42 protein-coding genes, 1 tRNA gene and 1 pseudogene (1 of these 44 only partly in view) are annotated in these 45,661 nt (G+C 36.4%); 10 read left to right on the top strand and 34 right to left on the bottom strand.

The window, feature by feature from the left end:
- From ACTNEP_RS15650 to ACTNEP_RS15695, 10 genes are all read right to left on the bottom strand, one after another.
- Positions 1–1,450, bottom strand: partial view of a glycosyl hydrolase gene (locus tag ACTNEP_RS15650; RefSeq protein WP_441162956.1) — the 5' portion only. Its footprint begins 1,094 nt before the window's first position; the window shows 1,450 of its 2,544 coding nt (coding positions 1–1,450); it begins with the start codon at positions 1,448–1,450; its stop codon lies off the left edge, out of view.
- Positions 1,451–1,783: 333 nt separating this feature from the next.
- On the bottom strand, positions 1,784–2,710 hold the full coding sequence (locus ACTNEP_RS15655; RefSeq protein WP_441162957.1) for a glycosyl hydrolase: 927 nt from the start codon (positions 2,708–2,710) through the stop codon (positions 1,784–1,786).
- Between the two features lie 199 nt (positions 2,711–2,909).
- Entirely contained in the window at positions 2,910–4,628 is a 1,719-nt protein-coding gene (locus ACTNEP_RS15660) for an ABC transporter substrate-binding protein (RefSeq protein WP_441162958.1), read from the bottom strand.
- A gap of 60 nt (positions 4,629–4,688) precedes the next feature.
- Positions 4,689–5,603 (bottom strand): carbohydrate ABC transporter permease, encoded by a 915-nt coding sequence (locus tag ACTNEP_RS15665; RefSeq protein ID WP_441162959.1) that lies wholly within the window; start codon positions 5,601–5,603, stop codon positions 4,689–4,691.
- A 12-nt stretch (positions 5,604–5,615) separates the two neighbouring features.
- Entirely contained in the window at positions 5,616–6,563 is a 948-nt protein-coding gene (locus tag ACTNEP_RS15670; RefSeq protein WP_441162960.1) for an ABC transporter permease, read from the bottom strand.
- 161 nt (positions 6,564–6,724) lie between these two features.
- Positions 6,725–8,242, bottom strand: coding sequence for a response regulator transcription factor (locus ACTNEP_RS15675; protein ID WP_441162961.1), 1,518 nt, complete (start codon positions 8,240–8,242; stop codon positions 6,725–6,727).
- A 2-nt stretch (positions 8,243–8,244) separates the two neighbouring features.
- Positions 8,245–9,942 (bottom strand): cache domain-containing sensor histidine kinase, encoded by a 1,698-nt coding sequence (locus ACTNEP_RS15680; RefSeq protein WP_441162962.1) that lies wholly within the window; start codon positions 9,940–9,942, stop codon positions 8,245–8,247.
- A gap of 202 nt (positions 9,943–10,144) precedes the next feature.
- Positions 10,145–10,276 (bottom strand): hypothetical protein, encoded by a 132-nt coding sequence (locus ACTNEP_RS15685; protein WP_441162963.1) that lies wholly within the window; start codon positions 10,274–10,276, stop codon positions 10,145–10,147.
- Positions 10,277–10,681: 405 nt separating this feature from the next.
- The gene (locus tag ACTNEP_RS15690) at positions 10,682–12,469 is read right to left on the bottom strand and encodes a methyl-accepting chemotaxis protein (RefSeq protein ID WP_441162964.1); all 1,788 of its coding nucleotides are present in this window, start codon (positions 12,467–12,469) and stop codon (positions 10,682–10,684) included.
- 111 nt (positions 12,470–12,580) lie between these two features.
- Positions 12,581–14,383, bottom strand: a complete 1,803-nt coding sequence (locus tag ACTNEP_RS15695) for an ABC transporter ATP-binding protein (RefSeq protein WP_441162965.1) — start codon at positions 14,381–14,383, stop codon at positions 12,581–12,583.
- A 186-nt stretch (positions 14,384–14,569) separates the two neighbouring features.
- Here ACTNEP_RS15695 and ACTNEP_RS15700 point away from each other — a divergent pair, with 186 nt between their 5' ends.
- Entirely contained in the window at positions 14,570–16,798 is a 2,229-nt protein-coding gene (locus tag ACTNEP_RS15700) for an alpha-galactosidase (RefSeq protein ID WP_441162966.1), read from the top strand.
- Positions 16,799–17,059: 261 nt separating this feature from the next.
- Positions 17,060–17,293 (top strand): small acid-soluble spore protein Tlp, encoded by a 234-nt coding sequence (gene tlp / locus ACTNEP_RS15705; RefSeq protein WP_441162967.1) that lies wholly within the window; start codon positions 17,060–17,062, stop codon positions 17,291–17,293.
- A gap of 102 nt (positions 17,294–17,395) precedes the next feature.
- Here the strand turns inward: tlp and ACTNEP_RS15710 are convergent, their stop codons facing one another.
- Both ACTNEP_RS15710 and ACTNEP_RS15715 read right to left on the bottom strand, forming a co-directional pair.
- Positions 17,396–18,184 (bottom strand): phosphotransferase, encoded by a 789-nt coding sequence (locus ACTNEP_RS15710; protein ID WP_441162968.1) that lies wholly within the window; start codon positions 18,182–18,184, stop codon positions 17,396–17,398.
- A gap of 61 nt (positions 18,185–18,245) precedes the next feature.
- Positions 18,246–18,857 (bottom strand): class I SAM-dependent methyltransferase, encoded by a 612-nt coding sequence (locus ACTNEP_RS15715; RefSeq protein ID WP_441162969.1) that lies wholly within the window; start codon positions 18,855–18,857, stop codon positions 18,246–18,248.
- Positions 18,858–19,479: 622 nt separating this feature from the next.
- On the opposite strand from ACTNEP_RS15715, the gene ACTNEP_RS15720 reads away from it, so the two are divergent.
- On the top strand, positions 19,480–19,944 hold the full coding sequence (locus ACTNEP_RS15720; protein ID WP_441162970.1) for a hypothetical protein: 465 nt from the start codon (positions 19,480–19,482) through the stop codon (positions 19,942–19,944).
- A 319-nt stretch (positions 19,945–20,263) separates the two neighbouring features.
- Here the strand turns inward: ACTNEP_RS15720 and ACTNEP_RS15725 are convergent, their stop codons facing one another.
- Entirely contained in the window at positions 20,264–21,469 is a 1,206-nt protein-coding gene (locus ACTNEP_RS15725; RefSeq protein ID WP_441162971.1) for an MFS transporter, read from the bottom strand.
- An 86-nt stretch (positions 21,470–21,555) separates the two neighbouring features.
- Between ACTNEP_RS15725 and ACTNEP_RS15730 the strand changes: the two genes are divergently transcribed.
- Positions 21,556–22,398, top strand: a complete 843-nt coding sequence (locus ACTNEP_RS15730; RefSeq protein ID WP_441162972.1) for a MerR family transcriptional regulator — start codon at positions 21,556–21,558, stop codon at positions 22,396–22,398.
- 172 nt (positions 22,399–22,570) lie between these two features.
- Here the strand turns inward: ACTNEP_RS15730 and ACTNEP_RS15735 are convergent, their stop codons facing one another.
- The 6 genes from ACTNEP_RS15735 to ACTNEP_RS15760 all read right to left on the bottom strand — a co-directional run bounded on the left by ACTNEP_RS15735 (position 22,571) and on the right by ACTNEP_RS15760 (position 27,936).
- Positions 22,571–23,062 (bottom strand): PTS sugar transporter subunit IIA, encoded by a 492-nt coding sequence (locus ACTNEP_RS15735; protein ID WP_441162973.1) that lies wholly within the window; start codon positions 23,060–23,062, stop codon positions 22,571–22,573.
- Between the two features lie 151 nt (positions 23,063–23,213).
- Complete coding sequence (locus ACTNEP_RS15740; RefSeq protein ID WP_441162974.1) at positions 23,214–23,975, bottom strand: sugar phosphate isomerase/epimerase family protein; 762 nt, start codon at positions 23,973–23,975, stop codon at positions 23,214–23,216.
- Positions 23,976–23,988: 13 nt separating this feature from the next.
- Positions 23,989–25,029 carry a Gfo/Idh/MocA family protein gene (locus ACTNEP_RS15745; protein WP_441162975.1) on the bottom strand — a complete coding sequence of 347 codons (1,041 nt, stop codon included), beginning with the start codon at positions 25,027–25,029 and terminating at the stop codon, positions 23,989–23,991.
- A 16-nt stretch (positions 25,030–25,045) separates the two neighbouring features.
- Positions 25,046–26,014: a sugar phosphate isomerase/epimerase family protein gene (locus tag ACTNEP_RS15750; RefSeq protein ID WP_441162976.1), complete on the bottom strand. Its 969-nt coding sequence runs from the start codon at positions 26,012–26,014 to the stop codon at positions 25,046–25,048.
- Positions 26,015–26,031: 17 nt separating this feature from the next.
- Positions 26,032–27,057, bottom strand: a complete 1,026-nt coding sequence (locus ACTNEP_RS15755) for a Gfo/Idh/MocA family protein (protein WP_441162977.1) — start codon at positions 27,055–27,057, stop codon at positions 26,032–26,034.
- Between the two features lie 156 nt (positions 27,058–27,213).
- Positions 27,214–27,936 carry a ThuA domain-containing protein gene (locus ACTNEP_RS15760; protein ID WP_441162978.1) on the bottom strand — a complete coding sequence of 241 codons (723 nt, stop codon included), beginning with the start codon at positions 27,934–27,936 and terminating at the stop codon, positions 27,214–27,216.
- Between the two features lie 274 nt (positions 27,937–28,210).
- Between ACTNEP_RS15760 and ACTNEP_RS15765 the strand changes: the two genes are divergently transcribed.
- A complete protein-coding gene (locus ACTNEP_RS15765; protein ID WP_441162979.1) occupies positions 28,211–28,975 on the top strand; it encodes an AraC family transcriptional regulator in 765 nt (254 codons plus the stop codon).
- A gap of 6 nt (positions 28,976–28,981) precedes the next feature.
- On the opposite strand, the gene ACTNEP_RS15770 is transcribed toward ACTNEP_RS15765, so the two are convergent.
- The 5 genes from ACTNEP_RS15770 to ACTNEP_RS15790 all read right to left on the bottom strand — a co-directional run bounded on the left by ACTNEP_RS15770 (position 28,982) and on the right by ACTNEP_RS15790 (position 33,571).
- The gene (locus ACTNEP_RS15770; RefSeq protein ID WP_441162980.1) at positions 28,982–29,659 is read right to left on the bottom strand and encodes a response regulator; all 678 of its coding nucleotides are present in this window, start codon (positions 29,657–29,659) and stop codon (positions 28,982–28,984) included.
- Positions 29,660–29,831: 172 nt separating this feature from the next.
- Entirely contained in the window at positions 29,832–30,854 is a 1,023-nt protein-coding gene (locus ACTNEP_RS15775; protein ID WP_441162981.1) for a hypothetical protein, read from the bottom strand.
- A gap of 86 nt (positions 30,855–30,940) precedes the next feature.
- Entirely contained in the window at positions 30,941–31,294 is a 354-nt protein-coding gene (locus ACTNEP_RS15780) for a helix-turn-helix domain-containing protein (RefSeq protein ID WP_441162982.1), read from the bottom strand.
- 59 nt (positions 31,295–31,353) lie between these two features.
- Positions 31,354–32,472, bottom strand: coding sequence for a glycosyltransferase family 1 protein (locus tag ACTNEP_RS15785; protein WP_441162983.1), 1,119 nt, complete (start codon positions 32,470–32,472; stop codon positions 31,354–31,356).
- 655 nt (positions 32,473–33,127) lie between these two features.
- Entirely contained in the window at positions 33,128–33,571 is a 444-nt protein-coding gene (locus ACTNEP_RS15790; RefSeq protein ID WP_441162984.1) for a DUF5392 family protein, read from the bottom strand.
- A gap of 226 nt (positions 33,572–33,797) precedes the next feature.
- Here ACTNEP_RS15790 and ACTNEP_RS15795 point away from each other — a divergent pair, with 226 nt between their 5' ends.
- A complete protein-coding gene (locus ACTNEP_RS15795; protein WP_441162985.1) occupies positions 33,798–34,517 on the top strand; it encodes a metallophosphoesterase family protein in 720 nt (239 codons plus the stop codon).
- A gap of 115 nt (positions 34,518–34,632) precedes the next feature.
- On the opposite strand, the gene ACTNEP_RS15800 is transcribed toward ACTNEP_RS15795, so the two are convergent.
- From ACTNEP_RS15800 to ACTNEP_RS15825, 6 genes and pseudogenes are all read right to left on the bottom strand, one after another.
- Positions 34,633–36,708, bottom strand: coding sequence for a heavy metal translocating P-type ATPase (locus tag ACTNEP_RS15800; protein WP_441162986.1), 2,076 nt, complete (start codon positions 36,706–36,708; stop codon positions 34,633–34,635).
- Positions 36,680–37,030 carry an ArsR/SmtB family transcription factor gene (locus tag ACTNEP_RS15805; RefSeq protein ID WP_441162987.1) on the bottom strand — a complete coding sequence of 117 codons (351 nt, stop codon included), beginning with the start codon at positions 37,028–37,030 and terminating at the stop codon, positions 36,680–36,682. The genes ACTNEP_RS15800 and ACTNEP_RS15805 overlap by 29 nt, the downstream gene beginning before the upstream one ends.
- A 230-nt stretch (positions 37,031–37,260) precedes the next feature.
- Positions 37,261–37,854, bottom strand: coding sequence for a histidine phosphatase family protein (locus ACTNEP_RS15810; protein WP_441163002.1), 594 nt, complete (start codon positions 37,852–37,854; stop codon positions 37,261–37,263).
- Positions 37,855–37,907: 53 nt separating this feature from the next.
- Positions 37,908–38,569: pseudogene (locus ACTNEP_RS15815) on the bottom strand (HD domain-containing protein).
- Positions 38,570–38,739: 170 nt separating this feature from the next.
- Positions 38,740–39,213 (bottom strand): tRNA (uridine(34)/cytosine(34)/5-carboxymethylaminomethyluridine(34)-2'-O)-methyltransferase TrmL, encoded by a 474-nt coding sequence (gene trmL / locus ACTNEP_RS15820; protein WP_441162988.1) that lies wholly within the window; start codon positions 39,211–39,213, stop codon positions 38,740–38,742.
- A 153-nt stretch (positions 39,214–39,366) separates the two neighbouring features.
- The gene (locus ACTNEP_RS15825; protein ID WP_441162989.1) at positions 39,367–40,188 is read right to left on the bottom strand and encodes an amidase domain-containing protein; all 822 of its coding nucleotides are present in this window, start codon (positions 40,186–40,188) and stop codon (positions 39,367–39,369) included.
- Positions 40,189–40,298: 110 nt separating this feature from the next.
- On the opposite strand from ACTNEP_RS15825, the gene ACTNEP_RS15830 reads away from it, so the two are divergent.
- From ACTNEP_RS15830 to ACTNEP_RS15845, 4 genes are all read left to right on the top strand, one after another.
- The gene (locus ACTNEP_RS15830; RefSeq protein WP_441162990.1) at positions 40,299–40,499 is read left to right on the top strand and encodes a helix-turn-helix transcriptional regulator; all 201 of its coding nucleotides are present in this window, start codon (positions 40,299–40,301) and stop codon (positions 40,497–40,499) included.
- Complete coding sequence (locus tag ACTNEP_RS15835; protein ID WP_441162991.1) at positions 40,496–40,954, top strand: hypothetical protein; 459 nt, start codon at positions 40,496–40,498, stop codon at positions 40,952–40,954. Before ACTNEP_RS15830 ends, ACTNEP_RS15835 begins: the two co-directional genes overlap by 4 nt.
- Before the next feature lie 153 nt (positions 40,955–41,107).
- Positions 41,108–41,392, top strand: coding sequence for a hypothetical protein (locus ACTNEP_RS15840; protein ID WP_441162992.1), 285 nt, complete (start codon positions 41,108–41,110; stop codon positions 41,390–41,392).
- 260 nt (positions 41,393–41,652) lie between these two features.
- Positions 41,653–41,793, top strand: coding sequence for a hypothetical protein (locus tag ACTNEP_RS15845; protein WP_441162993.1), 141 nt, complete (start codon positions 41,653–41,655; stop codon positions 41,791–41,793).
- A 25-nt stretch (positions 41,794–41,818) separates the two neighbouring features.
- Here the strand turns inward: ACTNEP_RS15845 and ACTNEP_RS15850 are convergent, their stop codons facing one another.
- From ACTNEP_RS15850 to ACTNEP_RS15865, 4 genes are all read right to left on the bottom strand, one after another.
- Positions 41,819–42,331 carry a methylated-DNA--[protein]-cysteine S-methyltransferase gene (locus ACTNEP_RS15850; protein WP_441162994.1) on the bottom strand — a complete coding sequence of 171 codons (513 nt, stop codon included), beginning with the start codon at positions 42,329–42,331 and terminating at the stop codon, positions 41,819–41,821.
- Between the two features lie 18 nt (positions 42,332–42,349).
- Positions 42,350–43,489: a tRNA epoxyqueuosine(34) reductase QueG gene (gene queG / locus ACTNEP_RS15855; RefSeq protein ID WP_441162995.1), complete on the bottom strand. Its 1,140-nt coding sequence runs from the start codon at positions 43,487–43,489 to the stop codon at positions 42,350–42,352.
- Positions 43,490–43,505: 16 nt separating this feature from the next.
- Positions 43,506–45,206 (bottom strand): ABC-ATPase domain-containing protein, encoded by a 1,701-nt coding sequence (locus ACTNEP_RS15860; RefSeq protein ID WP_441162996.1) that lies wholly within the window; start codon positions 45,204–45,206, stop codon positions 43,506–43,508.
- 162 nt (positions 45,207–45,368) lie between these two features.
- Positions 45,369–45,442, bottom strand: a tRNA-Gly gene (locus tag ACTNEP_RS15865).
- Positions 45,443–45,661 lie beyond the last annotated feature (219 nt).

Genomic DNA, 45,661 nt, shown 5'->3' on the forward strand with positions numbered 1-45,661 from the left:
ATGTCTTTAAATCTGGCAGTTCCTCTAAGGTAATAACCTTTTCGTGATTATAAATTTTTTGTAAATGTTCACTGCTATTGTTACTTGTTAATAGACCAATCCAAGTTGTAAAATAACTATACATGGAATTATAAATGTTTAACATGTCCGGGTCTGGGATAGGTCCATTTTCCGTCATTGCAATTAACTTTCTGTTTGATGAAAGATCTACAAGTGCTTCATATTTATCATTTTGTGGGGAATAGTTATACTCTCCAGGATAGGAGTCAAAACTAACAATATCAACATAATCATCACCTGGGTACCACTCTGAATCAATTGAATTCCATACCCATATTAAATTATTTAATTTATGGTGGTTAGTTAATCGATTGAACATCAATTTCCATAGCTCTATAGCTGGTTCTGGCCCTTTTGCCCCCCACCAGAACCAACCTCCTTCGGCTTCATGTAATGGTCTCCATAGAACTGGCACATTAGCATCTTGTAATCTTTTTAATTCAACCGCAATCGTATCGATATCTCTAAGAAGCAATTGATAGTCTTCTAATTCTGGGTTATTCATTGCATATTCCACATCAAATGTTGTTGCATCTGTATAGAAACCACTCCACCAAGGTTGATCTTCTGTATCAAGAAGATCTTTTGGCGCGTTCCAATGCCAGGCAAATGCTACGATCCCACCTTGCTCATCCCATTCAAGTGCAAGGTCAACATCATGAGAAACAGCCCCTCTCTCGACTCGTGACGGACTGTAATCCATCAAATCCAAGCCCAAAATAGCAGGTGTTTGCCCTGTTAACTCTTTAATATATTTGACATCAGCTAAATCATTATTAGCATCATCTTGTTGACCAGAAATTATATTTTCGCCAAAGTTATCCACTAAATAACTAAACAAAGCCTTTGTTTCTTTTGTCGCAGTAGGGTTAATAAGTTGTTTTTCTACTTCATGGTCAGTTGGCGGTGGTGCCAAGGATAACTTAATATAATCAATAGCGAAATGTGTCCAATTAGGTGTAACAGTGATTGTGTTCGTACCCTCATTTAACAACACTTTTCCTATCGATGCTTCTCCAAAACCTTCCCCCATTTTGAAGGTAGTATAAGCTTCTCCATTCAATCGTAGATTTGCGTGTTTGCCTTCTCCATACAATCCACCATAGCCCACCGTTAAGGTATATAAAGCAGTATCAGGCACCGTAATGGTAAATGTCACGCTAGCATCTTCTTCAGAAAAATCCCCAACATATCCTGTTCCTGAATAACCAGGAACATCATCTTGCACTGTTAATCCAGTTAATATAGCATCTTCCGCCTCAAGCTTCCATTCTTCAACTTCATTTTCTGTTTCATTATTTACTGCAAATACATTTGCTTCAGATAAGCTCAGTAAAAAACTTCCAATTAATAGAAAAATAACTGTTCTAATTAATGAATACCTTCTCAATATTAACTACCTCCACAAAAATAGTTTTAAAGCGTATACAATTTTTCGAATTATTAAGCCTCTAATCGAATTATTAAAGTAACCGTCTATTTAATATGGAAGGGAAAAACTTTTGACTAAGATCCACTTTAGTAAGCGCTCTTTGCATACCAACGTTAGCTTAGAAGAAAATCCCGTGGAAAGGGAAGTAGACAGCCGCAGCGATGGTTTCCTGTACAAGCTATTTCAAAATGGCTACTCTGTTTACAAATGCGTTGATACCGCGGATTATATACTTTCCTATATTATAAAAAAATGAGTAAGTTATTAATTAGTTTAGTGCGCGTTGGAAATTCATCTAAATTTCAAATTCGGTACTTTATCTAACGTAATTACATATTCATGATTATATATAGCGCTTAAATAATTTGGTGTATTTTGTTCCTTAACGTGTATAGTATGCCAGGTTAGAAACCACACCCACTTCGCCCCATCATTTATCATTTCAACAGGATTTGGAATAGGCCCGCATTCATGAAAAGCTATGGGCATATTCCTGCCTACTATGTCAAAAACTTTTTGATACAAATCAGTCTGGGGTCCTGGATTATAAGTATCTGCTCCAGCAATATCAACATATTCATATCCTGGGAACCATCCTTTTTTTACTTCTCCAGAATAACCAAGAACCCAAATTAAATTGGTCAAACCATGATAGTTAGTATAGCGATCATACATTAAACGCCAAAGTTTTATAAATTGTACCGCTCCACCTTTCCCCCACCAAAACCAAGCTCCATCAAATTCATGAAATGGTCTCCAGAGAATGGGTACTCGAGCATCTTGCAGCTCCTTTAGTGCTACTGCCACTTCATCCATTTTGGCAATCATACCATTATATAAATCAGTTCCTTCTGTTAATGCCTCCTCCAAGTCAATAGTTCCCTTAGAAGATTCATACCCTATCCCATCTGGTGGTGTCCCCCAATGCCAGCAAATAGATACAATTCCTCCCTTTTCCCACCATTCTATTGATCTCTTATTGACACCTTCATAATCATCATTGATATAATCAAGACCACGAATAGCAGGTAGTCTTCCTGTTTTTTCCTTTATATAATCTAGCTCGTCATCTGCAGGTGCTTTCCAATCTGATTCCTGTTGTCCGGAAAGAATCTTATTTCCATAAATACTGCAGATATATTGAAATAATTTTTTTGCTTCATAACTTGCATTTGAGTTAGATAATTTATTGTTTCTTACATTCACATTACCTACCATTTATAATCCCTCTTTCATTTCGGTATATCCTATTATTCTCTTATTTTAAACACTCCATAAGGTTAAACACTGGTAATTTAGCACTGGAATAATTCCGCTGTAAAAAGTTTATGAATAATCTTATCCGTGGCGATTTCATTCTTTCCGTATAAGCAATCCTCGGAGACTTCATTCTTCTCCGAGGATTAAATGATTAAGTTTAATTACTCCATAATTCCACTTTCTCTTGAATAAGTTTTGTATATTCTTTCTCTGCTATCTCAATATTTGTTTTTTCAAGTGATGTCATAAATTCATCCCAAACCACATCAAATTGATCTGGATTCTCTAATATTGCCTTAGGAACAAGCTGTTTCGTAAGATCTAAAGCTCTTTGGTTGATTGTTTGTAATTCCGAATTTGCCGGAATCGAAATATTGTAAGCTGCTCCCCAAGGTTTTACAGGAAATTCATCAGCTAAAGGGAAAAGATCTTGCCACAGTTCCACACCATACGCTTCCAGTACCTCTCTTTCAGCATCTGTTTGGTTCTCAATGGCCAATTCGCGTGTATTAGTTGTAAAAGGCTGACCTGTTGAATCTAATACTCCATCACCATAGCGCGGGGCGAATCTAGCAAAATTATAACCGATACCGGTTTTCTTTAGGTATTCTTGATCAGAGTTTCGTTTTTCCCATTCTTCTTCAGGAATGACACGTTTTCCGTCTACTATTTCATGGTGTTCGCCTTCAATGCCCCAATTTAACATAATTTGCGTTTCTTCAGATACTAGATAATCTAGAAATTTAATCGCTCTCACCGGATCCTCACAATCCTCCGTAATACTGATTCCCCAACCTACCTGCAAGCCATTGCTTTGATACGTATGGCTTTTATACTCCTCACTTAAAGTAACTGGATACACTCCATACATTCGTTCTTCCATTCCCGATTCACGTAAGGCTTCTTGTGCACTGTGCATTAAATAATCAGGACCAATAGTTGCTAACACCCTTCCAGAGGAAAGCTTTGAATCAAATTGATCACTTTTCTGTACAAACATTTCGGAGTCAAGTAAACCTTCTGCATTCATATCATTCCACCATTTAAATACTTCTTTTTCGACCGGACGACGATAATGCAAAGTTGCTTCATACGTTGTTGGATCTATATAATATTCTCCGTCATCACTTGCACCAGTCATCATAAAGCCTGAATTCAAGAAAGAGGATTGAATCCTCCAACTGTCGGTATTCATTGTTAAAGGAATGGTAGGTTGACCATCAATTTCTGGGTGTAATTCTTTATATTCTTTTAGCACATTTTTTAAGTCGTCCAATGTTGTAATTTCTGGGTATCCTAATTCCTTTACTACTGCATGCTGTATCCACGCACCATAACCTGGTGTCAATGCTTGATTGTCTACAGGAGATGTTGTCAACACATAAATAGAAGGATCGTCTTCACTCCATTTTAAGCGGTTAATGCCATCTTCCCCTAGCATTTCTTTGATGTTAGGAGCATGCTCTTCAATTAGTGGTGCAAGATCTATCAAAGCATTAGCATCCACTAATTGACCAGCACCTTTCGATACAATTAAATCGGGATAATCACCACTAGCTGTCATTAATGGAATCTTTGTTTCTCCTCCTTCAATGTCAAACTCTGCTTCTAAGGTTACTCCGGTATCTTCCTTAATTTTGCGACCAACCGGCGTATCCATGTCCTCTACCCAATCCGGATTCGTATCAGAATCAAACACTGTCAAGGTAACTGGTTCTAATTCATTGGAAGAACTATCTTTTTCTTCTGTATTCTCTTCATTTGTCTGATCACCTTCAGCAGAACCATCGCTTTCCTCAGAATTTTGACATGCAGCAAGCCATAATAGGAATAACAAAATAAAAACCAATTGCAAACTTCTTTTCCATACCCCCACTTTTTATTCCTCCCTAATTAGTCATTATTGTATAAACAGGTACAAAACCTGAAAACACCATCATTGTTTAACTGCACCGAGAGTCATCCCCTGAATAAAATATCGTTGCACAAATGGATATACCATAATAATTGGGATAACGGTTACCATCGTGATCGCCATCTTTATCGATTGTGGTGAGACCCTGTTCATTTGTTGTTCATTATTCGGACGCATTGAATTAGCATCCTGACTTCCTCCCATGGTGGTGTTATCTAAGATTTTCATTAACTCATATTGCAACGTCGTTAAACTTTCATTCATACTGTTATATAAATACGTATCAAACCATGAATTCCATTGACCAACTGCGACAAATAAAGCAATAGTTGCTAACACTGGTTTACAGAGTGGTAAAATAATACGATAAAAAATCACAAAATCATTTGCTCCATCCATCTTCGCTGATTCTTGTAAAGAAAAAGGTAATCCATCCATAAACGAGCGAATAATAATAATATTAAAAGCGCTTACTAATCCAGGTAAGATATAAACCCAAAATGAATTAATTAATCCCAAATCTCTTATTAACATATATCCCGGAATTAACCCTCCAGAGAAATACATCGTAAGCACAATAGCTGTAGAAACAAATCTTCTTCCTTGAAAATCCGTTCTACTTAGCGTGAAAGCAACCATTGCTTGAATAAATACACCTAATATCGTTCCAATTACTGTCCTTAAAACTGAATTTACAAACCCGGTTACGAGATTGTCATATTTCATAATTTCTAAATAGTTGTTTAAGGTAAACTCCCTTGGCCAAATATATATACCACCTCTAACGGTGTCCGTAGAATCATTTAAGGAAATTGCCAACACATTTAAAAACGGATATAACGTAATGACGATAACAATACTTAAAAAAAGATAATTCAAAATATCAAATATTTTTTCTCTCACAGTAGTTTGATAAAGATCTGATGGATTTGCCAATCGACTCCCCTCCTACATAACACTTTGGTTCGAATATCTTCTAAATATGCCATTCGCTAGTAATAATAAGAAAATGCTAACGACTGAATTAAAAATACCGATTGCTGTTCCATATGAAAATTGCCCCAAGCCAATTCCGTAGTTAAGCGCATACAATTCCAACACTTCTGCATATTCAATGACAAGAGAATTGCTTAATAGCATCTGTTTTTCAAAGCCAATCTGAATTAAATGACCGATATTCAAAATTAATACAACTAAAATAGTAGGCCGAATTCCCGGAAGTGTAATATGCCAGATCTGTCTAAACCTGCTGGCACCATCGACTTTGGCGGCCTCGTAGAGCTGGGGATCTAATCCAGCTATAGCTGCTAAGAAAATGATGGCGTTCCACCCCATCTCTTTCCATATATCAGAGATCGTCACAATCGCCCAAAACCATTTTCCCTCCGCCATAAATTGATAAGGCTGATCCAAGACTCCCATCCCTACTAACAAATCATTGATAATTCCTCCATCAGTCGAAAGGATTTTGGTAACAATACCAGCTACAACAACCCATGAGACAAAATGTGGTAAATACGTGACTGTTTGCGTTATTCTTTTAAATAAAGAATGTCGCACTTCGTTTAGTAAGATTGCAAATACAATCGGAATAGTAAATCCGAATAATAGTCCGAGAAAACTCATAGCAAGTGTATTACGTAGTGCTAGGAAAAATCGTTCATCTTGAAATAATTGTATAAAATGATGAAAGCCTACCCATTCTTGCTGCCAAAAAGGGGTTCCAGGAATATAATTTTGAAAAGCCATTGTCCAACCCCAAACAGGCAGATAATTAAATACAAACACCCATGCAACAAATGGTAACGACATTGCATAAAGCATTTTTTGACTTTTTAATGTTTTCCAAAACAAACTAGACTTTTTTATTTTTTCTCTTTTTTCAGCTACATCCATTTGCCCTCCTCCTTTGTTAAGTTAATGTTAACTTAATGAATAACTTTGTAAAACCCAACAAAATAACAATCATTTCATATAAAAAATAAAGAAAACACTCCTAAATAGGAAGCGCTTTCTTTGTTGAATTACATATTTACGGTACAGCTAAGTGTGTTCCTTCATCCATCTTTCTTCTTTTTACGGTACTCAGATGGAGACATTCCTTCATACTTTTTGAATTTACTATGAAAATAATCAGGTGTCGTATATCCCACCATTTTGGCTACTTCATACACTTTAAATCCATCCAATAATAAGCGTTTGCTATTTTTTATTCTTACTTTATCTAAATAGGTTTTAAAGTATTCACCTGTAGTTTCTTTAAATATTTTTCCTAAATAAGCTTTGTGATAATGTAATAGTTCTGCCAATGTATCTAATTTAATATTCTGATCATAATTTTTGTTAATAAAATGAATCATCCGTTTTACAATTAAATCGGATTTGTCTTCATCAATTACAGAGGAAACTGCTTTTAAATGTTCATACGCTATTGACATCAGTTGTTTTACTGTATAACTTTTTTGAATACTAACAATCTCACTAAGCATTATCATTATTTCAGTTTGTACTTCGGGATGTCGAGCTATCAATTTGTTATTTATGAAAGTTAATAATGTAGTAACTTGTTGCTTTATTTCTATTTCTGTAAAACCCGATTTAGCCAAAAGAACAATAAGATTCTGCACCAGCTGCTTAAATGTATTGCAATCGCTAATCTCTACTGCATATAACAGCTTTTCTTGATAATCTGCTACTTGTTCTGCAGAGGTATCTAAGCTACGTTCTTTAATCATTGCGGAATATGGTGTAATCAGATATTGCTCCTCATAGAAAAAGCTTTCCTGTAAAAACGATGTTGCCTGTTGATAACAGTCCGCCACACTTTCGAGTTGTCCAACACAATCAGATACCGCAGCAATAAATGCGAGGTTTTGTTCTTTCAAATAGTTATAAACAGGATAGTATACTTTTTCCGTATTACTTCCGACATGACTTTCCTTTACCAATATCCCTACATAGCCGTTTTTAATAAACACCACACCTTCTTCTGTTTTAACATATCGTTTAATAGATTCAGCCAAATCGGCTAAATCTAATTGCTTCTTATCATAAAATTTTATTAATAGAATAGCATAATAGTTCCATTTCAATTTCTCTTGAAAGAAATCACCAACTTCACTTGATATCTTGTATTGGATAACCGAATTTATGTAACGTTGCAATTGATCATGTTTCTTGTTCTCTTTATTCCTAGTTTTCTCTACGAAATCTGTGTTTATCTTTTTTAAGTAACTGATTAGTTCTTGCTCTTCCAATGGCTTTAATAAATATCCCTCTACTTGATATTGAATCGCCTGTTTCGCATACTGAAATTCTGCATATCCGCTTAGTATCAGGAATTTTACTACTTTATCATGTTCCCGAATGTTTTTTATCGTTTCAATTCCAGACATTTTCGGCATTTTGATATCTATAATGATCAGATCTGGCTGATGCTGTTTATACTTTTTGATTGCTATATAGCCATCTGACGCTGTAGCTACTACTTCAAATCCTAATCTCTTCCAATCTATCAGAGTAACAATTCCTTGTCTTGTCCGTCTCTCATCATCAGCTATGATTACCTTCCACACTATTAATCTCCTCCTAATATGATCGAAAAAGATATACTTGTTCCTATCCCCTCTTTACTTGTAATGATTAAACCGCTACTTTCTCCATATAATAGTTTTAATCTTTGATGAACATTTCGAAGACCTATACGAACGCCTGACTGTTCTTCTTGCTTATCTAATACTTCATATAAGTTTTTAATTTTCTCCTTACTCATTCCTATTCCATTATCGCTTACCTCTATAATTAGCTGATTCTCTATCTTTTTGGAAGATATGGTCACTTTTCCACCCGTTCGGTTTTGTTCTAAACCATGAATGACACTGTTTTCCACTAAAGGCTGGATAATTAAGGGTGGGATTAATAGTTGCTTGGAAGCAGGATCAATATCAAATGAATAATCCAACCTCTCTTCATAGCGGAATTTTTGAATGTCTAAATACCATTGGATAACTTCTAATTCCCTTTCTAGTTCTATGCTCCCAGTTCCAATTTCAATATTATTCCGCATTAATTTTCCTAACAGTTTCACAACATTTGCTATTTCTAATTCACCTTTATAATGAGCTTCCATTCGAATCGATTCTAAACAATTAAATAAAAAATGAGGGTTAATTTGAGAAGCCATCATTTTGAATTTTATTTCGTTTTGCCTCCGTTCCAGCAACGCCTTTTGATGATTACTCTGTTCTACTTTATGTATTAATGTTTTGGTATTTAGCACCATTTGATCAAGGTTCTTCGCTAATTTCCCTATTTCATCACTACCATCTATTACAATTCGTGTATTAAAATCTCCTTTAGAAACTCTCTCTATTTGACTTCCTAACATGATTAATCGATTAGAAAATAATTTCGATACGATATAGATAAGAACAATAGCAATGAATACTGCTATGGATACTAAAATAGTCCCCATTCTCCCGAAGTGATGTGCATTGTTGATAATTTTATCGTCTTCTATAACAGAAATGATCGATAATTGATTATCTGTCTCTTGTAGCGGAATAGTTTGGACAAATATCCTTCTAGGATGCGCTGCTTCTTGATCATGAAAAATACCTGTTTCTCCAGCTAAGACATGTTCTTCTCTGATAAATTCGTTTAACTTATGTCCTGTTTGTTCCGCATTGTTGGATGCTATGATATTATGTTGATCGTCAACAAGCATTGTCAAAGATGCTTCTTGTGACAAAATGGTTGTTAGCGTTTTCAAATTAACGTTAATTACTAGTATTCCACTCGTTTGATAGGCGGGAAAATCAATCCTACGTACCAAACTTAAATACTTGGTATTTCTTTTCGTTTCATCTTTGATATATAACCACTGGGATACACCCGAATTCTTCATTGCAAATTTGTACCACTCCGTCTTTTGTACTTCGGAATCAACCGGAATAATCTCCCAATTGTTGATCAAAGTAGGATTATCCATATAAAAACGGATATTGGAAATCTCAGATTCATAGATTTTCTGATACTCTTCAAACGTGTTATAATTCCAATAATCTGAAATTACTTGATAGGTTGTTTCGTAATGTTTGTTGACGATATTCTCAAAACGATAATCTAGCATGATATTATTCGAGATATAGATAGGTACTTTTAGTACTTCCTGTGATCGCTCTTTCACTCTTTCCATATTAACCGCAGCCTGTTCCTCAGCCTCGTCAATTGCCTGATTTCTTAATTCATTCGTTAAATAGCCTCCTACAATCACAACAGGGATAAAAACAACCCATACAAATGTGATGAATAACTTATTTCTTACATTTATATTATTAACAAAATTCTTGATATGCTTAAGAATGATAACCTCCCCCCATCATGAAACTAATCGATAAAGTTAATCTATGTATATTCATTATATATCATAAAAACTAATAACATACTACATTTTTCCCACAAAAATGCTGCTACTTTTATTCCCAATAAGAAAAACCGGCATACCCTGCCGGTCCTTTATTAAATGCTAATTGGATGTCGATTACTTTGGTAGTAATTATATAATATATGAATAGCTTGTCCACCACTCCGGCTGCTAACTTTTTCATGCCAAACGATTCCTACAGGAGTGAAAGTTGGCGGCCTTCGCTAAGTTCTGCTCTACAACTCTAGGATGAAGTAACATTGCTGCTTTTATACTTATGGATAGCGATTCTTGCTCTTATCCATTTTATAAAAGTCAACCTATTACTTCTGACAAGAATTGTTACACTTCCTCATAACGGAGACTAATTACGTAGACTACTGCGGGAATAGCGCGAGCCTCAACTAACTTTGCAAAGTTAGTTGAGGCCGTACCCGCGGAAAGCGTAGTAATTAGTCGAAGCATTGGCAAACACACTTAAAATATATCAAAATAACTACTTCGTTAAACACGATCATTACACTGATTATATACTTTCTTACCTTTTTAAAAAGCCAGCGAAAGAACAAAATCTTTCACCGGCTTTGATTTATACTTTAAATTTTGCAAAGGTTTCTTCTAATTCATGTGCCATAGATGCTAATTCTTGCGAGGAAGCAAGTAATTGTTGCATGGCTGCATTTTGTTGTTCTGAACCTGCCGCAATTTGCTCGATACTTTCTGCTGACTTTTCAGAGATTTCTTGAATATTAGTAGTTGCCGCACTTACTTGATCTATTTTGTCATTTGTTATGTCAATCGTTTGACTAGCTTGCTGATTATGGTTATTTAACGTTTGAATCGACTCTGATAAGAGGTCAAATACCATCCCTACCTTTTTGACTTTTTCTACTCCTTGATTAACCGATTCTGTACTCATTTCCATCACTTCTACTGCTTGACCGGTATCTTCAATCGAAGTAGCAATTAATGACTGAATATTCTCCGTGGCATCTGCCGTTTGCTCGGCAAGTTTACGAACTTCATCTGCAACAACAGCAAATCCTTTACCGTGTTCACCGGCTCTGGCAGCCTCTATCGTCGCATTAAGTGCTAATAAATTGGTTTGCGACGAAATCGAATGAATCATATCTACAATACTGCTAATCTTCGAAGAATGTTCACTTAATGAGTCAATAATGGTTGCTATTTCGTCCACTTGCCTTTTAACCACATTCATCTGTTCTACCGTATCTGTTACATCAGCGGTTCCATTTTCAATCTCCTGTTTCGTTTCCTTACTTAAGCGAATCGCTTCTTGCATCGTTGTGGTAACTTCAGCCCAAGACTTTTTCATATCTTCCATTATCTCTGTTGATTTTTGAACTGTTTGAACTTGCTCTTCACTGCCATTAGCTATATCTACCATCGTAGTTGTGATCTGAGTATTTACATCCGTTGTTTCTTCCGCATTTTCTCTTAAGGTTTTCGACATATTCGTTACTGCTTCCGTTGTTTCTAATAACCGGACAATCGAACGTTGCAGATGATCAGCCATTTGATTCATTGCATTTTGGATAACTGCAATTTCATCTTTACCTTCCGCTTCGATTCGTTCTACCGTTAAGTCACCATCTCCTAATCGTTTTGCAAACAACGCTAAGTTTGCAAACCTGTTGGACATTCTTTTATTTACGACTACTAGAATAACAATAGAACTAACTAAAACGAATACAACAAGCGCTACCACTACAATCATGATGATGGTGGACTGTGCTTGCATATTGTCTTGTAAGGCACTTCGTTCTGCCAACATCAATTCCTTTAACTCCATTAATTCATTGATAGTATAATTACGGAGTGTTGTTGCTTTGTTATGTAAATCAGTCTGAACAAAAATGTCTACCCTTTCTCCATTGTCCCGATATTCTGCAGTTCTAGGAATGATTTCATCAAAAAACAATTGATCCATTTGGTCATTATAATCTAACACTTTTTCATATATTTTTTGTTGTTCTTCTGTTTCTAATTCTGCCTCAATCATTTCCACAGAGGTTAAAAATGCATCTCCTTCTGCCTGGTAGTCTTCAACTGTCGTTGTTGGATGCTGCTCAGTCAAAATATCCGAAATAATAATAGACTTTTGTTTAAAGACAGAAGCCATCTCGACAATTTCTATTGATGCATCACTTTTTTCATTTACCTCTTGTGATTCCTTTAAAACGCCATCCATGGATAAAATGGTAATTAGTGACGAAAGTACAAACAATACTAAAACACCAGTAAACAGTAAACCATATTTTTGTCCAATTTTACGATCTGTCAAGAAATGACGATTCCAACTTGGTTTCTGGATATTCCATTTTGGCAAAGATATTTTTATCCTGCTCCTATTCATGTGCATCCCCTTTCATCAATGGCAACAGCCTCCATCAGCGGAAGTTCATCGCTTCTACTGATGGTTCGCAAATCTTCTCTAGGTATTACCAAAATAACGACATTGGATACCTCACGACATCTGCACTGCCTCTGATGCCATTTTCATTTGATAAAATTCCCCTTTTCTCTCTACTAACTCGTCATATGTTCCCATTTCTACGCATTGACCATTTTTCATCACGACGATACGGTCTGCATCTCGTATAGTTGATAAGCGATGGGCCACGATAAAGGTTGTTTTCCCTTTAATTAATTCCTGCATAGCATCTTGAATTAATTTTTCCGAGACATTATCTAATGCGGAAGTAGCTTCATCTAAAATAACCATTTGAGGTTTCCTTATAAACGCTCTAGCAATGGCAATTCGCTGTCTTTGACCACCTGACATGCGATCACCATGTTCCCCAATTTTTGTTTCCAAACCATCTGGTAATTCATCGATGATATCTTGCAAATTAGCCATTTGAACCGCTTGCTGTACTTCTTCATCTGTAACTTCTGCTAAACCATACGTGATATTTTCACGGATCGATCCTGAGAAAAGAATCGTGTTTTGCGGCACTACTGCTATCTTTTTCCGGAAGCTTCTCATACTTAAATCATCCATCACGACGTCATCTATTAAGACCCTTCCATTACTAGGCCGGTAAAATCCGGTTACCAGGTTCAAAATAGTAGATTTACCTGCTCCCGACTCCCCAACGAAAGCAATCGTTTCACCAGGTTTTACATTTAGCTGAAAGTTTGTTAATACATGTTTATCTGAATCGTGATATTTGAAATAAACTTGTTCAAAGTCTACTTTACCGTCTAATTTCTTCAGCTTCGTTCTCCCTTGATATTCTTGTGTTTCCTTCGCAAAAAGGATTTCTGAGATCGAATGAACGGACTCAAAGCCTTTTGCTAATTGAGGATAAATGTTAATCACGCCAGATATAGACATTAAAATTTGCGTAAAATATGTCTGATATAACACCACATCTCCAATCGGTATTTGTCCTTGATAAGCAAGATAAACGGTAAAAAGTAAACATAAAACTTGAAACAGTTGAAACACTACCCAGTTACTAGCTCCGAAGAATGCTTCAGTAATATCCAAACGATAACCTTTGCCACGGACATGATGTAATAAAGAATCTACTTTATTAATCTCTACTTTTTCTAACCCATGCGCTCGTGTTACCGGGATCATCTCTACTGTTTCCGCTACTTGACCAGACATTTCTTCTACTTGCTCCCGGAATTCCCTGTTTCGTTTCGTTAGCTTCCCACGAAAAAAATAAACAATCACAATCGAAATCGGTATCGCCACCAAAAAGAAGGATGTTACGGTCCAACTTCTATTCGCCGTTACTGCAATTGCCACAATTACATTCATAAATGCCGGCAAGACACCCATCATCGTCTGCTTGGACATAATCTCGATCATTTCAACGTCACGTAACACTTTCGCCTGTAACTTACCCGACCTTAATTCACTGTGAAAAGAAATGGAGAGATGTTGTAATTTTCGAATTAAGGTACTTCTCAAACCAGCTTCTACATGGCGGATCGCCTTACTCATAAAACTGATATGCAAAATTTGACTCGGCAAATTTTGAATAATAACAATGGTTAACACAATAATATTCATCCATAAATAACGGACCTCATAACTACTTGGATCAGACGCAAAATTGATTAGATTCGCTGTTACAATTGGCAAAATCCAAACCGGTGAATGCTTAAGTAAAAAGAAAATAAATGAGACAAATAATTTCAGATAATGACCTCGATACATGATATGTAACGTTCGAAACAGTCGCCCTTTTATATCTTGTTGTTCTTCAAATCGCTTTTCGAAGTCTAAGGAAATACCATTTTGGCTAGACACATAATCCCTCCTATACATTTATATCGGATTATAACTTAATCCATTAAGTAATATATTAAAACTTTTCGCTTTTAATTGTCTAGATATTTATCTTATTCTACTATTCTACTTTGACAACAAATTGCAAATTTAATATATTATAATAAGTAAACGTTAACTTATTATTAACAAAAAGGAGGAAAAATTATGTCTATCCAAGTGAACCAGAAGCAATTAGAATTTCATCTATATAACGACAGTGTAAGTTACATTTTCCGTGTATTAGAAAAAAGCCGTCAGCTTGAACATTTATATTTTGGAAAGCGAATTCATCATAGGAAATCATTCACTCACTTAATTGAACGAGAAATCCGGCCATCAACCAATATGTTTGAAGGCGATCATACTTCCTCGATGGAACATATTAAACAGGAGTATCCAAGTTATGGATCGACAGACTTTCGTTACCCGGCTCATGCGATTTTAAGAGAGGATGGCAGTCATATTACGAACTTCACCTATGATAGCTATCGCATTATAAAAGGAAAGAAGACGTTAGCGAACTTACCTGCTACATATGTAGAAAATGAGGAGGAAGCTGATACACTTGAAATCGAATTAGTAGATGATGTATTACAATGTCGATTAATTCTTTCTTATACTATTTACCAAAATCGTAGTGTAATAACCCGAAATGCGAAATTCATCAATGAAGGTAAAGAAACTTATTATCTTGATCAGGCAATGAGTATGAATGTGGATTTAGCTGATGACCAATTTGATATGGTGCATTTACATGGAGCTTGGGCAAGAGAAGGGCATGTGGAAACAAAACGGTTATCGAAAGGGATTCAATCGATCTATTCAAACCGTGGTGCAAGTAGCCATGTTTTTAATCCGTTTTTTGCCTTAAAGCGTTTGAACGCAGATGAAAATCAGGGAGAAGTGTACGGTTTCAGTCTCGTTTACAGTGGAAACTTTCTGGCACAAGTAGAAGTAGATACTTATAACGTAAGCCGTGTTAACATGGGGATTAATCCATATCGTTTCAAATGGAAATTAGAGAGCGGTGAAAGCTTCCAAACCCCTGAATGTGTAATGGTTTATTCTGACCAAGGATTAAACGGCATGAGTCAAACCTTCCACAAACTGTATCGTGAACGGCTAGTAAGAGGACCTTGGCGAGACAAAGTTCGTCCTATCCTGATTAATAATTGGGAAGCAACTTATTTTGATTTTAATGAAGATAAAGTACTGGACATTGCCAAAACAGCACGCAACTTAGGCATTGAATTATTTGTTCTCGATGATGGCTGGTTCGGAAAACGTGATGATGACACAAGTTCACTTGGAGACTGGTTTGAATACGAAGAAAAATTACCAAATGGGATTGATGGCTTAAGTGAAAAAGTAGAAGCATTAGACATGCAATTTGGTCTTTGGTTTGAACCAGAAATGGTATGTAAAGATACCAAGCTATTTGAAGAACACCCTGACTGGATTCTCTCTACACCTGAACGAAGAGCTTCACATGGTCGAAACCAATTTGTATTAGACTTCACTTGTGGTGAGGTAGTTGATTATATTTTTGACTTAATGGATAAGATTATTTCGAAGTCCAAAATTTCCTATATCAAATGGGATATGAACCGGCATATTACAGAAGCATTTTCACAAAGTCTACCTGCTGATCAACAAGGGGAAGTGTTCCATCGTTATATTTTAGGTGTGTATGACTTATATGAACGTCTGATCAAAAAATATCCTGAAATCCTTTTTGAATCATGTGCCGGTGGTGGTGCCAGATTTGATCCGGGTATGTTATATTACGCACCACAAACTTGGACAAGTGATGATACCGATGCAGTCGAACGTTTGAAGATACAATATGGTACATCAATGGTCTATCCGTTAAGTACGATCGGAAGTCATGTTTCCGCCATTCCTAACCACCAGGTAGGACGACTTGCTTCGCTTGATACTCGTGCAGCAGTCGCTTATTTTGGCACATTCGGCTATGAGTTGGATATTACGAAACTGACAGAAACCGAACAACAAAAAGTAAAAGAACAAGTTGCTTTCTTTAAAGGAAAAAGAGCCTTGATTAGAGATGGGGAATTTTACCGACTATCCAGTCCATTTGAAAATAATGAAACAACATGGATGGTGGTAAACGAAGAAAAATCAGAAGCATTAGTTGGTTATTATAAAGTACTAGCAAAGCCGAATGAGGCATATAACCGTGTCAAATTAACCGGTCTAGATCCGGATAGATTGTATGAAGTAAATGGCGAAACGACGTATTATGGCAGTGAACTGATGAATATCGGGATTATCCTAGCAGGCAATTATATTGATCGTGCTGATGAATATTGGGGACAGGAGCATCCTGGGGATTATCAATCGCGCTTGTTTCATTTAAAGGCAAAGGCATAAAGGAAATATCGGTTATTATCATTATTTTCGTAAAAGGCTTAGGGAAGTATTATCTCTAGGCTTTTTATTTTCAAACTAAAACTAAGAAACCATCATGGGCATATTCTCTTCCATATCAGAAACTGTGTCTATAATTCGGTGATGATATCCCTTTAAAAAGGCTATGTTGCTTTTAAGAACGAGACAAAATAATCGAAAGATAGTCAATACATATTATTTTCCAGCTTACTCATAATATAACTAATGATATGTAAAGGAGGAATGAGAGTGACAAAACAACAGAACCAGCCGAATCCAGATGATCGCTCAGATAATGTGGAAAAATTACAACACAAGGTGCAAGATACAATAGAAAATATAGAAGAAGCACACGAGACGATGCAGTTTGCTTCTTCAGAAGAAAAAGAAAAAATTATCGAGAAAAATCGTCGTAGAGAAGAAGCAATTTCAGGTATGAGAAAAGAAATTAAAGATGAAGCACGAGATCAACAGTAGATATACAAAAATACAAAAGGCATATGGAATTAGCATATTCTTTATGCCTTTTTCCGAAAAAGATTGGTTTTTAATTATACTCGCGCCTCACAAAAACTTATCTTAAACCCACTCTTGCCGATGATTACGAATAAATTGAATATCGTATTGATAGTGGGAAAGATGTCCTTCATCAATCATATTTTGAAACGCTGTATCTCCTTCACTGGCTTTTCTTATAATAGTTTTACATAACCCTTCTAAACGGAGTAGCACCATTTCTAAATACTCTTCTTCCATCCTTTCCCCATAAGCTTCAAAGAAAATTCTAACTCTCTCCTTTATACGATTAGCATGCTGTGATGAATGATAATACACTTTCTCGCCTTTTTCAGAAAGATAAAATCTACTTAGCGGAACGCAAGTATAAAGAGTGTAAGCCATGTCCCAAAGCCTTGGACCAGGTCCAGCAACATCAAAATCAATAATACCTATTGGTCTTTCATGATGAAATATAATGTTGTATATTGCAAAATCATTATGGCATAGTACTTCAAATGGTTGAGGAGTGTTATCGATCGGTTGCCAGCTATCATATGAAAAATCACTCACAGAATTATGATAAAGACGGAGTATTTTGGCTATTTCTACCAAGACTTCATCAGCCCACATATATTCTTTTAAAGGATAATTTCCGGCTTCTCCTTCAATGAATGATAATATCTCTCTCCCCTTTTCATCAACCCCTAAAAACCTTGGTGCATAACTGAAACCTTTCGTTTCCAAATGCTTTAATAAATTATGAATTTTTGGACTATCTTTCTTTAACTCTCTTCGTATAGTATTTCCCGAACGATAAACGTTCGAGACATTTCCTCCTGATAGTATTTTTTCATTTTTATGGTTTGACATTTGAATCCCCCCCTTCTGTGACTCTATTTACCTTTCTGTTCCTATAGAACAAGTGACTTAATTATGATTTAACTGGCTTCGCCCATATTAAATAGATGATATCTGACCAATAGCGTTCCATATGATTGACCTGAAGATTTGAATTTCTCATTATCTCATTGATATTTCTGTTACAATGACATCCAGAAATCTTTTTATGTAGTGGATCAATCATTTTTTGACCGAAGGAAAGAAAGCTATTAGAACTCAATCCATGTTCCATTAACAATATAATCCCATCTTTGCGGCACCAATGATTAAATTTATTTAATGTAACAATTGGATCGGGATAGCTACAAAGGGAAAGCGTTGATACGATGCAATCAAAAGAGTTGTCTTCTAAAACCAGTTGATCAATATCTGCTTGGATAAATTTAGCTTTCACTTGATGTTGTGATGCTGTTCTCTTGGCGCTCTTGATCATCTCTGAACTAAAATCAACCCCTGTTACCTCAACATTATTCCTATCATAATAGGGAAAGTTTGCTCCAGCTCCAATTCCAACCTCCAAGACTTTTCCGTATGCGTTTTTTATTAGTTTATGTCTCCATCGAGCAAGCTTTTGATTCGCACGATTATTTTCATACATCTTTGCCTGTTTATCATATTTTTCGATGAGCTTTTCGTTTTTCACTTTCTCACCCTCTACAAAGTAATTTTGTGCTTAATGATTCTAAACAACGGACTTTCATCTCGAAAGTCTTCCCATTTCAAAGGTGGATGGTAAGTTTCAATACCTTTCTTCCCTTTGGCATAGCGCCCCATAACATCAAATCCATGTTGGCATAGAAATCTTCAGTTTCTTCCAGTAAATTTGTCCAGTGATGGTAATGAAAAATATTCAATGTTGTATTTTCTTCTTTTCTTACATTATATTAACATAATATTCCATTAAAAACTTCACCTTGATTTAGTTCGACATAATCCCTAATTGTCTCATCACAGTCTTGAACATTAATTTTACCTGTAGAAACTTATGTAAGGACTCTCCTACTTTTCTTGAAGGGATGGTTATTCACAAATATTTTGTGATGAATTATATTTTGCACAACTATCGGAACCCCAATACGGCTATTCGCTTGTCACAATGCTAGAGGAAAAAGGAATTCATGTAGAACCAAACATTTGGCTTTGCGATCGCGGACCATTTCGGGGAAATTAAAGCAAAAGATTTAGAGATTGGAATAGAATGGAAGCCATCAGATTTAGCTCCCATTCCCGATGAAAAAAGACAAATCAAGTACTATGAGCCAATAGTGAGTATTACTTTTTATACGTTATTAATCATCATGTTTGTTTTTTCTAATGAATACCTAGGGATCTGGATTTTTCAAGATGGTTTTTCTGATGTGGTTCCGTTTTTAAATAACGAAACATATACTACTTCCTTGTTATTCATTATTCTTATTATGGGTATTGGAATAACAAAAGAAGGCCTTAAGCTCATATACGGTAAGTGGACCTACAAGCTAGTCACTTATATAGCAATAGTTAATGTAATTTCAACTATAGCTGTATTATTTATGATAAATGGAAACGCATTTTGGAACCCTGATTTTCTTCTTGAGCTTACACAAGCAGGTGTAATTACTGAAAATAGTGATGGATATAGAACTGTAAGTATGATTTGGAATCAATCTACATTATGGATTTTAGTTCTTCTAGTCGTAGGATTAATTTGGGAATTAATTGATGGATTGATTAAGGCTAACAAAAAATAAAGTAAGTTGATTATTCTTAATTTGAGCATTATTGATTGTCACTATAGTTAATCTATAATGCTCTTTATTTTTCCGCATTAAAGATCACACCTGGTTGCATAATAGTTACTACCCACGATAAAGTAAAGCTTTTCGCATTATATGGCCATATGAATAATTTCATCAACCCATTCAGCACGTTCTTCAATTCCGATCTTATTACAAAGATTTTGATGAACTCTTTTAAATTCTGGGACTATACTTTTCATAACATTCATAAAGAGTTTATACAAAACAAGACGATCTTTGAGGATCGCCTTGTTTAGATTATTATGATGGTTTAATAAGCTCTAACAAATGCTTTTCCTTTTAACCATACCGATATAGCAATAACCATGCCTATCACTCCAGCGATAAGCAAAATTAACTGGATATCCATTCCTGCTGAAGCTAACGCACTTACAACACCATATGCAATTGGATCAAAACCATTCATCGCTAAGAAGATAATGCTCATCACTCGACCCATGATTCGATTTTCGGTATTTTCTTGAGCTGCTGTAAAAAAAGGGATGAACACAAATGCAATCGAAAATCCGATGAAAAACAATATAGTTGTCAGAAGCATTAAATTAGTTGCAATACTAAAAATAATTAAAAAAAGTAATGAAGCCATAAGTCCCATTAGCGATGTAAAGCCTTTACGCTTCACTTTTACGAAACTCATAATCAACGTGCCAATTACCATACCAACCCCTAAGCTAACCTCCATAAAGCTTAAATTAATCGGTGTTCCACCAAGAAGATCAACTAATAATGGCATAGCAATTTGCAATCCACCAAATACAAAGAAATTTAACGTGATCAACACAATAATCCCTGTTAATAAAAAGGTAGAAGATTTCATATAGGCAATACCTTCACGAAAATCTTCTAATGTGCTTTGATCACCCTTATGCTCTACTGGACCTTCCTTAATAAAAGGTGGAAAAACTATGAGAGCAGATAACAAAACCAATATAGTCGCCACTAAGTAACTAGTCGCTATAGAGCTAGTTTCCATGATTACACCTGCAAGGATTGGACCGATAATAAAAGATATTTGATCTATACCTTGAAAATAAGCATTTGCTTGCTGTAATTGCGATTTTTCCACTACTTTCGGTATCAGTGATGAACTAGCTGGTCCAAAAAATGCATCCAGCATACCAAATACACCTACCGTAACGAATAATAAGACTAGTGTCATCGAGTCACTTGCCACAAGCCAATAAATACAAAAAAGTACTAGTGCTTGCAGCAAGTTAGTACCAAACATAATGGTAGTTTTTTTGTACTTATCTGCCAATACTCCACCAAAAGTAATTAATAGTAAACGTGGCACCGTTGCCGTAATTAAAGCAATTCCCAAAATGCCAGGTGAACTTAATACATTGATGATATACCAAGAGGTCGTTGTCAGAAACATACTAAAGCCAACGATCGCAAAAATACCTGCAACTAACAACAACATATATGTGCGATTTCGAAAGATCGATTGTTTCATTGTCATTTCTCCATTTCTAATTGTTGCTTACTAAATTATCTTATGGTATATAGTAACTATATAGTCAAGACTGGAGTGTTGAGAAAATGACTGACAAAAATATTACATATTTCACAACAGGTGAATTTGCCAAACTTTGCAGAGTAAACAAGCAAACTCTTTTTTATTATGATCAAATTGGTCTTTTATCACCTATCCTTAAAAACGAAAAAGGCTACCGCTATTATTCCATCCACCAATTAGAGTTATTTACCCTCATAACGTTGTTAAAAGATCTGGGCATGTCATTACATGATATTCGTCAATATGTTGAACATAAATCACCAGAAAAATTCTTATCAATTATGCATCAACAGAAAGAAAAAGTAGCGAAACAACGGATGGAAATAGAAATGAAAGAGAATATGATCGATGCACAAATTGAATTAATGAATAAAGCATCAAGTATAGATTTTGATCAAGTTAGTGTTGAACGATTACCGGAACAAACATATTATTTAAGTAAAAATATCGAGAATATTTCAGATGAGGAATTTTTTGAAGTGTTCTCAGACTTTGTTGAGGAATTGTACAAATTATATATTGATACCGGATACCCTATCGGTGGCTTAACTAAACGAGAACACGTGCTGAAGGGTGAGTTTACTAATTATAGTTATTTATATATAAAACAACTTCATTCTCAGAAGGATAACCCATACCTCAAGACTATAAGAGGTGACTTTTTAATCGGATACCATGAAGGGGAAGATAAGAAAATTCACCATACCTATAAACGGCTTTTGTCAGAGATGGAACGATTAAATCTAGAATTAGGAGATTATGTTTTAGAAGAATATGTATATGACACGGTTGTGAAAAACAGTGAGGAGCAATATGTGACAAAGATTATGATGCAGGTGAGACCTAAGGAAGGTATTACATTCTAATTTAAACCTCTCTTGTTATTTGTAATTGCTTGCATTTATTGACAACTCTAATGGGTTATTTGCATTTCTAAGGAGAATAAAAAACACATGAGTTAATAACCCACATGTTTAATCTTAATTCATCTTATTGACCGCTACTTTATAATGCGTATCGTAGCAGATTTTCTCCCTATTACTTTTTCTCAATATGAAATAGAACGTCCTCTCCAGCTACAACATCTTGTTCACTCGCAATATTAGTCATCTCAAATTCTTCGCCATTTAATAAGATAATAGGCGTCACTGTTTTGTAACCTTCCGCTGTAACCGCAGCAATATCAAATGTAGCTAATGGATCTCCTTTCTTTACCTTTTGACCATTCACTACTTGAATATCAAATCCTTTACCATCCAATTCAACTGTATCAAGACCCATGTGAATTAGTATCTCTGCTCCACCATCTGTTTTAAAGCTAATCGCATGTTTTGTCTTAAATACATCCACCACTTCGCCATCTATAGGTGATACAACTTGCTTATCTACAGGCTCAATCGCCACACCCTCACCCATCATTTTTTTGGAAAAGACTTGATCAGGTACTTGGTCTAATGGTATTACTTTTCCTGCCAATGGTGCTATTAAGTCTGTATTTGCTTCTTTCTTCTTAAATAGATTCTTTAACATTGTTTAACTCCTCCATTAGGTCAATATATAGTTACTTCTACCCCAAATTGAGCCAAAATAATCATATAAATGTTGGCGATATTTCTGCATTTATCTTGTGAACAGATAAAAGTTCCCCATTTATAATTCGATAAAATGGGGAACTTAACGCTTATTTATTAATAACTTTTTTCAAATTAACAACATTCTCTTCTGCACTTTCTAAGGGGTCTCCATCGAATTGCTCCTGTTCAATTACATACCAGTTAACACCGACAGATTCTCCTGTTTCCCATAATGTTGCAATGTCTAATGAACCCTTTCCGATCTCAATGCTGCGTTTTTCACCATTTTCTACTGTCATATCTTTAATGTGTAAGGACACAACTAGATCATCATATGCTTTGATCGTTTGTAATGGGTCTACACCGGCATGTGTTGCCCAGTAACAATCCAACTCCATCTTTACATACTCACGATCTGTTTCCTCAAAAAGAATGTCGAAGCCTCTTTTTCCATTACCAAGATCAAAGAATTCCATATTATGATTGTGATAAGCAAAAGTGAATCCAGCTTCGGAGCATTTTCGTCCAATCTCATTTAATTCTTCTGCGGCACGGTAATAGGCACCTTCATCAGTTCTCAGTTCTTCCGGTAATATCGGACAAATAATTAAATTATTACCAATTGTTTTATTATAGGTTAATGAAGCTTCTAGTTGATCACCTGTTAAACTGTCAAAAGGCATATGACTTCCGGCAGCAACTAAACCAGATTCATCCATTACTTGCTTTAATTCATTTGCAGGTGTATCAAAAAATCCAGCGAACTGTACGGCCTCATAACCCATTTCACCTAATTTACGTAAAGTACCTAAAAAATCTTTTGAAGTATGATCACGTACTGAATATAATTGAATCGCAATTTTCCCCATGTAAAATGCCTCCTTAAAGATATACGGCTTTACCAGTTTCAGCTGATTGATAAAGTCCGTCGATTATTTTTTGAATGTTTGTTCCTTGTTTTGCATATCGATCTGTTATATTACCTTCGATACAATCAGCTACGAAAGCATGGATTTCTGTTTGGTGAGCGTTGATTTCTGGTAAATAAGCTGGTGTTATGTCAATTAATGTATCGTGTTTCTCCTGATACATTTTTAATGGAAAAATATCTGCACCGCCTTTATTCCCCATTAAGGAAACCTGCATCGTATCGCGTTTTTCCACATTGGCTGCAAAAGCTGATTCCAGAACTAATGATGCACCATTTTTAAAAGTAATCATCCCTATCGCCATATCCTCGACCGTGTAGTTCTGATAATCCCATTCACCTAATAATCCCACGCCTTTCTTTGTGCCTAGTTGTTGATGTGTCTGCCCAAGAACAACTGCAGGCTCTGGATAGCCCATTAAATACAATGCAGTATCTAACATATGAACACCAATATCAATTAATGGTCCACCACCTTGCAATTCTTTATTGGTAAACACACCCCAACCTGGGATACCACGACGTCTGATTGCCTGCACTCGCCCAGAGTAGATTTCACCAAACTCACCTGCATCAATAAATCGTTTAGCTGCTTGTGTCTCAGATTGAAAGCGATAATGGAACCCATACATCAACAATTTACCTGATTTAACCGCAGCATCCTCCATTTCCTTTGCTTCTTCCTGATTCATCGCTGGTGGTTTTTCACATAAGACATGACAGCCTGCCTCTAATGCGGCAATCGCTGCATCCTTATGAAATTTATTTGGTACACACACACTGACAGCATCGATCTCTGTTTCCGTAAGCATTGATTGATAATTATCATATACCGATGCAATCCCATGTTCCCTTGCTACTGCTTTGGCTTTATCATATGCTACATCAGCAATAGCGACAATTTCTACTTGTTCTGGTACTTTTCGATATGCAGGGATATGAACATCTGTCGCAATACCTCCTGCACCTATTAAAGCAACTTTTAATTTTGTCATCAGTGACTTCCTTTCCTTATGCCCACCACATCTCTGCTGGGCTTTCTTTAATATTAACTGCCTTTAAGCTATCTACAGCACGAGCAAATCCCTCATCAATCGACATTAACGGGTCTTCATGCTCAATACTCACCACATAATCATAACCATAAGTTCTTAGCGCACTAATCATCTTGGACCATTCTTCTAAGCTGTGACCACATCCGACAGAACGGAAATTCCATGCTCTGGTTTGAATGTTACCATATGGTTGCATATCTGTAAGACCATACATATTGACGTTATCCTGATCAATGTAAGTATCTTTTGCATGGAAATGGTGAATCGCATTTTCTTTTCCTAAAATCTTAATCGCTGCAACTGGATCGATTCCTTGCCACCATAAATGACTTGGATCCAAGTTAGCTCCAATCGCTGGGCTTGTTTTTTCACGAAGCTTCAGCATCGTGTATGGTGTGTGTACTAAAAACCCTGCATGTAATTCAATACCAATTTTAACGTTATGTTGTTCAGCCAGTTCACCAATTTCTTTCCAGTATGGGACCAACTTTTCTTCCCATTGCCATTTCAGAACATCTGCATATTCTGTTGGCCACGGTGCGACAGGCCAGTTTGGTGCTTTAGCGTTTTCTTGGTCTCCAGGAGTTCCCGAAAAACAGTTGACAACCGGTACACCAGAAATGCCCGCTAGTTCAATTGTTTTTCGAAGAATTTGGTCACTTTCTTCAGCAAATTGCTTATCAGGGGTTAACGGATTTCCATGGCAACTAAAGGCACTTATCGTTAAGTTTCTGTCTTTTACCGTTTGCAAATATTGCTCGCGTTTTGCTTCATCCCTGAGCAATTCATCCACCTTACAATGTGCATCACCAGGATAGCCACCGGTCCCGATTTCTACTGCATCTAAACCGTTTGCTTTCACATGATCCAGCATTTCTTCAAAGTTTTTATCAGAAAATAGTACAGTAAATACGCCAAGCTTCATTACTTTCTCCTCCTAATCTATAACGAGATATTTTTCTTCGTTTCGTTTGCATCCAGAGCTGCTAATATAATTTTTAATGATTTTAATCCTTCTTCACCATCAATTAATGGTTTTGTATCATTCTGAACACTATTCACAAAATGATCGATTACACCTGATGATGTTTGACCACCACTCTCATTTGTTTGAATTTGACCAAGTTCATAATTTACTGTTGAACCATCCGTATATGTCGCTATCAGACTGTATGAAGGATCATCTTCAAGACGAAGCATACCTTTCTCTCCATAAATAACCGTAGAGTTATCCTCACCTGCTCCATATGCCCAACTAGCTGTTAAGGTACCAATAATTCCGTCCTCACTTCGTAAAATAGTTACAGCCTGATCATCAACATCACTATTCTCTTTTGCTGATGATTCGACCATTGCTGCCACCTCAGTAAATTCCGTACCTAAAATATAACGAATCAAATCTGCCTTATGAACACCAAGGTCTCCTAACGCACCAATAAATGCTTCTTCTTTTCGGAAAAACCAACTCTCTTTTCCATCGATACTCCAACCTTCTGGCCCACCATGGCCAAACGTTGTACGGAAACTGTAGACTTTTCCTATTTCCCCATTTGCAATTAACTGCTTCGCCTTCTCATGACTAGGGACAAAACGCTGATTATGGGCAATCATTAATTTTTTCCCTGCATTATTGCTAGCTTCGATCATTCGTTCTGCCTCTTCTTGTGATGTCGCCATTGGCTTTTCACATAAAACATGCTTTCCCTGTTCTGCAGCAAATACCGAAACAGGAGCATGTAAATAGTTTGGTAAACAAACACTGACAAGGTCAGCTCCAGATTCTGTAATCGCTTGCTTATAATCGGTATAAGCCTCTGCTCGGTATTTTGATGCTGCTTGCTTAGCACGTTCCTCATTAATATCGCAAACTGCTACAATCTCGACATCAGCGTTTGCTTGATATTCTGGTAAATGACGGTGAATCGCAATACTTCCACAACCAATAACTGCTACTTTTAATTTATTCATCATTCATTTCTCCCTTTACTATTTTGTTTTATGATGGTGCTAAACATCCTGTAAGATCTCGCTTCCATCTTCAAGTAACACATGGACGCTAAGCGGGGGTTAGTACCTGCTAACACCCTCGCTTCGCTAATGATCAGTAGGGTTCAAAAAAACTGATCATCGTCTCACTTTTATTTCTTCTAATGGTTGAGCGTTTCCATAACTGGCGTACTCTCGAGTGGTCGGTTGAGCCCATCTTACAGCATTTTTAATCACTTGTTGAATATCTTTCTGATAATAGGTAGGATATGTTTCGTGACCTGGACGGAAATAAAACACCTTTCCATGACCTCTGCGATATGTACAACCGGAACGAAAAACCTCGCCACCTTCAAACCAACTGACCAGTACTAATTCGTCCGGCGCAGGAATATCAAAATGCTCGCCATACATTTCTTCTTTTTCTAATTCAATAAATTCCCCTATACCTTCTACAATCGGGTGAGATGGGTTAACCACCCACATTCTTTCTCTTTCGTCTGCTTCCCGCCATTTTAAGTCACAGCTAGTTCCCATTAATTTCTTGAAAATTTTTGAGAAATGACCGGAGTGAAGGACAATTAAACCCATTCCTTCCAAAACACGTTTGTGCACTTTCTCGACGATTTCATCTGCAACTTCATGATGAGCTAAATGTCCCCACCACAACATCACATCGGTCTTTGCCAATTTTTCATCGGTAATCCCATGATCTGGTTCATCTAATGTTGCGGTTTCAACGTGAATATCATCCGTTTGTAAAAAATCTTTAATCGCTCCATGAATCCCATGTGGATAAATCTTAGCAACTTCTTCATGCTGCTGTTCATGTCTGTATTCGTTCCATATCAATACGTTCATCCAACTACACCTCACCTTTCGTATTTGCGTAAAGTAAAAGAGCATATCCTCCTTATGATCTAGAGAGAGATATTCTTGTCACCCTTTTCATTTGTAATATAACTTAGAAATTATCTTAAATGATGAGGTGCATTTTGAACATAAATGATATAATCAAAACATGAACTATTTTGCTATTAATCCATTAATTGTTGACGAGTCTTTTTATAACTAGAAAGTAAAATCAACGTTCGACTTTCTTCTTTTCCAAAATGCACATAAACGAGGTGTTCTTATGAAAATAGGTTTTTGCGGTTATTCTTATCATCAAGATCGTTATCATACTTCACACCAATCACGTTATGCTTCCTATTTATTTCGATTACAAGCAGAAGGAAGATCACAAGTGAAGGTTAATGACGAGATAAGACATGCTGAGAAAGGTGATTTGTTGATTATCAAGCCTGGCGAGAATTATGAATTATACGTAGAAGAAGGACAACAAAGCGGTGATTTTCATTTATATTGCGAGGGGGAATCCATTGACAACCTCTTCAAGAATGCGCCGACTTTCACCAAAATCTCCAATGATGAAGCAGTATTGGATTTATGGCACCATCTTATCATTGAAGAAAGGAGGCCAAAAAAAGAAAGAAACAGTGAACTTACTTATTTTTTAGTCAGTGCACTGTGTGTTGCTTTACAAAGGGCAATTGATAAAAAAGCAAATGACGTATATCGACCATATGTTGTAACAAAAATGATGCGGTTTATTGAAGAAAACGCGACAAAACAAGGCTTCAAGGTAGAAGACATAGCGAATCATTGCAATCTTAGTGTATCAAGGTGCGTCCATTTATTTAAAGAGCATGTGAACCAAACGTTAATTGAGTACGCTCAATCGATCCGAGTATCTGCTGCGATAAACCAAATGAAATATACCACCATGACACTCGAAAATATAGCGCAAAATTGCGGATTTGGTTCATACTCTTATTTTCATCGCGTTTTCAAAAAGTATTATCATGTTTCACCTAGAGCATATCGTGAAAAAATGTAAAAGTACCTAGCCAGTCATCTCAGAGAGTAATTGTAAAAGCTCCACACGACTCTTAATTTTTAACTTTTTATAAATCAGTGACAGGTAATTTTTGACCGTTCCCTCACTAATACCTAATTGATCAGCAATCATACGGTTTGTCCAACCTTTTTTAATTAATTGAATAATTTGTAATTCACGGTGATTCAAATCTTTATGCTGATTAAATTGTTCTTTAATATAATGAAAGGAGCTTTCTCGTTCAATTTTTAATAATGCTTCTAAGCGTTGAGAAAAATATTGAACTAAACTTTGTGGAGCAACAAACTTACCATCAATAATAAATCGGAGGGTTTCCTTGAATTCGTCCAAGCCTGAGCTTTTCAAAATATACCCATCTGCTGAAACAGATAATACTGTTTCGATTGATTCTTCATCATCATATGCAGATAACAAAACAACCTTAATGTTTGGATACAATTCCTTTAACCGTTTAGCACATTCCAAGCCATTCATAATTGGCATATGAATATCTAATAAAACTAAATAGGGACAAACTTCCTTCTCCTTTATAAAGTTGATGACTTCCTGTCCATTTTTTAATGTACCAATTACCTGAAATTCTTCCATGTCTTCTACAAAATTCGTAATCATATCACGAAAAAGTGTTTGTGACTCTGCCACCACTACTGTGTGCTTTGTCATACTATATTCCTCCTCTAATAAGCGAATTTATCAATATGGATTCGTCATTCTATTACTTATACTCCCAGCACTTAATTATAACGCATTTTTTATTCGTTTTAAAGAACAACAATAATTTCACCTTTCTATTTCTCCTTACCAACAATGAAATGATAAGTTTATGAAAGTGAGCTTAACTATCTCTATACATTTTAAAAGATTGTAATACTTTTTCGATACGGCACCATTCGTTCCCTGAGGATAAATTTTCAATATGAATGATTGGCTTCTGCATTACTTCTGCTTCAAACTCTATCGAAGCATTTCTATTCCATTCCACATAAATATCCGCTTTCTCCAAATAACCAAAAACATTGGCTAATTCACCAATAAATACAACATTTTCCTCCATATGATAATCTTGAATGTAGCTATGGAGCATTGTTTCATTTGGATTAACGCCATAAAAATACCACTTAAAGTTGGTCTCTTCTTTAAGTAAAATTTTAGATATACGAATAAATCCCTCCATAATATTTTTGTTTGTTAGACTATTGGCCGACAAAATCGACAAAAATTGCTGACGGTAAAGTTTTGCATTATCTAACTTCATGACGCGGAAAAGCGTTTCCTTATAATATGGATCTTCATAATACCTAACATTAGAAAGATTTATCTTCAGCTCACTATACATCGAGTGAGAAGCAGTATAAATGATATCTTGTTTTTGTATCTGCTCACTCACAGGAACTACTGCCTCCTTAAACTGTCTGACAGGAAAGTAGTAGATTTTCCTTTCCGCTTGCACCTTATCTCTTAAATAAAATGCCGGAATACCCGGAGACAAACTAATTGCCTTATGATAAAAAGTATTACTTTCCATCAGTTCCTTACTGATATAGGACCAATATAAACGAACTATCGATGGAAAATTATAATAAGCTTTTCGAATATGTAATGGTACAGGACGAGACTGTAACATGAAATTCCAGCTCTTAGCCGACCGGAAACCATCACTGTCTTTCACTATCATCTGAGTGATAGCTGGCAATAAATGGGCTTTTATCTTAAGGCGGTAAATGAATAAAGGATGTTGCTCTGTTAATTTGACATATATTTCGGTATCAGGTTCCAAATGACGATGGATAAGGTATATTAAATGTTCCAGCGATAATCCAGGATCAAATGGATCTATGATAAATAACACCTTTTTCATTCAGCCATCACCTCTCTCCATCCTATTCTTCACAAATAGGGTCAAACCTTATAGAAGAATAGAAGATTTGTAGATTTTTTGAGTTTTTATAAGCTTCTCTTGTATTTTTCCCCATCTTGCAGGTTCTTCCATTTAATAAATTCAAAAACAATTCGATATTGATCTAGATCTTTTCTTGGAATCCCCAAGAATGTCAGGTTATTAATAAATGCACTCCATTCATGATCTTTTATAAATATTTGGTCTTTTTCTCCTAATAATGTTACTACCTCGACATCTAATACTTCTGCTATTTTTTCTACGATTTGTATCGATGGGTTATCATTTAAATTACGTTCGATATTACTTAAGTATGATTTGGACACATCTGCTCTTTCCGACAATTCAGATAAAGTTAGATTTTTACTTTTTCTGATGCGATGTATGTTAGACCCTATCATTTATCAAACCTCTAATCCAATCTATTTTCGTTTCCTTTTTGGTTGGAAAGTATGCTCATTCAAATACCATCATCTCTGAGTTGCAGATATTTTTGCTCTGTTTGTTGGGCTACTTGTTCGACGTCATAGCCTTTTTTAAATAAAATATCGGGCTCAACCGGATGCCGATATTTATGGTGATAAGCATCATACATCGCATCCAGCCATTTAATTTTATTATCTAAGGAAATGAACTGTATTAACCCTGCTCCTAAATCCACTTCCTTCGGTATTGAGTCTGAGACAATAATCGGCAATCCTGATCCTTGTGCTTCTACCAAGGTTAATGGTAATCCCTCATGTAATGACGGGAATACAAGTAGATCAAATACTTGTAGCCATTTTTCTATACCCTCTGTATCCCCTAATAGAATGACATGATCTTGAATATTATACTGCCTGATTTGTGCTTTAATCTGTTCTTTTAATGGGCCATCACCAACTAATAGCAGTTTTGACTTCGGAAATTTCCTACGAAAGCCAACAAATAATTCAATTAGATATTGATGGTTTTTTTGAATGGAAAATCTTCCAATGTGGCCGATGACATATTCCTTCTCACTGATTTGCAACTCTTTTCTTCCCTGTTCCCTAAGTGAATGTGAATAACAGAAGTGTTCAAGCTCGATAGCTTTAAACATAATTTCTGCATGCTTTGAATTGCTTTTGAATAACCATTCAGCTGCTTCACGAGAGCAAGCAAAGTAATGGGTAGCATACATTGGAATAAATCCACCGGCAATATTTTTTAAGCATTTTTCTATGGGTGTACCATCACTTTTGATGTTATGACTATGCGCAACTCTGACTGGAATTCCCACTCTTTTTGCAGCTTTTAACGGAAAGACACTCATTTGATCTATATGCGAATGCACAACTATGTAAAACCGATGTCCTTTAAAAAAATTTCGTAAGGCTTTTTGATATCCTTGAATTCCAGCTTCACTAATTGACGGAATGCGATATATATGACCACCCAAACGATGGATCTCCTCGTCATATTCTCCCTGTTCATTTGTTAAAAAATCAAATTGTATTTTCTTGCGATCTAATTTACGATACACGTTCATTATCATCGCACTTGCTTCATGATGATGCATACTGTATACAACATGCAAAATCCTTAGTGCACTTTCCAATTTCGTTCCTCCTCTGTTCCAACCTCTTTTTTCATTATAACGAACAACGGTATGTAAAGTTGTCGACAAGAAAGATCAAATGTGCTTTTTCATCTTAAAAGGTCGTTAAATTCAACATTTTTCTTGTTTAAAAGTGGCAGTTGTCCTTATTTTTATTCATTATAGAGAACATCATAACTATATTCTCATGATTCAGAAAGGTTGTCAACTATTATCATGGTCACATTCTTTTCGATCAAATAATAAGAGGCTGGGGCAAAAGAAATGAATAATCAAAAAAATCCAAACGATTATTCAAACAGACCTTGAAATCGTTTGGATTTGCCTATTTATTAGGGACATTTTACGCACTAACTTATGTTGCTTCGTAGTAATTCTTGAGAGGCTAAAATTGCATAACAATCGCTCCGGCTGTCGACTTTCCTTTTCATGGGTTTTTGCGCATCAGAAAGCGAAACGATCAGCCAGAGCGGATGCTTTGCACTCGATATCATAAAACGTAAGTTAGTGAAAAGTAGTATCCCTATATTGCGCAATAATACGTATTGCATCATTCGTATTGGATGTGAAGAAAATAGGGTATGTCCCAATCTCTTACAGCAATTTATTACCATTGTTAATCCGGTAAAAACTTCACTAATGGAAGTTCCCATTATTAGTCTTCCATCATTTTTCTCCTGTCATTTTCTTCTGTCAGGAAATTAATGAAAGTTTGTAAGCCCATCTTTGGTTGTGATTTAATTAAAGAAATATAATCTCTTTTTTTGTGTTCATTGAGGATGTCACTTTTCTCTATTCTTGTTACCATATGTTCCATCTCTAATTTTTTAATTTCTTTCTTAATGTGTTTTGACTCCTTATATAGTGCCATACCAACAGCTGCCATTAGTGCATAGACTATCCCAACGGCAACCATTCCATTGGAAAAGCCACCAAAAAACAAGAAAAAGATTAAGTTAAAAACCGAGATAAACAATAAGGGAATAGCAAACATCATATATTTAGCATTTTTCTTAATTAAAGGATTTATTTTATTAAACAATTTTTCTAATTCACTTTTCATAAATGTTGGTAAGTTATTGGTAAAAAATGAAACCATATCGATAACCTCCTTAATAGAGTTATACCCTATTTTTAGATAAGAAAAACCTACACCTTCAAAATTGGTATAGGAATAAAGAATCTTATCTTACTATACTACTATTATATGTTCTATGACCTTAGAACGTCAAAATCTTTGCTTTATCGAAAGGGTATATCTTACACTATATCCATGGAGATCATGTGATAAAGGAAAACGACAAACTTTTATTGGAGGTAACATCATGAGATTCGCTTTTATTTCTGATATTCACGGAAACGCGGTAGCTTTAGAAAAAGTGCTAGATGATATCGAGAAAAAACAAGTTGATCGTATCATTGTCCTAGGTGATATCGCTTATCGAGGACCTGAACCATCCAAGTCAGTAAATATCATTCGTGGACTAAACACAGATGTTATCAAAGGAAATGCCGATGAATGGGTTGTCAGAGGTGTCCGGGAAGGTGAAGTCCCAAACCAGGCATTGGAGACAATGCAGCAAGAACAAAAGTGGATTAAAAAACAACTGAATGAAGAGCAACTTTCCTATTTGGAATCACTACCGACAGAATTAACTTTAGAACAAGATGGTATCCGCATGCATGCTTTCCATGCGACTCCTGACAGTTTATTTGATGTTATCTTACCTAATGCATCAGATCATGACCTATTGAAACAACTGACAACAAAAGAAGATGCTGACATTTATTTATATGGGCATATTCACAAAGCATATCAACGGACAGTAGAAGGTAAAACCATCATCAATTCAGGTAGTATCGGTTTACCTTTTGACGGGATTTCCAAAGCTTCCTATTGCCTTGTTGATATTATAGGTGGACAAGTTCAAACAAGTCATGTACGTGTTCCATACGATTTGGATAAAGTATGCAAGCAATATCAGGATTTTGACTATCCAAACATAGAAATGATGCAGAATATTATCCGCTCCGGTCGTAACTAATAAGGAAATAATCTATGCCTCTCGCAAGATAGAGATGTCTGTTCACGAGAATTCTCGTTTTATCTCGCGAACAGGCGTAGTTATCTTGCGAAGAGAAGCACATATCTTGTGAACACTATCTATCTTTCTTCTGCATTAACCGTAAGGCATTTAACACAACCAAGAGTGTCGCTCCCATATCTGCGAATATTGCGATCCACAACGTTAACCAGCCAGGTATGACTAGTAAGAGGGCCACTACTTTTAATAATAACGATAAGAAAATGTTTTCTTTTATTATGCGTAACGTACGCTTACTTAACTGGATCGAATCAGGAATTTTAGAGATGTCATCTCCCATTAAAGCAATATCTGCTGTTTCCAAGGCGACATCGGTACCTGCTCCCCCCATCGCAATACCTACATTTGCTTCAGCTAATGCAGGCGCATCATTAATACCGTCACCAACCATCGCCACACGATAAGACTGTTTTAATTGCCTAATATACGATAGTTTCTCCTCTGGAAAAAGCTCTGCTTTTACATCAGAGACTCCCGTTTTCTCTCCGATTTCGTTGGCTACATTGGCTACATCACCAGTCAGCATTACTGTTTTAGCTATACCTAACTGGTGGAGTTTTTCTATATGCCGTCTAATTTCTGGTCTTGGCTGATCAGAAACCTTTATATACCCGATTATTTCATCATCAGTACCGACATATAATGTGGTATCACCTGACACTACTGGAAGCTCACTAGCTTCAAATAGCTTGGCATTCCCAATTTTATAACGCACACCATTGACGAGAGCTGTAATTCCTTTTCCGGTAAGAGATTGAAATTGTGTTACCTCCGGTAAGGATAATTTCTGTGTTTTCTTTTGAATAGCACGTGCCACTGGATGCTCTGAATAGCTTTCCATTGCACCTGCTATTTGTAAAAGTTCTTCTTCCGAACCACGAATAGCCTTCACTTCTGTTACAACTGGCTTACCAAGTGTAATAGTACCGGTTTTATCAAATGCGACAGTATCAATGCTTGCCAACTGCTCTAGATGAACACCACCTTTTATCAATACACCATTTCGAGCCGCATTGCCGATCGCTGTTACAATTGCAACAGGGGTTGAAATCACCAATGCACAAGGGCAGCCGACAACTAATACAGCTAAACCATTATAGATCCATGTCTCCCATTCCCCACCAAATGCAGGTGGTATAACACTCACAAGTAAAGCTAGTACCATAATAGCGGGAGTGTAGTATTTGGCAAAACGGTCTACAAATTGCTGAGTAGGTGCTTTATTAGCTTGGGCTTCTTCAACTAAGTGAATAATTTTAGCAATTGTTGTGTCCTCACTTGATTTAGTTACTTCGACTACTAGAGCTCCTTCTTCATTTACCGATCCTGCATAAACAGTAGCTCCTTTCCCTTTCTCTATTGGAACAGATTCACCTGTGATTGCCGACTGATTAACAAAGGACCGTCCATCTTTGACGATACCGTCCATAGCTATCTTTTCACCTGGCTTTACAATCATAGTATCGCCGATTTGCACTTCTTCTACATCTATCTCTATTAATTGACTTCCTCGTTTTACTGTCGCACGACTAGGTGCAACTTCCATTAATGATTGGATCGAATTGCGTGCCTTATCCATTGAATAGCTTTCTAGTGCCTCACTTAAAGCAAACAGAAATACAACTACGGCAGCCTCTGCCCATTCACCAATAATCGCTGCGCCAATTACAGCAATCGTCATTAAGGTTTTCATATCGAAATGGAGCTTTAACAAATTTTTGCTTCCCGTTTTGATTAACTCATAGCCACCAATAGCAATTGCTAGTAGGAATGTGCCAATCGTTACAACGTGATGTTCCCCTATTTGAAAATATAAAGCATAACCAATGATGACAAATAATAAAGAAAGAAAAGTTAACTGATTTTCTCTTTTTCGATAAAAAGGAATCGTTGGTGCTTTCATTTTTTCTGGATACACTTTAATATGATCGAACGCACCTGCTTGTTCCAGTTGTTCGATCGTTGCTTCCCCATAAATGGTTAATTTGGCAGCAGAAAAATTGATGTGTACATCTTGAACGCTTTCCATGTTACGGATGTTTTTCTCGAATGTAGCAGCACAATTTGTACACGATAAACCTTGCAGTCGAAATACTTGTTTATCAGCCAACTTGTACACCTTCCTCTGCATGTGCCTTTGCAATCGTAACAAGTTGACGAACATGATCATCTTTTAGGGAATAGAAGACAAGCTTTCCTTCCTTACGGTATTTTGCCAACCCCATATTGCGAAGCATTCGCAGATGATGGGAGGCAGTTGCAGTAGAAGATCCAATGATATTGGCTACATCACAAACACATAATTCTTTCTCTAAAGTTAGGGCATAGGTTATTTTCAAACGTGTTGCATCTGATAATGCTTTAAAAATCATTTCTACACCTGTTACTTTTTCTATTTCTGGTTGTATTCGCGCTACAACCGCTTCATCATAACAATATGTTTCACACTTCATCCAAGACACCTCATTCAAATATTCATTTGATTATTTGAATATAGTATATGATAGAAAGTAGTAATTGTCACTACTTATGCACTTTGCTAATTAGACGGAGTGCTACTCTTTGACAAGCTTGCTCTTCTCCAATATTTTAACCGTTCATTCGGAATTAGATACTAACTTACAGAAAATAAAGGGGGACTATTTTCTGTAAGTTTAGCACCGTGATAAACACGGTATTACTTTCACATACTGCCTTCTTCACTATACCCTGAAAGGTGACCTTTCTGATTATAACCTTTTATTTGCCATATTTCTTCGACATTTTCAATATGGCTGATCCCTCCATTCACAAGTCGGGTCTTGCCTGAACCGATTTTCCCATCAGAAAAATGAGCTAAAATCGCATTGATCACAGCACCATGGGCTACAAGTAATACTTTCTTTCCTTTATGTATGTCATGGATCTTCTGGATTCCATCTACTAGACGTTCTCTAAGTACTTCATTACTTTCTTGATTTGGATAAATTCCATCAGGGAATGCCTTCATCCGTTCGATTACTGTCATTCCTTCAGCCTCGCCAAATCCTCTTTCTCGAAAATCACCCATTTCTATCAAAGGCAAGTCGAGATATTTATTAATGATGGTAGCTGTTTCCTTTGCTCGTTGTAAAGGACTGGTAATCAGCACATCCCATTCGTTATCTTGTAAATAGCGTCCACATTCATTTGCTTGTGAACGACCATTATTATTTAAAGGGATATCTGTCTGTCCCTGAATTTTCCCAAGAGCGTTCCAATCTGTTTCCCCATGTCTAACAAAGCAAATGGATGTCATGCCAAACTCTCCTTTATTTTTTATCACGGCGCTAACCGTCCTAAACTCTGCAACTAATGGAAGTCTCCCCTCATATCGTAGCCAGTCTCTTGATAAAATACTTCCAAAAACTGTTCCATGAAGCGATGTCTTTCTTCGGCTAATTGATAACCTGTTCTCGTGTTCATTAAATCTTTTAATTTTAATAATTTTTCATAGAAATGATGGATGGCACTTGAATTACCATGACGATATTCTTCTTGTGTCATCTGATCTCGCACTTCTAAACTAGGATCATAGATTAGCTGTCCTTTTTTACCAGCATAGACAAAACATCGTGCGATCCCAATAGCCCCAATCGCATCCAACCTGTCTGCATCCTGAACAACTTGTCCTTCGATTGTTTCAAGTGGATTACCATTACCCCCTTAAATGAAATATGTTGAATGATCGATAAAATATGTTCGGTATCATGTTGCGCTACCCCATGTTGATCAAGCCACTCTCTAATAACTATTATTCCTTGCTCTTCACTTTCTACAACTTTATCATCTGCTAAATCATGTAATAAAGCCGCTAATGTTACGATAAAAAGATCTGCCTTCTCTTTCTCGGCAAGCTGTTTAGCTTTAGTGGTTACACGTTCAATATGATACCAGTCATGACCAGATCCCTCACCTAACAATTTCTTGCGTACCATTTCTTCTGTCAGATTGATGACAGTTTGCTGCTCCATTAGATTACCCTCCTAAAATAAGATTTCGAGTGAAGCTTTCTCCCAGTCTTTTGGGAGTTATGTGCCCATAGAAACAGAAGTAAACACTCAACAAAATGCAAACGGATAAAAATAAATCGATCTTGCCTTTTCTTGCTAATAGATAAAAAACCACAACAAAAATGCTGTGGTTAGCTTAATCCTGGAAAGCCTTGCTGTTTCAAGACATCATAAACAATAATTGCTGCTGTATTCGATAAATTCAAGGAGCGCACCTTATCTGTCATATGGATGCGAAGGCACCGATCTTCCTTACCTTCCAAAAGCTCTTTTGGAATTCCATTCGTTTCACGCCCAAAAACAAAAAATAGATCTTTATCACTGTCACTAAAATCAAAATCAGTATAATGTTTCGTGCCAAAATTTTCAATATAATAAAACTCACCATTAGGGAATGTTTCATATAGTTCATCCAACGAATCATAATAATTGATCGAAACATCATGCCAATAGTCTAATCCAGCTCGACGTAACATTTTATCATCCGTTGAAAAACCAAGTGGCCGGATTAAGTGTAAATGCACATTTGTTGCCAAACAAGTTCTTGCAATATTTCCTGTGTTTGCAGGAATCTCTGGTTGATATAAAACGACATGGACTGCCAATGAATTTCACCTCTAATATTGCTTATTAACCTAGTTATTATATCATAATCATTATCAAGGTGCTAACTGTCCACCATACCCCACTTCATATTGAAGAATATCTGTTCAAGCTCCCACAGATTGAAATCTCACTTTATCTTTGGCATCCTGTTCTTAGCCTATTCGAAAAAAACGATAATCGCAGTCCGGTGTCCATGCTGCTGAATCTTCATATGTCCAATATCGGTGACGACTGTTATTTGTATGGGCGTTCACTAACGGCATATTTTGACTGTCTTTGGCAACAACAATGGTTGTATGATCCCATCTTCCATCTCCTTGAAAATCATAACAAATGACATCGCCAGGCAAAAGATTTTCCGGATTATCTAACTCTTTTCCCTTCAAGCCAGTTGTCGCCCCACTTAAATACCATCTAAATGCATTTGCTACCGACCAGCTGAAACTCCAATTATCTCCTTGATACCACCAACCTTTCGACCGGTTCGGAGCACCATGCATTGGTGCTCCCCCTGCTCTTAAACATTGTGAAATATAATTCGTACAATCATTATCTTCAAAAAAACGATAGGCAGGGTTTGCATCATTCCACCATCGTTCTGCATATTGAACGGCTGCTCTCCTGTCATAATCAAAGCGAACCGGATTTTGATCCGCTTCTACCTTTTCTGGTTTTAATGTTGTCCGAAATGTCATCTCGTTATCTTCTATTAATTTCTCATTTTCTACTATAGCAATGTGATACTCTATCCCTTCTTCATGATAAAAATTGTCCTGATCCTCAATAAACAGTTTGAGATACAATTGATACGGAATTTCTGTTTGTTTAGCATTTTCTCTTATGCCTTGTTTTTTTCCTATTATGTCAATATGTTTGATTTTTTTACCATATTTCATATGAAGCTGTTGTTTTTTACGCAGTTTGTTATGCCAATTATCCTTCCAATAGCTTCTGATTAACTGCCATTCTGTCATGTAATCCCCTCCTGTTTTCCATTTATATTCAATAATCTTGCAATTAGTCTCACAATAATGTAATATATAATTAACATTTGTAATATATATATTACATAAGAGGAGGCATTATGAAAAACCAAGTTAAAATCACACGGGTGATGTTAAATATTACACAGGGAGAACTAGCTAAACAAGTTGGAGTAACACGGCAAACAATCGGATTAATTGAAAAGGGTGAATATAATCCCACGCTTCAATTATGTATTGCCATTGCCAAAGCATTAAATAAAACTTTGGATGATTTGTTTTGGGAGGTAGAGGAAGAATGAAAACATGGATATCTTTTTTATTACCAAATGATGAATACAAAGAAAGAAGACTACTCTATTTTTATGCAGAAGGAGCGATTCTTCTAGTCATTTCCCTTCTGCTAGCATTCATTTTTGCTAATTACATTGTCTTGGACTTTCAACTATTTATCTTAATTGCTTTAGGAATATATGGACTTTATGTAATGATCCGCTATTCTCTTTCGGGAATGGAATATACAGAAGTTGATAACCAAAAAGCTTATAAAAGGGAATTAAAAGTGCTTTCTATCAAAACGACCAGCTTCGTCATCATCTTCTTTTCCCTTTATTTACTTTTTGTTGAATTTCCTAATGAACTTAGGGACTTATATAATCTGATAGGACTGTTGTGTCTGGTTTCCCTATTATGGTTTATGATTGGTTTTATCTCATTAAAATCTTCCTACCAAAAAAACAAGAAACTAGTTGATTGAGTTTACACCAAGATGTCAATTTATCAAGAAAATTTCAAAAAAATTACTATATTTTAACTAGATTACTATTTAATTAAGTATCGCTTTTATACGATTATTTGGTTTTCTTCCTGGGTATAAGTGTTATGAACACACTTTAAGGAGGAATGGGAAATGAAGAAAAAAATATTATCAATGATTGGAATTTCTGTATTAACTGTAGGTGGTTTAACTGCTTGTGGCGGGGAGGAAGAACCAGCTCCTGGTGAAGAAGCACCAATGGAAGAACCGGCTCCAACAACACCAGAAGAAGAACCAGCTCCAACGCCAGAGGAAGATCCAGCTACTGAAGAGGAAGCTCCAATGGATGAAGAAGCGCCTGCAGATGAAGAGGCTCCAACTGAAGAAGGTATCGATGGTGGAGAAGAAAACACAGAAGGCGACGTTGAATTAGAATAATATCGATAGATGCAAAAGGTAAGCGAGTAGTCGCTTACCTTTTTAATTTATATATCCCACTTCTCTTCAACAATTACATCATATTCTAGGTAAAACACTCTTTTACAAACAGCCATTATAACTCTATTATTCTTTCGATAAGTAGGATCTTTCTTCTATTAAGCAAATGTTAAAAATATTAATTTTAGTTAATATATGGTATTTTTAGTTGTGTTTATCCATATTGATTTTTAGAATGGACATTGAAGGAGGGATAATTGATGAAAAAGAAATGGCTTTCTCTTTTAGCTGTTGCTTTCTTAGCATTTGGTACACTGACTGCATGTGCTAACGAAGAGGAAAGTGACACTGAAGACCAAACAGAAGAAACTACTGAGACAACTGAAGAAGAAACAGAATAAAAAAACTTATAAAGGCAGAAGTAGATCAAGCTTCTGCCTTCTCTAAAGCCAATAAATATTCTTTTTTATCCAAGCCTCCACCATAGCCGACCAGCTTTCCATTTTTTCCAATTACTCGATGGCAGGGAATAATGATAGAAATCGGATTTTTGTTATTAGCACCTCCAACCGCACGCACCGCTTTTGGTGAATCAATGCTTGAAGCAATATCGAAATAAGAACATGTTTCCCCATATCCTAAGTTTGCTAAAGCCTGCCATACTTTTTGTTGAAAAGGAGTACCATAAAATTTATATGGTACCGAAAATATCTTTCGCTCTCTATTAAAATATTGATCTAATTGTATAATCGCCTCTTTTAATGGCTGCTTGGACTCTATTAGTAAAGTTGGTAGGGAATGTTTTTCAGCCCAAGCGGTAACCTCTTCTTCATTATCTCGAATGGTTCCAAATTTAGTTAAAACAAGATGGTGATCATAGCTTACAAGTAAAATCGTACCGATCGGGGAATCATATTGAAAATAAAAAAGTGCATCCATTTATTTTACCTCCAGCATTTATTTTGACAGCTTCTCAAATTGCAGTCCCTTTTTCATTTCTTCTACAACATCTGGATCCTTTTCCTTCTCTATTGCTTCTCTAATAGCTTGTAATCCTTGCTCCTGACCAATTTTGCCAATTGCCCATGCTGCTGTTCCACGAATAACAGGACGTGGATCATGCTTCATTAATTCAATTAACTTATCAGTGGCAGATGCTTCCTTATAATGGGCTAATGCAAGTATCGCATTTCGTTGGATCGGTTTTTTTCCACGCCATGAACCAGCCATTTTTCCAAATTTCTCTTTGAATTCACGATTAGAAATGTCCAATAACTCAACAAGCAGCGGTTTTACTAAATCGGGGTCTGGTTCAAATTCTTCATGGTGATGAAAATCTACACCTTTATTATAAGGGCATACTACCTGACAGGTCTCAAATCCATAAATAAAATTACCAAGCTTTTCCCGATGCTCGTCTGGCATAAAACCCTTTGTTTGAGTAAGAAAAGCAAGACATTGCTGTGCATTTAACCTTCCTGGTTCAACAAGTGCTCCTGTTGGACACGCATCTATGCATTTCGTACATGTTCCACAGCCATCATCAAGCGGCTCATCAGGTGAAAAAGGAATATTGGTAATCATCTCGCCTAAATAGATATAAGTACCATACTCTTGAGAAATGATAAACGAATTTTTTCCGCTAAAACCAATGCCTGCACGCTCGGCAACTGCTCGATCAGACAACTCTCCAGTGTCTACCATAGAACTAGCTTGAAAGCCTGGTACCCTTTCCTCTAAAAAGGACGCCAATTTGTCTAATTTGTCTTGTAAAACGATATGGTAATCTGTTCCCCATGAAGCACGGGCAAACATCCCACGGCGGGCGCCTTTGACACTTCTCGGTTCATGTTTAATTTTGGTAGGATACGCAAGTGCAATGGCAATGATCGACTCGGCACCTGGCATTAGTCGTTCAGGCTCTGTTCTTTCTTCTATTGTACCTTTTTCAAAACCTGATGCATAATCTAACGCTTGCTGTTCCTCTAACCTTGCTTTCAATTCAGAAAAAGGGGCCGCACTTGCAAAACCAATTTTATCAACTCCTATTTCTTGGCTGTAAGCTATTAACGCTTCTTTCAGCTGTTGATATGCCATTACACTCACCTCCTTTTTAGTTCACTTCAGCTGTCCTCATGCGGTTCAAGCAGGCTGCAATTTCATAACGTCTTGGACGAGCTAAGTCTCCTGGATGCTGATGTGGAAACGGTGCAAGCTTACTTAAACCATGCTGGTCGATGATGTTTTCGATCTCATCGAGCAATGACGCTAGTGTTTTTCCTTGCTTTAAAGTCCCTTCTGCCTCCATGTAGCGTAGCAGTTCTGCAATAGCGCGTGTTTGGGAAGCATCAACTAACTGTTCCACACCTTGGAGCTGAATTGTCGATGTCCCCATCAAGATTGTATAGAGACTTTTTGCCTGCACTTTTTTCTTTTTTCCTTTTTGCAATTTTAGACTTTGTGGTAGGAAGACACGCTGGTTCCTATTATTTGTCAGCTTCTCCATAACTGGTTGACGATAAACAGGATGATTTTTTACGATTTCGCGTGCCTTATCGGTAACATTAAATGGTTGATATTGATCCATCATGATTACTTCATCTGCAACATCAAAATAATCACCCGATCCTCCCATCACTAATATCGTTGATACATTCAAATCATCTCGTAGTTGTTTAATTTTATCAATAAAAGGAGTAATGGGTTCCTTTTCCTGATGAACAAGTGCCTGCATACGAGCATCACGTATCATAAAGTTCGTCGCACTTGTATCTTCATCAATTAACAAAGTTGTTGCACCAGCCTCAATTGCTTCCACTACGTTAGCTGCTTGTGAGGTACTGCCACTGGCATTCTCTGTTGTAAATTTTAGAGTTGTTTGCCCATGTGGTAAGTCATTAATAAAAGCTGATATATTAACAGATGTTACTTGTCTACCATCCTCTGCTCTTATCTTTACAGCATCAGGATCTGTTAACACATATTCTCGACCGTCACCACGAATATGATGATAAACACCTTTCTCCAAAGCCTGCAATACTGTACTTTTACCATGATACCCACCACCAACAATTAAACTGATGCCTTTCTTGATTGCCATTCCTGTTAATGGTTTGTCTAGATGTGGAAGCTGAATTTCCACTCGATTTTCTTCTGGGCTTTTAAATGGTACTGCTTTTTTTAATGGCCTATTGCTTACACCACTTTCTCTTGGAAGAATAGCACCATCTGCTATAAAGGCAACCCAATTATTTTCTTTCATCTTTTCTCGGATTGCCAAATGCTGGTCTGCGAGTTGGACACTTTTAAGCAATTCATCATCTGTAACGGCAAATATCGAATTTCGAAGAATCGAGGGGATAATCGTGAAAAACAGTTTCTCTGCTTCCTTCCCATTTATACGACGTCCATTTGCAGGCAAACCAACCGACAAACAGATAATGGTTTTATCTTTTTTGATTTGTACCGCAGTTCGTTCCAGAATTTCTTGACCAGGTTTGTCTATATGAACTAATCCACTTTTACCAGATCCACGGGAATGTTCTGACTCAACTTGAATCGCTTTCGCTACTGCTCTAGCAATATGATCTGCTACATATATGTTTCTTTCTTTTAACTGTTTCCATTCGTCTTTAATTGGACGATATGCATCAGGAATAACGATACGGATTTTCGACGGGGAAGCAAATGGATCTCCCTGTACGTAATCTATACATATTTCATAACGGTGAAAAGAATAGCGTCCCTGAATCGATTTATAGGCTTTATATCCTTTTCCATCTATATTTTGTAAGAGTTGTTGTAACTTCTTCATGTTATCAGAACTCCTCTTTTGGATAATTATTCATTCCTTTTCTACAATACTAGTTTTAAACAATTGTTCGCAAGTATTTTTTCATGCTTTTTGATTCAATGAAACAATAAAAAAACGTAATGCTTCATTTTAAAACGAAACACTACGTTCAACCCTATGTAATGGAGCGGGTGAAGGGAATCGAACCCTCGACATCAGCTTGGAAGGCTGAGGTTTTACCACTAAACTACACCCGCATAACTAACCAATAACAGTTTTAAGACTTCTCCACGCAATACATGTTCCTGCATCTTCTAGCTTTCTCAGTGATGTTCATGCTTCGGAACAACTCGATGTAGTTTCGAAAGATGATTCGCTCGTGGCTGAGGTTTTACCACTAAACTACACCCGCATAACTAACCAATAACAGTTTTAAGACTTCTCTACGCAATACATGTTCCTGCATCTTCTAGCTT

The sequence above is a fragment of the Gracilibacillus sp. HCP3S3_G5_2 genome, from assembly GCF_052063305.1.
Lineage (GTDB): Bacteria > Bacillota > Bacilli > Bacillales > Amphibacillaceae > Gracilibacillus.

Bases quoted from the DNA above. Each gene is read 5' to 3' on its own strand.
- ACTNEP_RS15655 (WP_441162957.1), bottom strand. From the start codon at position 2,710: ATGGTAGGTAATGTGAATGTAAGAAACAATAAATTATCTAACTCAAAT.
- ACTNEP_RS15670 (WP_441162960.1), bottom strand. From the start codon at position 6,563: ATGGATGTAGCTGAAAAAAGAGAAAAAATAAAAAAGTCTAGTTTGTTT.
- ACTNEP_RS15685 (WP_441162963.1), bottom strand. From the start codon at position 10,276: ATGAAAAAGTTAGCAGCCGGAGTGGTGGACAAGCTATTCATATATTAT.
- ACTNEP_RS15690 (WP_441162964.1), bottom strand. From the start codon at position 12,469: ATGAATAGGAGCAGGATAAAAATATCTTTGCCAAAATGGAATATCCAG.
- ACTNEP_RS15700 (WP_441162966.1), top strand. From the start codon at position 14,570: ATGTCTATCCAAGTGAACCAGAAGCAATTAGAATTTCATCTATATAAC.
- tlp (WP_441162967.1), top strand. From the start codon at position 17,060: ATGAGAGTGACAAAACAACAGAACCAGCCGAATCCAGATGATCGCTCA.
- ACTNEP_RS15710 (WP_441162968.1), bottom strand. From the start codon at position 18,184: ATGTCAAACCATAAAAATGAAAAAATACTATCAGGAGGAAATGTCTCG.
- ACTNEP_RS15725 (WP_441162971.1), bottom strand. From the start codon at position 21,469: ATGAAACAATCGATCTTTCGAAATCGCACATATATGTTGTTGTTAGTT.
- ACTNEP_RS15730 (WP_441162972.1), top strand. From the start codon at position 21,556: ATGACTGACAAAAATATTACATATTTCACAACAGGTGAATTTGCCAAA.
- ACTNEP_RS15735 (WP_441162973.1), bottom strand. From the start codon at position 23,062: ATGTTAAAGAATCTATTTAAGAAGAAAGAAGCAAATACAGACTTAATA.
- ACTNEP_RS15740 (WP_441162974.1), bottom strand. From the start codon at position 23,975: ATGGGGAAAATTGCGATTCAATTATATTCAGTACGTGATCATACTTCA.
- ACTNEP_RS15745 (WP_441162975.1), bottom strand. From the start codon at position 25,029: ATGACAAAATTAAAAGTTGCTTTAATAGGTGCAGGAGGTATTGCGACA.
- ACTNEP_RS15750 (WP_441162976.1), bottom strand. From the start codon at position 26,014: ATGAAGCTTGGCGTATTTACTGTACTATTTTCTGATAAAAACTTTGAA.
- ACTNEP_RS15755 (WP_441162977.1), bottom strand. From the start codon at position 27,057: ATGAATAAATTAAAAGTAGCAGTTATTGGTTGTGGAAGTATTGCGATT.
- ACTNEP_RS15760 (WP_441162978.1), bottom strand. From the start codon at position 27,936: ATGAACGTATTGATATGGAACGAATACAGACATGAACAGCAGCATGAA.
- ACTNEP_RS15765 (WP_441162979.1), top strand. From the start codon at position 28,211: ATGAAAATAGGTTTTTGCGGTTATTCTTATCATCAAGATCGTTATCAT.
- ACTNEP_RS15770 (WP_441162980.1), bottom strand. From the start codon at position 29,659: ATGACAAAGCACACAGTAGTGGTGGCAGAGTCACAAACACTTTTTCGT.
- ACTNEP_RS15775 (WP_441162981.1), bottom strand. From the start codon at position 30,854: ATGAAAAAGGTGTTATTTATCATAGATCCATTTGATCCTGGATTATCG.
- ACTNEP_RS15780 (WP_441162982.1), bottom strand. From the start codon at position 31,294: ATGATAGGGTCTAACATACATCGCATCAGAAAAAGTAAAAATCTAACT.
- ACTNEP_RS15790 (WP_441162984.1), bottom strand. From the start codon at position 33,571: ATGGTTTCATTTTTTACCAATAACTTACCAACATTTATGAAAAGTGAA.
- ACTNEP_RS15795 (WP_441162985.1), top strand. From the start codon at position 33,798: ATGAGATTCGCTTTTATTTCTGATATTCACGGAAACGCGGTAGCTTTA.
- ACTNEP_RS15800 (WP_441162986.1), bottom strand. From the start codon at position 36,708: ATGCAGAGGAAGGTGTACAAGTTGGCTGATAAACAAGTATTTCGACTG.
- ACTNEP_RS15805 (WP_441162987.1), bottom strand. From the start codon at position 37,030: ATGAAGTGTGAAACATATTGTTATGATGAAGCGGTTGTAGCGCGAATA.
- ACTNEP_RS15810 (WP_441163002.1), bottom strand. From the start codon at position 37,854: ATGACATCCATTTGCTTTGTTAGACATGGGGAAACAGATTGGAACGCT.
- ACTNEP_RS15825 (WP_441162989.1), bottom strand. From the start codon at position 40,188: ATGACAGAATGGCAGTTAATCAGAAGCTATTGGAAGGATAATTGGCAT.
- ACTNEP_RS15830 (WP_441162990.1), top strand. From the start codon at position 40,299: ATGAAAAACCAAGTTAAAATCACACGGGTGATGTTAAATATTACACAG.
- ACTNEP_RS15835 (WP_441162991.1), top strand. From the start codon at position 40,496: ATGAAAACATGGATATCTTTTTTATTACCAAATGATGAATACAAAGAA.
- ACTNEP_RS15840 (WP_441162992.1), top strand. From the start codon at position 41,108: ATGAAGAAAAAAATATTATCAATGATTGGAATTTCTGTATTAACTGTA.
- ACTNEP_RS15845 (WP_441162993.1), top strand. From the start codon at position 41,653: ATGAAAAAGAAATGGCTTTCTCTTTTAGCTGTTGCTTTCTTAGCATTT.
- ACTNEP_RS15850 (WP_441162994.1), bottom strand. From the start codon at position 42,331: ATGGATGCACTTTTTTATTTTCAATATGATTCCCCGATCGGTACGATT.
- queG (WP_441162995.1), bottom strand. From the start codon at position 43,489: ATGGCATATCAACAGCTGAAAGAAGCGTTAATAGCTTACAGCCAAGAA.
- ACTNEP_RS15860 (WP_441162996.1), bottom strand. From the start codon at position 45,206: ATGAAGAAGTTACAACAACTCTTACAAAATATAGATGGAAAAGGATAT.